General features: G+C 71.5%; 50 protein-coding genes (2 of these 50 running past the window's edge). 22 read left to right on the top strand and 28 right to left on the bottom strand.

What is annotated here, in order from left to right; genetic code table 11:
- Together ACGFWE_RS08650 and ACGFWE_RS08645 are read right to left on the bottom strand one after the other, a co-directional pair.
- Positions 1-1,055: the 5' portion of an NAD(P)/FAD-dependent oxidoreductase gene (locus ACGFWE_RS08650; RefSeq protein ID WP_393598778.1), read on the bottom strand. Its footprint begins 133 nt before the window's first position; only the first 1,055 of its 1,188 coding nucleotides appear in the window; the start codon lies at positions 1,053-1,055; its stop codon lies beyond the left edge, outside the window.
- A 40-nt stretch (positions 1,056-1,095) separates the two neighbouring features.
- Positions 1,096-1,923 carry a hypothetical protein gene (locus ACGFWE_RS08645; protein WP_393598777.1) on the bottom strand — a complete coding sequence of 276 codons (828 nt, stop codon included), beginning with the start codon at positions 1,921-1,923 and terminating at the stop codon, positions 1,096-1,098.
- Between the two features lie 326 nt (positions 1,924-2,249).
- Here ACGFWE_RS08645 and rsgA point away from each other — a divergent pair, with 326 nt between their 5' ends.
- The 3 genes from rsgA (at position 2,250) to ACGFWE_RS08630 (ending at position 5,443) form a co-directional block, all read left to right on the top strand.
- On the top strand, positions 2,250-3,350 hold the full coding sequence (gene rsgA, locus ACGFWE_RS08640; RefSeq protein ID WP_393598776.1) for a ribosome small subunit-dependent GTPase A: 1,101 nt from the start codon (positions 2,250-2,252) through the stop codon (positions 3,348-3,350).
- Positions 3,351-3,578: 228 nt separating this feature from the next.
- Positions 3,579-4,958, top strand: a complete 1,380-nt coding sequence (locus ACGFWE_RS08635) for a DNA-3-methyladenine glycosylase 2 family protein (RefSeq protein WP_393598978.1) — start codon at positions 3,579-3,581, stop codon at positions 4,956-4,958.
- Positions 4,959-4,960: 2 nt separating this feature from the next.
- On the top strand, positions 4,961-5,443 hold the full coding sequence (locus tag ACGFWE_RS08630) for a methylated-DNA--[protein]-cysteine S-methyltransferase (protein WP_352381723.1): 483 nt from the start codon (positions 4,961-4,963) through the stop codon (positions 5,441-5,443).
- Here the strand turns inward: ACGFWE_RS08630 and ACGFWE_RS08625 are convergent.
- Entirely contained in the window at positions 5,440-5,811 is a 372-nt protein-coding gene (locus ACGFWE_RS08625) for a PPOX class F420-dependent oxidoreductase (protein WP_352381721.1), read from the bottom strand. The two genes, ACGFWE_RS08630 and ACGFWE_RS08625, sit on opposite strands and share 4 nt — an antisense overlap.
- An 87-nt stretch (positions 5,812-5,898) precedes the next feature.
- Positions 5,899-6,384, bottom strand: a complete 486-nt coding sequence (locus tag ACGFWE_RS08620) for a DUF456 domain-containing protein (protein ID WP_352381719.1) — start codon at positions 6,382-6,384, stop codon at positions 5,899-5,901.
- A gap of 203 nt (positions 6,385-6,587) precedes the next feature.
- Between ACGFWE_RS08620 and ACGFWE_RS08615 the strand changes: the two genes are divergently transcribed.
- The 3 genes from ACGFWE_RS08615 to ACGFWE_RS08605 are packed head-to-tail and all read left to right on the top strand — an operon-like array spanning position 6,588 to position 10,416.
- On the top strand, positions 6,588-8,222 hold the full coding sequence (locus ACGFWE_RS08615; RefSeq protein ID WP_393598773.1) for a protein phosphatase 2C domain-containing protein: 1,635 nt from the start codon (positions 6,588-6,590) through the stop codon (positions 8,220-8,222).
- 54 nt (positions 8,223-8,276) lie between these two features.
- A complete protein-coding gene (locus tag ACGFWE_RS08610) occupies positions 8,277-10,019 on the top strand; it encodes a pyruvate dehydrogenase (protein WP_352381715.1) in 1,743 nt (580 codons plus the stop codon).
- Between the two features lie 28 nt (positions 10,020-10,047).
- Positions 10,048-10,416 (top strand): bleomycin resistance protein, encoded by a 369-nt coding sequence (locus tag ACGFWE_RS08605; protein ID WP_393598771.1) that lies wholly within the window; start codon positions 10,048-10,050, stop codon positions 10,414-10,416.
- Here the strand turns inward: ACGFWE_RS08605 and ACGFWE_RS08600 are convergent.
- On the bottom strand, positions 10,413-11,909 hold the full coding sequence (locus ACGFWE_RS08600; RefSeq protein WP_393598769.1) for a helix-turn-helix domain-containing protein: 1,497 nt from the start codon (positions 11,907-11,909) through the stop codon (positions 10,413-10,415). The genes ACGFWE_RS08605 and ACGFWE_RS08600 overlap by 4 nt on opposite strands.
- Positions 11,910-12,120: 211 nt before the next feature.
- On the opposite strand from ACGFWE_RS08600, the gene ACGFWE_RS08595 reads away from it, so the two are divergent.
- From ACGFWE_RS08595 to ACGFWE_RS08585, 3 genes are all read left to right on the top strand, one after another.
- Positions 12,121-12,732 carry a hypothetical protein gene (locus tag ACGFWE_RS08595; RefSeq protein ID WP_352381709.1) on the top strand — a complete coding sequence of 204 codons (612 nt, stop codon included), beginning with the start codon at positions 12,121-12,123 and terminating at the stop codon, positions 12,730-12,732.
- A gap of 97 nt (positions 12,733-12,829) precedes the next feature.
- Entirely contained in the window at positions 12,830-13,297 is a 468-nt protein-coding gene (locus tag ACGFWE_RS08590; RefSeq protein WP_393598767.1) for a hypothetical protein, read from the top strand.
- 629 nt (positions 13,298-13,926) lie between these two features.
- Positions 13,927-14,409, top strand: coding sequence for an ATP-binding protein (locus ACGFWE_RS08585; protein WP_352381705.1), 483 nt, complete (start codon positions 13,927-13,929; stop codon positions 14,407-14,409).
- Positions 14,410-14,478: 69 nt separating this feature from the next.
- On the opposite strand, the gene ACGFWE_RS08580 is transcribed toward ACGFWE_RS08585, so the two are convergent.
- Positions 14,479-15,519: a DUF2637 domain-containing protein gene (locus ACGFWE_RS08580; protein WP_352381703.1), complete on the bottom strand. Its 1,041-nt coding sequence runs from the start codon at positions 15,517-15,519 to the stop codon at positions 14,479-14,481.
- Between the two features lie 314 nt (positions 15,520-15,833).
- Positions 15,834-16,697: a (2Fe-2S)-binding protein gene (locus tag ACGFWE_RS08575; protein ID WP_393598765.1), complete on the bottom strand. Its 864-nt coding sequence runs from the start codon at positions 16,695-16,697 to the stop codon at positions 15,834-15,836.
- A 121-nt stretch (positions 16,698-16,818) separates the two neighbouring features.
- Between ACGFWE_RS08575 and ACGFWE_RS08570 the strand changes: the two genes are divergently transcribed.
- The gene (locus tag ACGFWE_RS08570) at positions 16,819-17,625 is read left to right on the top strand and encodes a GntR family transcriptional regulator (RefSeq protein ID WP_352381699.1); all 807 of its coding nucleotides are present in this window, start codon (positions 16,819-16,821) and stop codon (positions 17,623-17,625) included.
- 146 nt (positions 17,626-17,771) lie between these two features.
- Here the strand turns inward: ACGFWE_RS08570 and ACGFWE_RS08565 are convergent, their stop codons facing one another.
- Positions 17,772-18,545 carry a hypothetical protein gene (locus tag ACGFWE_RS08565; protein ID WP_352381697.1) on the bottom strand — a complete coding sequence of 258 codons (774 nt, stop codon included), beginning with the start codon at positions 18,543-18,545 and terminating at the stop codon, positions 17,772-17,774.
- A gap of 126 nt (positions 18,546-18,671) precedes the next feature.
- A complete protein-coding gene (locus ACGFWE_RS08560; protein ID WP_393598763.1) occupies positions 18,672-20,345 on the bottom strand; it encodes a PucR family transcriptional regulator in 1,674 nt (557 codons plus the stop codon).
- A 345-nt stretch (positions 20,346-20,690) separates the two neighbouring features.
- Between ACGFWE_RS08560 and ACGFWE_RS08555 the strand changes: the two genes are divergently transcribed.
- The 5 genes from ACGFWE_RS08555 to ACGFWE_RS08535 all read left to right on the top strand — a co-directional run bounded on the left by ACGFWE_RS08555 (position 20,691) and on the right by ACGFWE_RS08535 (position 27,335).
- Complete coding sequence (locus tag ACGFWE_RS08555) at positions 20,691-21,581, top strand: FAD binding domain-containing protein (RefSeq protein WP_352381693.1); 891 nt, start codon at positions 20,691-20,693, stop codon at positions 21,579-21,581.
- The gene (locus ACGFWE_RS08550) at positions 21,581-22,117 is read left to right on the top strand and encodes a (2Fe-2S)-binding protein (RefSeq protein WP_393598761.1); all 537 of its coding nucleotides are present in this window, start codon (positions 21,581-21,583) and stop codon (positions 22,115-22,117) included. Before ACGFWE_RS08555 ends, ACGFWE_RS08550 begins: the two co-directional genes overlap by 1 nt.
- 1 nt (position 22,118) lies before the next feature.
- Positions 22,119-24,506: a xanthine dehydrogenase family protein molybdopterin-binding subunit gene (locus ACGFWE_RS08545; RefSeq protein WP_393598759.1), complete on the top strand. Its 2,388-nt coding sequence runs from the start codon at positions 22,119-22,121 to the stop codon at positions 24,504-24,506.
- Positions 24,507-24,651: 145 nt separating this feature from the next.
- The gene (locus tag ACGFWE_RS08540; RefSeq protein WP_393598757.1) at positions 24,652-26,109 is read left to right on the top strand and encodes an NCS2 family permease; all 1,458 of its coding nucleotides are present in this window, start codon (positions 24,652-24,654) and stop codon (positions 26,107-26,109) included.
- 62 nt (positions 26,110-26,171) lie between these two features.
- On the top strand, positions 26,172-27,335 hold the full coding sequence (locus ACGFWE_RS08535) for an XdhC family protein (protein WP_393598755.1): 1,164 nt from the start codon (positions 26,172-26,174) through the stop codon (positions 27,333-27,335).
- On the opposite strand, the gene ACGFWE_RS08530 is transcribed toward ACGFWE_RS08535, so the two are convergent.
- Together ACGFWE_RS08530 and ACGFWE_RS08525 are read right to left on the bottom strand one after the other, a co-directional pair.
- Positions 27,287-28,600: a lanthionine synthetase LanC family protein gene (locus tag ACGFWE_RS08530; protein WP_393598753.1), complete on the bottom strand. Its 1,314-nt coding sequence runs from the start codon at positions 28,598-28,600 to the stop codon at positions 27,287-27,289. The two genes, ACGFWE_RS08535 and ACGFWE_RS08530, sit on opposite strands and share 49 nt — an antisense overlap.
- Positions 28,601-28,622: 22 nt before the next feature.
- On the bottom strand, positions 28,623-29,054 hold the full coding sequence (locus tag ACGFWE_RS08525; protein ID WP_352381682.1) for an SRPBCC family protein: 432 nt from the start codon (positions 29,052-29,054) through the stop codon (positions 28,623-28,625).
- Positions 29,055-29,233: 179 nt separating this feature from the next.
- Here ACGFWE_RS08525 and ACGFWE_RS08520 point away from each other — a divergent pair, with 179 nt between their 5' ends.
- Positions 29,234-29,818, top strand: coding sequence for an HAD-IIIA family hydrolase (locus tag ACGFWE_RS08520; RefSeq protein WP_393598751.1), 585 nt, complete (start codon positions 29,234-29,236; stop codon positions 29,816-29,818).
- A gap of 3 nt (positions 29,819-29,821) precedes the next feature.
- Here ACGFWE_RS08520 and ACGFWE_RS08515 read toward each other — a convergent pair whose 3' ends face one another.
- The 3 genes from ACGFWE_RS08515 to ACGFWE_RS08505 all read right to left on the bottom strand — a co-directional run bounded on the left by ACGFWE_RS08515 (position 29,822) and on the right by ACGFWE_RS08505 (position 31,280).
- Positions 29,822-30,130 (bottom strand): DUF3040 domain-containing protein, encoded by a 309-nt coding sequence (locus ACGFWE_RS08515; protein WP_352381678.1) that lies wholly within the window; start codon positions 30,128-30,130, stop codon positions 29,822-29,824.
- 68 nt (positions 30,131-30,198) lie between these two features.
- Positions 30,199-30,840 carry a DUF305 domain-containing protein gene (locus ACGFWE_RS08510; RefSeq protein WP_393598749.1) on the bottom strand — a complete coding sequence of 214 codons (642 nt, stop codon included), beginning with the start codon at positions 30,838-30,840 and terminating at the stop codon, positions 30,199-30,201.
- A 53-nt stretch (positions 30,841-30,893) separates the two neighbouring features.
- Positions 30,894-31,280, bottom strand: coding sequence for a DUF6153 family protein (locus ACGFWE_RS08505; protein ID WP_393598747.1), 387 nt, complete (start codon positions 31,278-31,280; stop codon positions 30,894-30,896).
- A 146-nt stretch (positions 31,281-31,426) separates the two neighbouring features.
- Here ACGFWE_RS08505 and ACGFWE_RS08500 point away from each other — a divergent pair, with 146 nt between their 5' ends.
- Positions 31,427-32,278 carry an isocitrate lyase/phosphoenolpyruvate mutase family protein gene (locus ACGFWE_RS08500; protein WP_393598745.1) on the top strand — a complete coding sequence of 284 codons (852 nt, stop codon included), beginning with the start codon at positions 31,427-31,429 and terminating at the stop codon, positions 32,276-32,278.
- Here the strand turns inward: ACGFWE_RS08500 and ACGFWE_RS08495 are convergent.
- From ACGFWE_RS08495 to ACGFWE_RS08480, 4 genes are all read right to left on the bottom strand, one after another.
- Entirely contained in the window at positions 32,253-32,900 is a 648-nt protein-coding gene (locus tag ACGFWE_RS08495; RefSeq protein ID WP_393598743.1) for a hypothetical protein, read from the bottom strand. The two genes, ACGFWE_RS08500 and ACGFWE_RS08495, sit on opposite strands and share 26 nt — an antisense overlap.
- Positions 32,901-32,994: 94 nt before the next feature.
- Positions 32,995-33,690, bottom strand: a complete 696-nt coding sequence (locus tag ACGFWE_RS08490; RefSeq protein ID WP_393598741.1) for a DUF1775 domain-containing protein — start codon at positions 33,688-33,690, stop codon at positions 32,995-32,997.
- Between the two features lie 74 nt (positions 33,691-33,764).
- A complete protein-coding gene (locus tag ACGFWE_RS08485; RefSeq protein WP_393598739.1) occupies positions 33,765-34,391 on the bottom strand; it encodes a hypothetical protein in 627 nt (208 codons plus the stop codon).
- A 73-nt stretch (positions 34,392-34,464) separates the two neighbouring features.
- Positions 34,465-34,689, bottom strand: coding sequence for a twin-arginine translocase TatA/TatE family subunit (locus tag ACGFWE_RS08480; protein WP_352381665.1), 225 nt, complete (start codon positions 34,687-34,689; stop codon positions 34,465-34,467).
- Positions 34,690-35,111: 422 nt separating this feature from the next.
- On the opposite strand from ACGFWE_RS08480, the gene ACGFWE_RS08475 reads away from it, so the two are divergent.
- From ACGFWE_RS08475 to rox, 3 genes are all read left to right on the top strand, one after another.
- A complete protein-coding gene (locus ACGFWE_RS08475; RefSeq protein WP_352381663.1) occupies positions 35,112-36,449 on the top strand; it encodes a hemolysin family protein in 1,338 nt (445 codons plus the stop codon).
- The gene (locus tag ACGFWE_RS08470) at positions 36,446-37,465 is read left to right on the top strand and encodes a hemolysin family protein (RefSeq protein ID WP_352381662.1); all 1,020 of its coding nucleotides are present in this window, start codon (positions 36,446-36,448) and stop codon (positions 37,463-37,465) included. Before ACGFWE_RS08475 ends, ACGFWE_RS08470 begins: the two co-directional genes overlap by 4 nt.
- Before the next feature lie 129 nt (positions 37,466-37,594).
- A complete protein-coding gene (gene rox, locus ACGFWE_RS08465; protein ID WP_393598736.1) occupies positions 37,595-39,019 on the top strand; it encodes a rifampin monooxygenase in 1,425 nt (474 codons plus the stop codon).
- A 92-nt stretch (positions 39,020-39,111) separates the two neighbouring features.
- Here rox and ACGFWE_RS08460 read toward each other — a convergent pair whose 3' ends face one another.
- Both ACGFWE_RS08460 and ACGFWE_RS08455 read right to left on the bottom strand, forming a co-directional pair.
- Entirely contained in the window at positions 39,112-40,758 is a 1,647-nt protein-coding gene (locus ACGFWE_RS08460) for a purine-cytosine permease family protein (RefSeq protein WP_393598734.1), read from the bottom strand.
- Between the two features lie 277 nt (positions 40,759-41,035).
- A complete protein-coding gene (locus tag ACGFWE_RS08455) occupies positions 41,036-41,380 on the bottom strand; it encodes a helix-turn-helix domain-containing protein (protein ID WP_352381656.1) in 345 nt (114 codons plus the stop codon).
- A 130-nt stretch (positions 41,381-41,510) separates the two neighbouring features.
- On the opposite strand from ACGFWE_RS08455, the gene ACGFWE_RS08450 reads away from it, so the two are divergent.
- Positions 41,511-42,248 carry an ANTAR domain-containing protein gene (locus ACGFWE_RS08450; RefSeq protein WP_393598732.1) on the top strand — a complete coding sequence of 246 codons (738 nt, stop codon included), beginning with the start codon at positions 41,511-41,513 and terminating at the stop codon, positions 42,246-42,248.
- 100 nt (positions 42,249-42,348) lie between these two features.
- Here ACGFWE_RS08450 and ACGFWE_RS08445 read toward each other — a convergent pair whose 3' ends face one another.
- The 8 genes from ACGFWE_RS08445 to ACGFWE_RS08410 all read right to left on the bottom strand — a co-directional run bounded on the left by ACGFWE_RS08445 (position 42,349) and on the right by ACGFWE_RS08410 (position 54,562).
- Complete coding sequence (locus ACGFWE_RS08445; RefSeq protein ID WP_393598730.1) at positions 42,349-43,005, bottom strand: response regulator; 657 nt, start codon at positions 43,003-43,005, stop codon at positions 42,349-42,351.
- Positions 43,002-44,222 (bottom strand): sensor histidine kinase, encoded by a 1,221-nt coding sequence (locus ACGFWE_RS08440; protein ID WP_393598728.1) that lies wholly within the window; start codon positions 44,220-44,222, stop codon positions 43,002-43,004. The genes ACGFWE_RS08445 and ACGFWE_RS08440 overlap by 4 nt, the downstream gene beginning before the upstream one ends.
- A gap of 87 nt (positions 44,223-44,309) precedes the next feature.
- Positions 44,310-45,470, bottom strand: a complete 1,161-nt coding sequence (locus tag ACGFWE_RS08435; RefSeq protein ID WP_393598726.1) for an ABC transporter substrate-binding protein — start codon at positions 45,468-45,470, stop codon at positions 44,310-44,312.
- Between the two features lie 170 nt (positions 45,471-45,640).
- Positions 45,641-46,630 carry a methylmalonyl Co-A mutase-associated GTPase MeaB gene (gene meaB, locus ACGFWE_RS08430; RefSeq protein ID WP_393598724.1) on the bottom strand — a complete coding sequence of 330 codons (990 nt, stop codon included), beginning with the start codon at positions 46,628-46,630 and terminating at the stop codon, positions 45,641-45,643.
- Positions 46,627-48,819 carry a methylmalonyl-CoA mutase gene (gene scpA / locus ACGFWE_RS08425; RefSeq protein WP_393598723.1) on the bottom strand — a complete coding sequence of 731 codons (2,193 nt, stop codon included), beginning with the start codon at positions 48,817-48,819 and terminating at the stop codon, positions 46,627-46,629. Before scpA ends, meaB begins: the two co-directional genes overlap by 4 nt.
- Positions 48,819-50,627, bottom strand: a complete 1,809-nt coding sequence (locus ACGFWE_RS08420; protein WP_352381644.1) for a methylmalonyl-CoA mutase family protein — start codon at positions 50,625-50,627, stop codon at positions 48,819-48,821. The genes scpA and ACGFWE_RS08420 overlap by 1 nt, the downstream gene beginning before the upstream one ends.
- A 114-nt stretch (positions 50,628-50,741) precedes the next feature.
- Entirely contained in the window at positions 50,742-51,464 is a 723-nt protein-coding gene (locus ACGFWE_RS08415; protein WP_393598721.1) for a hypothetical protein, read from the bottom strand.
- A gap of 227 nt (positions 51,465-51,691) precedes the next feature.
- A complete protein-coding gene (locus tag ACGFWE_RS08410; RefSeq protein ID WP_393598720.1) occupies positions 51,692-54,562 on the bottom strand; it encodes a PKD domain-containing protein in 2,871 nt (956 codons plus the stop codon).
- A gap of 877 nt (positions 54,563-55,439) precedes the next feature.
- Here ACGFWE_RS08410 and ACGFWE_RS08405 point away from each other — a divergent pair.
- Positions 55,440-55,613, top strand: partial view of an AAA family ATPase gene (locus ACGFWE_RS08405; RefSeq protein WP_393598718.1) — the beginning only. Its footprint extends 2,724 nt past the window's final position; 174 of the gene's 2,898 nt are visible here — the first part of the coding sequence; it begins with the start codon at positions 55,440-55,442; its stop codon lies off the right edge, out of view.

Genomic DNA, 55,613 nt, shown 5'->3' with positions numbered 1-55,613 from the left:
CCGGTGGACAGTCCGATGCCCGCGCCCTCGTGCCCGCACGCGTGGAACAGCCCGGGCACCCGCGGATCGGGGCCGATGGCGGGCAGATGATCGGGCATGTACGGCCGGAAGCCGAGGTACGTCCGCATCGCGCGCACCCGCTCCAGGAACGGGAACAGCCGGGTCGCGCCCGCAGCCAGCGCCCGCAACGCGGGCAACGACAACGAGCGGTCGAATCCCACCCGTTCACGGGTCGCGCCGATCAGGACGGGCCCCGCCGCCGTCCCCTCGACGACCGGCGAGGTCTGCAGGGCCGCCGAGTCGCTGGCCACATCGGCCACGTAGTCGGCGGCGTACACCTTGTGGCGGACCAGGCGGGGGAGCGGCTCGGTGACGAGGACGAAACCGCGCCGGGGGAACACGGGAAGGTCCACTCCCGCCAGCGCGGCCAGCTCACCGCCCCAGGTCCCGGCGGCGTTGACGACATACGGCGCGTGGATCTCGCCCCGGTCCGTCCGCACCCCGCGTACGGCGCCGCCGACAGCGCGCAGGACCTCGGTCACCGTCGCACCGGTGAACAGGCGGGCACCCGAGGCCCGTACGAGATGGGCGGCGGCCAGCGTCGGCATGACCTGCGCGTCCTGGGGATACAGCACACCGCCCGCGAGCCCGGACGCCAAGTGGGGCTCCAGTTCCCGGAGTCGGCCCGCGTCCACCCGCACCGCCTCGACGCCCGCCGCCCGCTGCCCGGTCGCGAACCTCTCCAGCGCCGCGAGGCCCTCGGGAGTGGACGCGACGACCACGCCGCCCTTGAGCTCGTACTCGATCGCGTCGCCGACCTCCCGCGCCAGCTCGGCCCACAACCGGCCGGACAACAGGGCGAGTTCGAGCTCGGGACCCGGCTCCTTGTCGGAGACCAGGAGATTGCCCTCACCGGCGCCGGTCGTGCCGCCGGCCACAGGGCCGCGGTCGACGACGATCACGTCGAAGCCTGCCCGGGCGGCGTACAGGGCACAGGCCGCGCCCACCATCCCGGCACCGACGACCACGACATCGCAGGTCAGTCGCTTGCTCACGCCAGTACTATGTCACATGGCGCCCTCGGCGGGAACACCGTCAGTCGAGCTCGCCCGGGTCGGCGGCCGGGGTGCGGCCCGCGTGGACGTCCTTCAGACGGGTCGTGCCCAGCTTCGCCGCCTGCTCGGTGCTGTCGTGGTCGGCCCCGTCGAGGCCGCCGTTGGTGATGCTGATCGCGTCCGTGCCGACCCGCAGGGCCGCGACGTCGAGGGTCAGGGTGGCGGGCGTACCGCCCGAGGTGCCCTGGACCGTGACCCGCAGCCCCTGACGGGCATCGCCCACCTTGGGCAGGGACGTGGAGACCACCTGGACCGTGCGCTGCCCGCCCGAGCTGTCCTTCGCCGTGAACTGGTCACACGTGACCGGCAGGCTCTTCAGCCAGGCGAAGGACGTGTCCAGGGCGGCCTTGTCATAGGCGGCCACCTGGTAGAGCAGCCGGGACGCGCCCTCCTCGAAGCCGGTGAGCGCGGACGCTCCGGACGGCTTGCCCAGAAGGTCGTCGCTGTAGAGCCGGTCGAGCAGCTTCTGGCAGTCAGCCGCGTCGGCCTTGGCGGTGAGGAAGTCGGCGACGTCCACCTTGCCGACCAACAGGCTGTCGCGCCAGGTGGCCGCGTTCTTGACCTGGTTCCAGTCGTCCTCCAGGTCCGCCTCGGTCACCAGCGCGGCCCGCGCCCCGGCCGGGGTGAGCGGGGCCGGTGACGCCTGCGCGAGGGGCGAGGAGGAGATCCGCGTGGTGTCCGCGCGGTCCGGCCCGCTGTCGTCACCGTCCCCGTCCGAGCACGCGGCGGTCGTCAACAGGACTCCGGCGGCCAGGGCCGGGGCGAGGGCGCGTAGAGGGCGGGCCGGGCGGGGCGGACGGTGGCTCATCACGAGGTCTCCTGGAGATGGGGGTCGGTTCCATGCCACAGCCGCTCCTCCCGGACGACCAGCGCACCGGGCTGTTCGAGTGAGGGCGACGCTCGCAGCGGGGGCGGAAAACCGGTGGCGCCCCCGACGCGAGCGCCTCTAAGGTGAGAGCGCTTCGTACGGCGGCTCACGGCTGCCGTGCCCCACGAGCGAGGAACGAGGGAGGTGTCGACCGATGGCTGTCTTTGCGACGAACGCTGCCCGCATCCAGATCATCAAGTCCACCTCCGTGGCCGTCGGCTGACACCAACTCCTTGTGCCGGGGCCACCCTTGTGAAGGGTCTCCCTTGACTTCCAGCTCCACTTCTCACGCTTTCTCCGCTCTCGCTCCCTACGGCTGGGACGAGGCATGGGCGGACCTGTTCGCCCCCTACGAGCCCGAGGGGCTCCTGCCCGGACGCGTGGTCCGGGTCGACCGCGGGCAGTGCGACCTCGTCACCGCCGACGGGATGCTGCGGGCCGACACCGCCTTCGTCACCCCGCCCGACCCGATGCGGGTCCTGTGCACCGGCGACTGGGCCGTTGTCGAGCCCGCGGGCAACCCCCGCTACGTACGGACGTATCTGCCGCGCCGTACCGCCTTCGTGCGCTCCACCTCCTCCAAGCGGTCCGAGGGGCAGATCCTCGCGGCCAACGTCGACCACGCGATCGTCGCCGTGTCGCTCGCCGTCGAACTCGACCTCGGCCGCATCGAACGCTTCCTGGCCCTGGCCTGGGAGTCCGGCGCCCAGCCGGTGGTCGTCCTCACCAAGGCCGACCTCGTACCGGACGCGGCGACGCTCTCGCATCTCGTACAGGACGTGGAGACGACGGCTCCGGGCGTTCCGGTGCTGACCGTCAGCGCACTGGACGGGGAGGGGCTCGACGTTCTCGTCGCGGTCGTCTCCGGCGGTACGACCGTGCTGCTCGGGCAGTCCGGCGCGGGAAAGTCGACGCTGGCGAACGTCCTCGTCGGCGAGGACGTGATGGCGGTGCGGGCCGCGCGGGACGCGGACGGGAAGGGGCGCCACACGACCACGACCCGCAACCTCCTCGCCCTGCCCGGCGGGGGTGTGCTGATCGACACGCCCGGCCTCAGGGGGGTCGGCCTGTGGGACGCCGAGACCGGTGTCGGACAGGTCTTCGCCGAGATCGAGGCACTGGCCGGGCGGTGCCGCTTCCACGACTGCGCGCACGAGAGCGAGCCGGGGTGCGCGGTGCTGGCCGCGATCGACTCCGGTGAGCTGCCGGAGCGGCGGCTGGAGAGCTACCGGAAGCTGATCCGGGAGAACCAGCGGATCGTCGCGAAGACGGATGCGCGGCTCCGTGCCGAGATCCGGAAGGACTGGAAGAAGCGGGGAGCGCAGGGGAAGGCGGCGATGGAGGCGAAGCGGGGGTCCTGGCGTTAAGGGGTAGCCGTTCGGCCGCGGGTCGGTGGGGGGCTGGTCGCGCAGTCCCCCCGCCCTAGGTGGGTACAGCTGGGTAAGCGCTGACTGCACCCACTCAGGGGCGCGGGGGACTGCGCGACCAGCCACGACGGACCCGCACCCGCACACGGACCTGACGCCGCACCCTCCATCACCGTGTCCGATTTCCGCCAGCAGCACCCCCCTGCACGGCGGAGACTGGATGGCGTGATGGACGAAGACACCAGGTACGAAGCCGTCCGCAGCCGGGACGCCCGGTTCGACGGGGAGTTCTTCTTCGCCGTCGAGACGACCGGCATCTACTGCCGACCCAGTTGTCCCGCGGTGACCCCGAAGCGTCACAACGTCCGCTTCTACGCCACGGCCGCCGCCGCGCAGGGCTCCGGTTTCCGGGCCTGCCGGCGGTGCCGCCCGGACGCGGTGCCGGGATCCGCGGACTGGAACGTCCGGGCGGACGTGGTGGGCCGGGCGATGCGCCTGATCGGCGACGGTGTCGTCGACCGGGAGGGCGTCGCCGGGCTCGCCGACCGCCTCGGCTACAGCGCACGCCAGGTCCAGCGCCAGCTCACCGCCGAACTGGGTGCCGGACCCGTCGCCCTGGCCCGCGCCCAGCGCGCCCACACCGCGCGCGTCCTGCTCCAGACCACCGGCCTGCCCGTCACGGAGATCGCGTTCGCGTCGGGCTTCGCCAGCGTGCGGCAGTTCAACGACACGGTCCGCGAGATCTACGCCGCCACCCCCAGCGCCCTGCGGGCCGCGGGCCGGACCACCCGCCGCACGGCCACCCCCACAGCGGGCATTCCGCTGCGCCTCGCCCACCGCGGCCCCTACCGGTCCGGCGCCGTCTTCGACCTGCTGGAGAGCGAGGCCGTACCCGGTGTCGAGGAGGTGAGCGGGGCACCCGGACGGCGCACCTACCGCCGCACCCTCCGCCTCCCGCACGGCACCGGCATCGTCGCCGTCCACGAACGCCCCGGCACGGCCAGGCCCACCTCCGGCGCCCACCCCGGCGGCTGGCTCGACGCCCAGCTGCACCTCACCGACCCCCGCGACCTGACCACCGCCGTCGGACGGCTGCGGCGGCTCTTCGACCTCGACTCCGATCCCTACGCCGTCGACGAGCGGCTCGGCGCGGACCCCCGGCTCGCCCCCCTGGTCGCCGCCCGCCCCGGACTCCGGTCACCCGGCGCGGCCGACCCCGAGGAGTCCGCCGTACGGGCACTGGTGGGCCGGAGGGAATCCGAACGGCTCGTCCAGCGGTACGGCAAGACCATGGACGCGCCCTGCGGCAGCCTCACCCACCTCTTCCCCGAACCCGCGGCCCTCTCCGAGGCGGCCGGCCCCCTGGGCACGCTCGCCACCGCCCTCGCCGACGGCGCCGTACGACTCGATCCGGGCGCCGACCGCGACGAGGCGCAGCACGCGCTGCTCGCCCTGCCCGGCCTGGACGCCCGTACCGTCGCCGTCATCCGCAGCCGTGCCCTCGGCGATCCCGACGTCGCCCCACCCGGCCCCGAAGCCCCCGACACCTGGCGCCCCTGGCGCTCCTACGCCTGGCAACACCTGCGCACCGCAGGAGAGTTGGAGTAATCATGGCCATCCTCTGGACCCGTCTCGACAGCCCCGTCGGCACCCTGCTCCTCACCGCCGACGAGACCGGCGCGCTGACCTCGCTGTCCGTACCCGGGCAGAAGAAGGGCCGTACCGTCCAGGAGGGCTGGGTCCACGACCCCGGTCCCTTCCGGGCCGCCGAGGAACAGCTCGCCGCCTACTTCGCCGGAGAACTCAAGGAGTTCCAACTGGAGTTGCGGCCCGAGGGCACCGAGTTCCGGACCCGCGTCTGGGACGCCCTCGACGACGTCCCGTACGGCGCGACCACGACGTACGGCGAGATCGCCGCCCGCGTCGGTGCCTCCCGTGTCGCCGTGCGGGCGGTGGGCGGCGCGATCGGTGCGAACCCCCTGCTGATCCTCCGCCCGTGCCACCGGGTGATCGGCGCGAACGGCCTGCTCACCGGGTACGCGGGCGGCCTGGAGCGCAAGACGGCCCTGCTCACCCTCGAAGGTGCCCTCTAGGACTCCTCCAGCCCCCAGCTGTGGATGCGTCGCGGATGGATGCGGATCAGCTCCTCGCTGAAGTGCGGGCCCAAGTCGTGCGGCCCCGTGAGGAGTTCCGCCTCCCCGCGGATGTCGATGCCACGCACCGTCCACGGCTTCAGGCTGACGATGTCGTCGACGACCAGCGCGACCTTCGGGTTCTTCTGGAGGTTGCGCCACTTCTTGGTGCGGCCCATCGCGTAGCCGCCGATCAGGATGGTGCCGTCGTCCTGCGGAAAGAAGCCGACCGGGTTCGCCTGCGGCTGTCCCTGCGGGTCGACGGTGGCGAGCCGCCCCAGCCGCTGGGACCTCAGGTACGCGCGCTCGGCCTCGCTGAATTCGGTCATGGCAGCCAGCCAAACACGCCCGCGCCGCCCGCACATCGGAATCCCGTCCTAGGACTGGCTGAGGCTGCCTGGGGCTGAGGTCCTGGGTCAGCTGCCCCACAGCACCGTCCCCAGCCACGCGCCCATGATCAGCAGGCAGGTGAACAGTTCCGCCAGCACGCTGGAGCCGCCCGAGCGCATCGCCGTGCGCAGGGCGGCCCGCGCCTCCCCGTGGCGGCCGAGGCGCAAGCGTTCCGAGAGGTAGATGCCGCCCATGAAGCCTGGGATCGCGCCGAGCACGGGGATCAGGAAGAAGCCGAGGAACGCACCTGCCCCCGCGTACACCCCCATCCGCGGCGTGGCCCCGCTCTCCCGCAGTCGGCGCGGCGGCAGCGACCAGCGCACCACCTGGGAGAGGAACAGGGCGACCGTGGCTCCCACCAGCACGCTCCACGCGACCGGCTGCGGATCCTTCAGCGCCCACCACAGGACCGCGGCCCACACGAGCCAGGACCCCGGCACGCCGGGCACCAGAACCCCGACCAGGCCGAACAGCATGACCAGGCCGACCAGCAGGAGGTCCCACACTCCCATTTGTCCAGGGTGCAGGAGGGGAGCCGGAAGCGCAGGTCAGCGATGTTCGCCCGGGCCGCGCATCGGGGCCGGGTCGCTCCGGCGACCTCTTTGGCAACAGGAGTTCGACACCTCACTCGGACACGCCGTTCGCCGCGCGCGGTGACGCTTGATTTTGCGGATGCCCCGTTTTCATACGGCCCACGCGGTGGACAATTGGGGGCATGAGCCAGCAGGGGGGAATGCCCACCGGTCACGAGGACGACTGGTGGAGGCAGCTGTACGACTCCACCGACGACACGGGCCCCACACCGGCCCCCGACACCCTGGACGACCGCTTCGCCTCGGCGTCGGGGACGGTACGGGACGGGGCCGGGGCCGCGGCCGACGAGGTTCGGGCAGGGGTCGGTGATGAGGCTGCCGGGTCCGGGACCGGGGTTCCCGCGCCGCGCACAGGCGTCTCCGACGCGACGGCTCCCTCACCCGGCCGGCACCGGCCCCCATGGGAACCGCCGCCACCCGACCCACCCGCGTCCTTCCCGCCGGGTCCCAGGCCACCGGGCTTCGCGTCCACGGAGACACCTCCGGCCACCACGGTTCCGCCCTCACGCACCCCGACCCCCCCGACGACGGCACCCCCACACCCGTCCACCCCACCGCGCCCCGCGGGCCCACCCCCGCCACCACGGGACGCGGACGAGGAGGGCTCCCGGGAGGGCTCCGTCTCCGGTGTCACGGACTCCGCGCCGCAGGCATCCCGCACTGGCCCCGGCTCCACCCAGGCCAATCCCACGACCCCCACGCCCGAACCCCCCGTTCACGGTCAGGACGTGCCCGCCCCCGCGCCGCAGGCACCCCGTACCGCCACCCGCCTCGACCTCCCCTCCCTCCCTCCCGCCCCCGTCGGCTTCGTCGGGTCCGGGCCTCCCACCTACGACGCCGAACCCACCGCCCTCCCGCCCGCCGATCCCGACGAACTCGACGACCTGGTGGCGGACACCGTGCTCGACGGGGCCAGGTACGGGGCCTGCACGCTGCGGGCGGTGTCCGTGCGAGGGGACTCGGCCAGGTTCCGGGGCGAGCCCCGCCGGGACTCCCTGCTCACCGCCCGCTTCGGCACCGGCGACCAGGCGCTGATCCTCGTCGCCATGGCGACCGGCGCCCGCGCCACTCCCGGTGCCCATCGCGCCGCCGCCGAGGCATGTCACTGGATCGGACGGGCCATAGGGCGCAGTCACGCCCGGCTCGCGCAGGACATCGGCGCCGCCCGCCGAGGCGACCTGAAGTCAGGGCTGCACCGGCTCACCGACCGCAGTCTCGGCAAGCTCCGCGCCAGCGCCGTGGAGCAGGGCATCGACCCGGAGGAGTACGCCGCCACCCTGCGCTGTCTGCTCCTGCCCGCCGACCCGGACTGCCGTGTCCGCGTCTTCTTCGGCGTCGGCGCGGGCGGCCTGTTCCGCCTCCGCGACGGCGAGTGGCACGACATCGAACCCCGCATCACCGACGTCACCGGCGAACCGGTCGTCGGCTTCGGCTCGCTGCCCCCCGAGACCCCCGACGGCGACCGCCTCACCATGGACCTCGGCATCCCCACACCCCCGAGCCCCTACGAACCCGCCCCCGAGCCGCCCCGCGAAGCCTTCCGCTTCCGCGCCTCCGTCGCCCGCCCGGGTGACACCCTCCTGATGTGCACCGGCGGCCTCGCCGACCCCCTGCGTGGCGAGCCCGAACTGGGCGAGTACCTCACGGGACGGTGGTCAGGCCCCCCGCCCGGCCTCGCCGAGTTCCTCGCCGACTCCCAAGTCCGGGTCAAGGGATACGCCGACGACCGTACAGCCGCTGCGGTTTGGGAGGCGTGATCGCGGCCATTGTGGATTGATGGACCCAAGGAGACCGAAGGGGTGCATGGATCCATGGCCAAACAGAACGTCGCCGAACAGTTCGTGGACATCCTCGTCAAGGCGGGGGTGAAGCGCCTCTACGGCGTCGTCGGCGACAGCCTTAACCCCGTCGTGGACGCCGTGCGCCGCAACGCCGCCATCGACTGGGTCCACGTACGGCACGAGGAGACCGCCGCCTTCGCCGCGGGCGCCGAGGCACAGATCACCGGGAACCTCGCCGCGTGTGCCGGCTCCTGCGGGCCCGGCAACCTGCACCTCATCAACGGCCTCTACGACGCCCACCGCTCCATGGCCCCGGTCCTCGCCCTCGCCTCGCACATCCCCTCCAGCGAGATCGGCCTCGGCTTCTTCCAGGAGACCCACCCCGACCGCCTCTTCCAGGAGTGCAGTCACTACAGCGAGATGATCTCCAGCCCCCAGCAGATGCCGAGGCTGCTGCAGACCGCCATCCAGAACGCCGTCGGCCGCTCCGGCGTCAGCGTCGTCACCCTCCCCGGTGACATCGCCGACCAGCCCGCCCCCGACAAGGCCGCCGAGACCGCCCTCGTCACCTCCCGGCCCAGTGTCCGCCCCGGCGACGCGGAGATCGACAAGCTCGTCGAGATGATCGACCAGGCCGACAAAGTCACCCTGTTCTGCGGCAGCGGCACGGCGGGCGCGCACGCCGAGGTCATGGAGTTCGCGGAGAAGGTCAAGTCCCCCGTGGGGCACGCCCTCAGGGGCAAGGAGTGGATCCAGTACGACAACCCCTTCGACGTCGGCATGAGCGGACTGCTCGGTTACGGCGCCGCCTACGAGGCCACCCATGAGTGCGACCTGCTGATCCTGCTCGGCACCGACTTCCCGTACAACGCCTTCCTCCCCGACGACGTCAAGATCGCCCAAGTCGACGTGCGCCCGGAGCACTTGGGCCGCCGCTCCAAGCTCGACCTCGCCGTCTGGGGCGATGTGAAGGAGACCCTGCGGTGCCTCACGCCGCGGGTGAAGGAGAAGACGAACCGGCGCTTCCTCGACAAGATGCTCAAGAAGCACGCCGACGCGCTCGAAGGGGTCGTCAAGGCGTACACCCGCAAGGTCGACAAGCACGTCCCGATCCACCCCGAGTACGTGGCCTCCGTACTGGACGAACTCGCCGACGACGACGCGGTGTTCACCGTCGACACCGGCATGTGCAATGTGTGGGCCGCCCGCTACATCTCCCCCAACGGCCGTCGCCGCGTGATCGGTTCGTTCTCGCACGGGTCCATGGCGAACGCGTTGCCCATGGCGATCGGGGCGCAGTTCACCGACCGGAAGCGACAGGTCGTGTCGATGTCCGGGGACGGCGGGTTCTCCATGCTGATGGGCGACTTCCTGACCCTCGTGCAGTACGACCTCCCCGTGAAGGTCGTCCTCTTCAACAACTCCTCGCTCGGCATGGTCGAGTTGGAGATGCTGGTCGCCGGGCTGCCCTCCCACGGCACCACCAACAAGAACCCCGACTTCGCGGCCGTGGCCCGGGCCTGCGGTGCCCACGGAGTGCGCGTCGAGAATCCCAAGGACCTTCCGGGGGCGCTGAAGTCGGCGTTCAAGCACAAGGGTCCGGCCCTCGTCGACATCGTCACCGACCCCAACGCCCTCTCCATCCCGCCGAAGATCAGCAAGGAGATGGTCACCGGCTTCGCCCTGTCCGCCTCGAAGATCGTCCTCGACGGCGGAGTCGGCCGCATGCTCCAGATGGCCCGCTCCAACCTCCGCAACGTGCCCCGGCCGTGAGGAGTCCGGTGGATGCAAGACTGGCCGCATGCCCGACATCGCCTTCACCGAGGTCGCGCCCGTCGTCCCGGTCCGCAACCTCGACGCGGCCCTGGAGCGATACCGCCGACTGGGCTTCGCCGCGCGTGCCTACGACGGAGCGGAGCGGTACGGGTACGTCGAGCGGGGTGCGGTCTCGATGCACCTGACGGAGTGGTCCGAGCACGACCCGCTGCGCACCGGAGCCGTCGTCTACCTGTACGTGAGTGACGCCGACGCCGTCCATGCCGAGTGGACGGCGGCCGGCGTCGAGGGCCGCTTCGTCGAGCCGGCCGACACGCCTTACGGACTACGGGAGTTCGCCTACGTGGACCCCGACGGCACGGCTCACCGGGTGGGGTCCGCGCTCGGCTCCTAGGTGCCGGAGGGCACCCATGCCCGCTCGCCCGCGTCGTTCGTGCCGTACCAGAGACGGGTCAGGCCCTTGATGCTGGTCGTGCGGAACGGGCGGCCGTGGTCGTCGATGCGGACCGTGCCGGTGCGGCCCTGCGAGGACCAGTCGAGTTCGAGGTACCAGGTGCAGTCGTACGTCTGCGTCGTCGCGTTGACCAGCAGCACCTCCGGGTCCGTGGCGGAGACCCGGTAGGGGAACTGCACCGCGGGGACGGTCTGCCCGGTGTCGTTGCCGGCGACCGCGTGGGCGACGGGACGGTCGATGTCCAGGTTCACGTCGAAGCCGCGCGGGGTGATCCCGCCGCCGCAGCCCTGGTCCATGGCGTAGTCAGTACCGGGTGCCGGGGAGCTGCGGCCGGCGATCCGGACGCGGAGTGCCTCCAGGACGACGGCCGTGGACGACCGTCCCTGCACGGAGATCTGCACCTTCGTCTCCCGCCCGTGGATCGCGCCCTGCGTCGCCGCCCAGATCCCGGCGTCCTGCACCAGCGGGGGCGGGGGAACCTGGGAGGGCGGCTTGTCGATGACGTAGTCGTGGCCGCAGCTTCCCTCCCAGATCTGGGAGTTCGCGCTCCAGGTCAGGGGAGTGCCGGTGGCGGTCCCCTGCTGCTCGGACTTGCCGGTGCCCTTCGAGACGGTGCCGCCGCCCGCCGCCGACGGGGAGGGGCTGTTCCGGGTGCCCACGGGCGACGGGGATCCGGAGGTGGCGGAGGGGCTCGGCGACTTGGACGGGGAGCGGCCGGGCATGCCCGACGCCGTCGTGCGGGACGACGGGTCCGGGGCCTGGGCCACCTCGTTGGACGGGGAACGCTTCGAGGGCAGCGCCGACAGGCTGCCCAGCGTGGCGAGCAGCACCACCGAGGCGGCCACGGCCACGGCGACTCGCCGACGCCGGTACCAGGGGCGACGCGGAGCGGCCCCGTGCCCCGCGACCAGGGCACCTGCCTCACCCGCCGCGCCTACGTCCGCCACGTGGCCGTCTGCCTCGCCCACGCCCGCCGCGTCGCCGTCGCTCACTGCCGCCGCCGCTGCGGTCGCCGTGCTCGCCTGGCCGACCGTTTCTGTGGCGCCGACATCTGCCGCGGGCGCCACATCGGCCGTCGCTGTCGCGCCGCCCGTTCCCCTTGCCCCGTCTTCCGCCCCGTCTTCCGTCTCCGGCTGATCCGGCGCCTCCGCGGTCTCGCCCGCCCGCGGCCGCTGTCGCGCCGCGACCGCCGACAGCCACAGCCGGTGCAGTTCCATCCGCTCCTCGGCCGACGCCCCGCACAGCGCGGCGAACCGTTCCGCCGGTGCGAAGTCGACCGGTACGGCGTCACCCGCGCAGTACCGGTGGAGCGTCGAGGTGTTCATGTTCAGCCGCCGGGCCAGCGAACCGTAGCTGCGGTCCGTGCGCTCCTTCAGCCGCCGCAGCAATGCCGCGAACTCCTGGACATCGTCCTGTGGTTCCGGTGCCGACAACGATTCCCCCTTGATCCCGCATCCCAGGCACTCCATATACCTGCACGTCAGACGGCATGGGATGGTTCCATGCCGACCGATCCCGTGTCCCGTGTTGCATCCGCCCCCTGGGACCGCTGATGCTCTTGGTGTCACCCCGACCGGGCCGGACCGACCATCCGGCGTCGTGGTGGCATCCCACATCCATGCACGTATCTCACGGGGGACACTCATGCCCAAGCGCAGTCGAGCAGGCGCGCTCACCGTACTCTCTCTCACCGGCCTCACGCTCGGCGTCACCTTCGCCGTGCAGGCCGCAGCCGCGCCGGCCGCGCCCGGGTTCCTCTCGGCCGCCGACCTCCCGCCGCACCCCTCGTCCGCCTGGACGGCGGGCAAGGTGACCGACGGCGTACCGGAAGAACTGCTGCTCTGCCTGGAGGACGCGCTGCCGGGCTACGACTCCCGGTACCGCGACTTCCGCACCGACCTGGACACCAGCGCCCGCCAGCTGACGATCGAGGTCGGCACCAAGACCAAGGCCGCCGCCCTCGCCGCCCGTATGAACAAGGAGATCCGCACCTGCGCGGACCGACTCGAACAGGGCGACCCGGACCTCGAGGCGACGTACAAGGACTACGGCAAGGTCGCGGTCGAGGAGGGCGCCCGGGTGCACGGTCTGCACACGGAGCACTCGTACGGCGCCACCGACATCCACCTGCTGTCGGTCGGCCGGGACGACCGGACCGTCACCGTCGTGGAGTGGTCCCAGATGGGCGACTTCACCGATGCCCCGGTGAAGGCCTTCAAGAAGACGACCGCCACCGCGGTGAACAAGCTCCACTGAGCAGCGGGGCCGCCCTCCCGCACGGGGGTCGGGCGGGCGGCCCCGCACGCACCACAGCACCGGCACACAGGAACCAGAAAGAAAACGGGGAACACACATGAACACGACCAAGGCGACCCGCCGCACCACCCTGGCCCTCGGCCTCGCCCTGGCCCTCGGTCTCGGCGTCACCGCCCAGGCCTCCGCCGGAGCACCGCGCAGCGTCAGCGGGAAGCCCTCCGACAACATCACCCGCATCGCCGACTTCTACGGCGCCTACATCGACGTGGTGACCGACGAGGGCAGCGGCGACCTCCGGGACGCCCTCCGCGCCCACTACCTCACGCCCGCCTTCCAGAAGGAGCTGAACGCCTGGGAGGAGAAGGAGCACGCCGACGGCGTCCTGCGCGCCCAGAACGTGCCCCTCGCGTGGAAGGTCACCGACAACGGCACCAACGCCACCCGCACCGAGGCCGTGGTCACCCTCACCTGGAGCGCGGGCCAGACCAGCACCCTCGTGGTCGACATGACCCGCGGCAGCCACAAGATCCTCCACATCGGTGCCAAGGGACTCGGCAGCAAGTAGCGGCGGATTCAGGCCAGTTTCCCGGCTGCCCCAGCTCTTCGCCGGGTACGTCGAAGTCGACAGCGCCGGGTCGGCAGATCGGCCCATGCCGGGCGGCCTCAAAGACCGCCCGAGGGCACACGAACACCGGTTCACCCCCGCTCGCCGGCCCCGCTCGTCGGGTGCCGGTGGCGGGGGCGCACGCCGTTCGATGGGCGCGCGGGCCGTCGTACGGCAGGCTCTTCACCGGAAGGCCGGGGCGGGTGCGTGCGCGTCCGGGGCCGGTCCCCACCAGCAGCCACGGCCCGCCCATCTGCTCAGACCCCCGGAACCATCCCGCGACCAGGTGCTTTCCCGCACCTCCCGCTCGTGAAGGGCTCGCGCGCCACCCGGGGCGTCCGGCGGGCGGCCCGTACGGCCGCCGCGGGGCGCGCATGCACATCGCGACCGCGCCGTCGTGCGCGGCGGCTCGCGGAACGCGGTCAGGGATTCGCCCGTCCGGTCGGCACGGCCGTGGTCGCCACCGCAAACGTGGCCGAACACCTGGTCGTTGACGATTCGACATGACTGGCGCCTGAACTATGGGGCATGGATCCCCGTGAACGTGTTCGAGCAGGAGGGAAACCGACATCGGCACGCGGGCGGGGGTCATGAAGAGGCAGGCACGAGGAGGCGGTCCCACGGCAGCAGGGGCCTTCTCGGCACAGACAGTGGAGGAGAAGGCCGGCAGCGCCCGGGAGCAGGCGCAGTCGCCGCAGCTCCGGCGCAGACTGGAGCGGGCGGACCTGGGGGCCGTACCGGAGACACGAAGGGCCTTGCGCGAGTTGTTACGACACTGGGGGAGGCCCGGGCGATCCGAGATAGCCGAACTGCTCACCAGCGAACTCGTCACCAACGCACTCGTACACACCGACCGCGACGCGGTCGTCACCGCCACGGTCGGACCGCGGGCCCTGAGGGTGGAGGTGCGGGACTTCGTAGCCCGCATACCCCGGGTGCGCGTACCCAACACCGACGACGGTACGCACGGCAGGGGTCTGGCCCTGGTGCAGTCCCTCGCGGACGCCTGGGGCGTACGGGCACACGGCGTGGGCAAGTCCGTCTGGTTCGAACTCGACGCCGGAGCGGCGTGAACCATGGGGAGGGGGCGTGACCGACACGGTCACGCCCCCTCCCCATGTGCTGCTTCGGCCTCTGGCCGCCTAGCCGAACTGCTGCTCAAGATCCTTGAGTTTGCGCTCCAGCGAGTCGAGACGCGGGAGGGCCATTGTGTCGTCCTCCGCGGTGAGGTCGACGGAGTGCGACTCGGACGCGCCGCGGACGGGCTGGAGTGAGGGACGCTGCCGTACGGGCAGCGGGTCCGGGTTGGATATCGCGGGCTCCGCGGAGGCACGCTCCAGGGCGGCGGCCTGCGGCTGCTGCTCCAACTGGCGCCCGCCGCCCCGGCCGACGAAGCCGCGGTGACCCCGGCTGATCGCCTTGAGCTGGGCTCGCTCCACGCGCTGCTCGCCGCGTCGACGCAGTCGGGCCGCTTCCTTCTCACGCTGGTCCTCGCGGACCTCGTCGACCGCCTCGTCGAGGCTGCGCACGTTCTCCAGCAGCATCAGCGACCAGGCCTTGTACGTCTCACGCGGCGCCCTCACCCAGCGGACGATACGGATCTGGGGCAGCGGACGCGGCACCAGACCCTGCTCGCGCAGCGCGGCCTTGCGGGTCTGCTTCAACGCGCGGTCGAAGAGGACGGCGGCCGAGAGGGACATGCCGGAGAAGAACTGCGGCGCGCCGTCGTGGCCGAACCCCCTGGGCGCGTGCACCCAGTTGAACCAGGCCGCGGCGCCCGCGAACGTCCACACCAGTATCCGGGAGCCGAGGGCCGCGTCACCGTGGCTGGCCTCGCGCACCGCGAGCACGGAGCAGAACATCGCCGCGCCGTCCAGGCCGAACGGCACGAGGTATTCCCAGCCGCCGGTGAGGCCTAGGTTCTGCTGGCCGAAGCCCACCAGACCGTGGAAGGAGAGGGCGGCGGCAACCGCCGCACAGCAGAACAGGAGGACATAGGAGGCGGTGCCGTATATGGCTTCCTTGCGCCTGCGGCGCTCCTCGCTCCGCTCCCACGAGTCGTCTTTCGCGTGCTCCCCGCCGGACCGCTTGCTCCGCGCGAGCACCGCCACCGCCGCCAGCATGCCCAGGAGCAGTACGGCGCCCGGAAGCAACCAGTTCAGCGATATGTCGGTCAGTCTCATCTGGGGTCCCTTGCATTGGGATAGGGCGTAACGCCCGCCATAGTGGCCCAATCCCAACGGCCCTCAGGCGCTTTCGGGGCAAGAGGCCGCCAAGGAAGTGCAAGGGGTTGCCCAGGGCGGCGTTCTGCTCGAACTGCCGCGTGAGGGGCGGGAGTTGAGTTCGAATAAGACTACCCGTACGGGTGGTTCCTCGGAAAGTTCCTGCGCCTGGTGAGGAAATTGTGAATTGCCTGTAACCGAACGGGCGTCCCAGTCGGCGTTGATCTTACGGGACGGCAAGAGGGGGCTCTCGGGCGGGGTCCCCTGAGGGTGCCTCAACTCGCTGCGACCGCCGTGAGCTTGGCGATCCGCGCCGTGTCGCAGGTGCGCGGACACGTGGCGCAGGTGTCGTCCGGGTCGAGGGTGTAGTACATGCAGCAGGTCACCCGGTCCCGGGTGCGCAGGGGGCCGCCGTCCGAGCCGGCCGGGCCGGCCAGGACACGGAAGGCAGGGGAGCCGGCGTACGGCTTCGTCGTCCCGGGCAGCAGGAGCTCCAGGGCGTGCTCGGCCCGGCGCTTCTCGTGCTCGCCGAGGAGCTCGGCGACGTACCAGATCCCCTCGACGATCTCGTCGGTCACCAGACCCCACAAGGCCCTGCCGCGGCGGCGCATGCGCGGGCCGAAGGCGGTGAGGAGCGGCTCCATGTGCTCGGCGATCGCGTCCCGCAGCTCGGCGCGCAGGGCCTCCTCGTCGGGGACCGGGTACGCGCCGGGGAGTGCTGCCGCCGGGTCGTCGGGGAGGCAGGCGAAGGGGCCCGGGTGGACCGCGAGGGACATGGGGCCGCGGGTGCGGTCGTAGGAGACGTGGGTCACGGGGTACCGGGGGACCCGGCGGTGCAGGAACCACGGTGCGGTGAAGAGGAGGCAGGCCGGCCAGGCGTAGCGGTGCAGACCGAAGCCGGCGATCACGTCCGGGCGGCCCCTCTTGGCGTTGTCCCTGAGGACCTGCGCGTCGTCCCAGGCGAGGAAGGCGTCCAGGGCGGCCGTGTTCCCTGCCAGGGCGGCGGCGGTGACCCAGCCGTCGGTGTCCGGGAGGGGGGTGTCCTGGGGCAGCTCCGTGACGGTGAGCGCCGGGAGGGCCTCGGTCAGGCGGGCGTAGGCGGCGGTGACGGCGGAATGAGCGGGTAGCGGTGTGGGCATGCGGGGCCACCGATTCGCAGTCGTCCGTTCAGGTGAGGCTTACCTTACCAAGGACTTCGAGATGTGAACTGGAGCGATCTGCGCCTAAGGTGCTTGACGCATGAGTAACAACCTGCCGTTAATGACCCCAAGTACCGACACGTCCGGAGGAGTGCCCGTGAAGCAGGCTGCACAGAGCTCCTTCCGCGTGCCGCCGCAGATACGGGCCTCCGACGCGGAGCGGGCTCGGGCCGAGGCGGGCACGGGTTCCGGTTCCGGGGCCCGGGGTGAGCACACCCACAGCGAGGTACCGATTCCTCGGCCTGTGGTGCAACGGGCCTCTGTGCGGGGGCAGATCCTCGACGCCCTGCGTACGGCGCTGGTCGCGGGGGAGTTGCGCCCCGGTGCGGTGTACTCGGCGCCGGCGCTGGGCGAACGGTTCGGGGTGTCGGCGACGCCCGTGCGGGAGGCCATGCAGCAGCTCGCGCTTGAAGGGGCCGTCGAGGTCGTTCCCAACCGGGGGTTCCGGGTGGTCGAGCGGGGAGCCCGTGAACTGGCGGAGCTGGCCGAGGTGCGGGCCCTGATCGAGGTGCCGGTGGTGTTGCGGCTGGCGCGGAGTGTGCCGGTGGAGCGGTGGGCGGAGTTGCGGCCGGTGGCGGAGGCGACCGTGCGGGCCGCGTCGTCGGGGTGCCCGGCGACGTATGCAGAGGCTGACCGGGTGTTTCACCGTGCGGTGCTTCTGCTGTCGGGCAACGAGCAACTGGTCCAGATCTCGGAGGACTTGCACCGGCGGTCGCAGTGGCCGCTGGTGGGTGGGTCCGCTGCGCGGGGACGGGCGGATCTGATCGCGGACGCGGCGGAGCATACGGCGCTGCTGGACGCGTTGATCGCGCGGGATCTGGATGTGGTGCGGGGGTTGGTGGGCGGGCATTTCGCCGGGGGTGCGTGAAGTGAGCGCGGGTTCGGTGGGGGCGGGCGTTCTGCGCAGTTCCCCGCGCCCCTAGGGTGCCCGTCCCGGCGCAGGTGCCTGCAACCCCCTGGGGGCGCGGGGAACTGCGCGACCAGCCCCCACCGACCCGCACCCGCCCCGTCACCTCACGCCGTAGCCGCCGGTGGCGTCAGCTGTCGAGAGAGCCACGTGGGTACGCCGCCCAGCAAGCGGTACAACCGCCGGGCCTCCTCGCGCAGTCGGGACGCCTCGGGTTCTGTCTCCGCGTCCGCCAGGGACGCGAGGGCTGGGGCCGTGCCCACGAGGTAGCCCAACTCCTCGCGGATGCGCAGCGATTCGGCGAAACCGTGTCGCGCCTCGGCCAACTCGCCCTCACGCAGGGCCAGTCCGGCGAGGTGGCGCCAGGTGAAGGACAGGAGCAGGGAGTCGGACTGGGCCGTGGCGCCCGCGTGGGCGCGGCGGTAGGCGGCTCGGGCCGACTGGGGGGAGTGGGTCAGGTTCTCCGCCAGCAGACCCCGGCGGAAGTCCAGCAGGGCCCGCCCAGGAGCCCCCGGAGGGATCAGTGCCGCCGCGCGGCCCAGCGCAGCCCGCGCCTCGTCCGCGCGGTCCCGGACCCCGTGGAGCGTCGAGGCGTACGCAAGTTGCCCTCGTTCACAAGCGGCCGCGCCCCGTTCCTCGTCGCTGTGGGCCAGTGCCTCGGCCGTGCGCAGCGCGTCCTCCGCCTCGGGCCAGCCCTGCTCCGTGTACAGGCAGCGTTCCACCAGAAGTGCGGCTCTCTGCAGGGCCGCCGGTGCGGTGACCGGTTGAAGCAGGGCGGCCGCGTCGGCCCAGCAGGCCCGTGAGCGCAGCCGCCATACCGCGGTCTGGAGTGGATCGTCACCGGCGGTCGTTCCGTTACCAGACATGGCGGTATGCGCCACGTTGCCCTCCCCGAGCGCGCCGTCGAGCTTTGAGTGGTGGCGGCATCTCAGCACGAAACGACGGGCCCGGCCAAGGGGGTGGGTGAAGGAATTCACAAAGTCGTGGGAGTCGCGGGCCCACAAAGTTCAGCTCATCCGCAGTGCCAGGAAGAAATCCAGCTTGTCCTCCAGGCGCGAGAGGTCGCGGCTCGTCAACTGCTCGATCCGCCCGACGCGGTAGCGCAGCGTGTTGACGTGCAGGTGGAGGCGGGTCGCGCAGCGGGTCCAGGAGCCGTCGCAGTCCAGGAATGCTTCCAGGGTGGGGATCAACTCGGCCCGGTGGCGGCGGTCGTAGTCGCGGAGCGGGTCGAGGAGGCGGGCCGTGAAGGCGCGGCGTACGTCGTCGGGGACGAAGGGGAGCAGCAGGACGTGCGAGGCGAGTTCCTGGTGGCCGGCCGCGCAGACCCGGCCGGCGCGGGCCGCGGCCACCCGGCGGGCGTGGCGGGCCTCCTCCAGGGCGCCGCGCAGCCCCTCCGCCGAGTGGACCGACGCGCTGACGCCGAGGGTGACCCTGCCGTCGTCGTCCAGGCCCGCGGCGAGGGGGTCCCGGACCGACTCCAGGAGGGCGTCGGCCAGGATGCCCGTCTCCGAGCCGCCGTGTTCGGTCGAGACCGCGGGGAGGGGGACCAGCGCGATCGCCTCGTCGCCGGTGTGGGCCACCGCTATGCGGTCGGAGGGCTCGGGGCCGGTCGCCTGCGGGTCCACCAGGATCTCCTCCAGGAGGGACTGGGCCATGGCGCCGCCCTCCAGGTCGCCGTCCTGCCATTCGACCTTCGCCACCACGACCTGCCAGTGGGGGGCCGCGCCCAGGCCGGGCAGGAGGACGGGGGCCGCCACGCGGAGACGTGCGGCGATCTCCGCCGGTGCCGCTCCCGTCTGGACCAGTTCCAGGACCTCCTGGGCCAGGCGGCGGCGGACCGTGCGGGCCGCGTCCCTGCGGTCCCGCTCGACGGAGATCAGCTGGGCGACGCCCTGGAGCAGGTCCAGGCGCTCCTCCGGCCAGTCGCCGGCGTCCGCCTCCACCGCCAGCAGCCAGTCGGAAAGGACCGTCTCCCGTACGTCCCTGGAGGCATGGGAGGAGCGGCCGCTGCTGCGGACCGGGAAGAGGGAGTACGTCGACGAGCCGAGCGTGACTCTGTGGGGGCCCCGGCGGCCTGTGCGGGCCGCGGCCAGGTGTTCCGCCGCGAGCTTCGCGCAGGTGTCCGCCGGGAGGCCGGGGCCCGCCACCTTCGGGCCCGCGATCAGGCGGCCGGTGGGGGACAGCACCCAGGCGCGCAGGTCCAGGTCGGAGCCCAGGAGGTCGAGGACCACGTCGGGGCCGCCGCCCGCCGGGCCCGAGGTCATCATGCGCCGGTGACGGTCCACCACGGCCGCCAGGTCGCCCGCGCGCTCGCCGGAGACCTGCCGTACGACATGCTCGGTGATCGTCGCGAAGGCCACCGACTCGTGCACCGCGAACAGCGGGAGGCGGTGCCGGGCGCAGGCGACGGCCAGGTCGTCCGGGACGGTGCCCAGTTCGGCCTCGCCGGCCGCCAGCGCGACCACGCCGGCCTGCACCAGGAGTCGTACGAAAGGCTCCGAGTCGGCGGCGCCCCGGCGCCAGGCGAGGCCCGTCAGGACCAGTTCCCCGCCTGAGAGGTAGCGGCTGGGGTCGCGCAGGTCCGTGGTCATCACACCGCGCACGGTGCGGTCCAGTTCGTCCTCGCCGCCGAGCAGCCGCAGGCCCAGCGCGTCGGTGTCCAACAGTGCGCGCAGCCGCATTCTCGTCGCCGCCGTTCTTTGTCTCGAAATCTACGATGGAGGGAAGGGGCCGGTGGAGGGGGGAGCGGCTTCTCACCGTCTCCGGGGCTGTGTCCCAGGTCACGTGGGCTGTGTCGCACGTTTCCGCAGGAAAACCTGGAGGTTACTGAGGACCTCCGTTCATACGAATCTACAAGATGAGGGCCGCGACCAGCCAACTCCTTCATGGTTTCCGTGACTGACCCCGTCGGAGTACACGGCTGTGTACTGGCTCCATTCCGCGTAAACAGCACATGAACGAGCCGGGCCCGCCGCACACGATCTGGCTCGATCCGTACGATCACGAGACGAAGAAGAGAGCCGGTCATGGACTTCCTTCGCCCCGCCAGCTGGGAGGAGGCGCTCGCCGCAAAGGCCGAGCACCCCACCGCTGTGCCCATCGCGGGCGGCACCGACGTGATGGTCGAGATCAACTTCGACCATCGGCGGCCCGAGTACCTGCTCGACCTGAACCGCATCTGCGACCTCACCGAGTGGGAGGTCGGCGAGGACACCGTGCGGCTCGGTGCCTCCGTGCCGTACACCCGCATCATGGAGCACCTGCGCGGCGAGCTCCCGGGCCTGGCCCTCGCCTCGCACACCGTGGCCTCCCCGCAGATCCGCAACCGCGGCGGTGTCGGCGGCAACCTCGGCACCGCCTCCCCGGCCGGTGACGCCCACCCTGCCCTCCTCGCGGCGGGCGCCGAGGTCGAGGTCGAGTCGGTCCGGGGGTCCCGGCTCATCCCGATCGACGACTTCTACACCGGCGTGAAGCGCAACGCGCTGGCCGCCGACGAGCTCATTCGCGCCGTGCACATCAAGAAGGCCGACGGGCCCCAGCAGTTCAGCAAGGTGGGGACGAGGAACGCCATGGTCATCGCCGTGTGCGCGTTCGGGCTCGCCCTGCATCCCGGGACACGGACCGTGCGGACGGGGATCGGTTCGGCCGCTCCCACACCCGTTCGGGCCAAGGCCGCCGAGGAGTTTTTGAACGCTGCTCTCGAGGACGGCGGGTTCTGGGACAACGGCAAGATCATCACCCCTTCGGTCGCCAAGCAGTTCGCGGACCTGTGCGCCGCCTCCTGCAGCCCGATCGACGACGTCCGGGGCACGGCGAGCTACCGCCGCCACGCGGTCGGCATCATGGCCCGCCGCACGCTGACCTGGACCTGGGAGTCGTACCGCGGCACCGCCGCCACCACGGAGGGAGCTGCGTAATGCGCGTCAACTTCACTGTCAACGGACGTCCGCAGGAAGCCGACGACGTCTGGGAGGGCGAGTCCCTGCTGTACGTGCTGCGCGAGCGGCTCGGGCTTCCCGGTTCCAAGAACGCCTGCGAGCAGGGGGAGTGCGGGTCCTGCACGGTCCGGCTCGACGGGATTCCCGTGTGTTCGTGTCTGGTGGCCGCCGGGCAGGTCGAAGGGCGCGAGGTCGTGACCGTCGAGGGGCTCGCGGACTACGCCAAGCAGCGTTCGTGCGGGCACCGGACGCCGGCGGGGCAGGACTCCCACACCGGCGAGGGCACCGAACTCTCGCCCGTCCAGCAGGCGTTCATCGACGCCGGTGCCGTCCAGTGCGGCTTCTGCACGCCGGGGCTGCTGGTCGCCGCCGACGAGATGCTGGAGCGCAACCCGAACCCGAGCGACGCGGACATCCGCGAGGCGCTCTCGGGCAACCTCTGCCGCTGCACCGGCTACGAGAAGATCATGGACGCGGTCCGCCTCGCGGCCGCCCGGCAGGGAGAGGCGGTCTGACGTGTCCAGTCCCAACGGCACTCCCACCAAGATCACCCAGGGTTCGAAGACCAAGGGCGGCATCGGCGAGTCCACACTCCGCCCCGATGGCACTCTCAAGGTCACCGGCGAGTTCGCGTACTCGTCCGACATGTGGCACGAGGACATGCTCTGGGGGCAGATCCTGCGCTCGACCGTCGCGCACGCCGAGATCGTGTCCATCGACACGAGCGAGGCCCTGGCCCTGCCGGGCGTGTACGCCGTCATGACGTACGACGACCTGCCGACCGAGGTGAGGAACTACGGTCTGGAGATCCAGGACACCCCGGTCCTCGCCCACGGCAAGGTCCGCCACCACGGTGAGCCGGTCGCGATCGTCGCCGCCGACCACCCCGAGACGGCCCGCCGTGCCGCCGCGAAGATCAAGGTCGAGTACCGCGAGCTGCCCGTCATCACCGACGAGGCCTCCGCGACCGCCCCCGACGCGATCCTCGTCCACGAGAACCGCGACGACCACCACATCGGGCACGTCCCGCACCCCAACATCGTGCACCGGCAGCCGATCATCCGCGGTGATGTGCAAGAGGCCGCGAAGAAGGCCGACTTCGTCGTCAAGGGCGAGTACACCTTCGGCATGCAGGACCAGGCCTTCCTCGGCCCCGAGTCGGGTCTCGCCGTACCGGACGAGGACGGTGGCGTCCACCTCTACGTCGCCACCCAGTGGCTCCACTCCGACCTGCGGCAGATCGCGCCCGTCCTCGGTCTGCCCGAGCGCAAGGTCCGTATGACGCTGTCCGGCGTCGGCGGGGCCTTCGGCGGCCGCGAGGACCTGTCGATGCAGATCCACGCCTGTCTGCTGGCGCTGCGCACCGGCAAGCCCGTGAAGATCGTCTTCAACCGGTTCGAGTCCTTCTTCGGGCACGTCCACCGCCACCCGGCCAAGCTGTACTACGAGCACGGGGCCACGCGCGAGGGCAAGTTGACCCACGTCAAGTGCCGGATCGTCCTCGACGGCGGTGCGTACGCCTCCGCCTCGCCGGCCGTCGTCGGCAACGCCTCCTCGCTCGGCATCGGTCCGTACGTCGTCGACGACGTCGACATCGAGGCCATCGCCCTCTACACCAACAACCCGCCCTGCGGCGCGATGCGCGGCTTCGGCGCCGTCCAGGCGTGCTTCGCCTACGAGGCGCAGATGGACAAGCTGGCCGACGCGGTGGGCATGGACCGGGTGGAGTTCCGGCAGCTCAACGCCATGGAGCAGGGCACGCTCATGCCGACCGGCCAGCCCGTCGACTCCCCGGCTCCCGTCGCCGAACTCCTGCGCCGCGTCAAGGCGATGCCGCTTCCTCCGGAGCAGCAGTGGCTCGCGGCCGGCGAGCAGGCCGACGTACGGCAGCTGCCGGGCGGCCTGTCCAACACCACCCACGGCGAAGGGGTCGTCCGCGGTATCGGCTACGCGGTCGGCATCAAGAACGTCGGCTTCTCCGAGGGCTTCGACGACTACTCCACGGCGAAGGTCCGCATGGGTGTCGTCGGCGGCGAACCCGTCGCCACCGTGCACACCGCCATGGCGGAGGTCGGCCAGGGCGGAGTCACCGTCCACGCGCAGATCGCCCGCACCGAGCTCGGTGTCGCACAGGTGACCATCCAGCCCGCGGACACGCAGGTGGGCAGCGCCGGTTCGACCTCCGCGTCGCGCCAGACGTACGTCACCGGCGGCGCCGTCAAGAACTCCTGCGAGCTCGTCCGGGAGAAGGTCCTGGAGCTCGGGCGCCGCAAGTTCGGTTCGTACCACCCGGCCTGGGCCACCGCCGAACTGCTCCTGGAGGGCGGCAAGGTCGTCACCGACGGCGGTGAGGTCCTCGCTGACCTCGTCGACGTGCTCGAAGGTGAGAGCGTCGAGGTCGAGGCGGAGTGGCGGCACCGGCCCACCGAGGCCTTCGACCTGCGCACCGGGCAGGGCTTCGGACACGTCCAGTACTCCTTCGCCGCCCACCGCGCGGTCGTCGAGGTCGACACCGAACTCGGACTGGTCAAGGTGATCGAGCTGGCCTGTGCCCAGGACGTCGGCAAGGCGCTGAACCCGCTGTCCGTCATCGGCCAGATCCAGGGCGGTACGACCCAGGGCCTGGGCGTCGCGGTGATGGAGGAGATCATCGTCGACCCGAAGACGGCGAAGGTCAGGAACCCCTCCTTCACCGACTACCTGATCCCCACGATCCTCGACACGCCGACCATCCCCGTCGACGTGCTCGAACTCGCTGACGACCACGCGCCGTACGGGCTGCGCGGCATCGGCGAGGCACCCACCCTGTCCTCGACCCCGGCCGTGCTCGCGGCGATCCGCAACGCGACCGGGCTGGAGCTCAACAGGACACCGGTACGGCCGGAGCACCTGACCGGCACGTGATGCACCGGTGAGTTTCCCCGGGGGACCTCGTCCCCCGGGCCCCAACTGTCCGTCCTGGGCCGTCCCCCGGGTCGTGCACATCCCAAATCCCGTGCCCGACAAGGCGGTTGCACGGGTGTCCCTGTGAACCTTGGGAGACGGCACCATGACCCAGCAGTCCCTGGAACCCAGGACCACGGCCGACGACGCGGGAGAAGGCACCCGCGTCCCGGCCGGCAGGTCCTGGCTCGACCGGTACTTCCACATATCCCGGCGAGGATCCACGGTCGCGCGTGAACTGCGCGGCGGCGTCACCACCTTCATGGCGATGGCGTACATCCTCCTGCTCAACCCCCTGATCCTGTCCGGCAAGGACGCGGCGGGGGACACGCTCGGCCAGAAGGCACTCATCACCGCGACCGCGTTCGCGGCGGCCCTCACCACGCTGCTGATGGGCTTCTTCGGCAAGGTGCCCCTCGCCCTCGCCGCCGGCCTCTCCGTCTCCGGCGTGCTGTCCTCGCAGGTCGTCCCCGTGATGAGCTGGCCACAGGCCATGGGCATGTGCGTGATGTACGGCGTGGTCATCATGCTGCTGGTCGTCACGGGCCTGCGCGAGCTGATCATGAACGCGATCCCGCTGGCCCTCAAGCACGCGATCACCATGGGCATCGGCCTGTTCGTCGCCCTCATCGGCTTCTACAAGGCCGGCTTCGTCCACCAGGGCAAAGCGACCCCGGTGACGCTCGGCCCCACCGGCGAACTCGCGGGCTGGCCCGTCCTGTTGTTCGCCCTCACCCTCCTCGCGATCTTCATGCTCCAGGCGCGAGGTGTGCCCGGCGCCATCCTGATCGGCATCCTCGGCGGGACCGTACTCGCCGTGATTCTCAACGCCACCGGTGCCGTCGACCCGAAGCAGTGGGCGAGCGGCGCCCCCGAACTGCACGGTGGCGCGGTCTCCATGCCCGACTTCTCGATCTTCGGGAAGGTCGAGTTCGGCGGCTGGGGCGAGGTCGGCGCGATGACGGTCGGCATGATCGTGTTCACGCTGGTGCTCGCCGGGTTCTTCGACGCGATGGCCACCATCATCGGCGTCGGCACCGAGGCGAAACTGGCCGACGCGCAGGGCCGGATGCCGGGCCTGTCCAAGGCCCTGTTCATCGACGGCGCGGGCGGCGCGATCGGGGGTGTGGCCGGTGCCTCCGGCCAGACCGTGTTCGTCGAGTCGGCGACGGGAGTGGGCGAGGGCGCCCGTACCGGGCTGTCCTCCGTCGTCACCGGACTGTTCTTCGCGGCCTGTCTGTTCTTCACCCCGCTCACGGCGATGGTGCCCGGCGAGGTCGCGGCCGCCGCCCTCGTGGTGATCGGCGCCATGATGATGATGAACGCCCGCCACGTCGACTGGGCCGACCGCGCCACCGCGATCCCGGTCTTCCTGACCGTCGTGGTCATGCCGTTCACCTACTCGATCACCGCGGGCGTCGCCGCCGGCGTCATCTCGTACGTCGCGATCAAGGTCGCGCAGAGCAAGGCGCGGGAGATCGGCGCCTTCATGTGGGGGCTGACGGTGATCTTCCTGGTGTACTACGCCCTCAACCCGATCGAGAGCTGGATGGGCGTGCACTAGCCGCTCGAAGGCACCCGTACGCAACCGCCTGTTGTACGCAACCGCTTGAAGGAGACCGAGACATGCTGGACATCGCCGACGAGCTGCACCGGTGGGTCGAGCAGGGACGCGACTTCGCCGTGGCCACCGTCGTGGCCGTCGGCGGCAGCGCGCCCCGCCGGCCCGGCGCCGCCCTCGCGGTGGACGCCGACGGCACGGCGATCGGCTCGGTCTCCGGCGGCTGTGTGGAGGGCGCGGTCTACGACCTGTGCCAACAGGCGCTGGAGGACGGGGAGTCGGTCCTCGAACGCTTCGGCTACAGCGACGAGGACGCCTTCGCCGTGGGCCTGACCTGCGGCGGCGTCATCGACATCCTCGTCACCCCGGTCCGGGCGGGCGACCCCGTCCGTACGGTCGTCGCGGCAGCGCTCGAAGCCGCGGCGAAGGGCCGGTCGGCGGCGTTGGCGCGGATCGTCTCCGGCCCGCGGGAACTCCTCGGCCGTGCGCTCGTCGTAGGATCCGAGGACTCGTCCGGGCAGGGAGGTTTCGGCGGTTTCGGCGCCCATCCGGAGCTGGACCGTACGATCGCCGCCGAGGCCGGCGCCTTCCTCGACGCGGGCCGCACCGGCACCCTGGAGATCGGCGAACAGGGCTCGCGCTGCGGCGCCCCGCTCACCGTGCTCGTCGAGTCCTCCGTGCCACCGCCCCGGATGATCGTGTTCGGCGCGATCGACTTCGCGTCGGCGCTCGTGCGGGTCGGGAAGTTCCTCGGTTACCAGGTCACCGTGTGCGACGCACGCCCCGTCTTCGCGACGAAGGCGCGCTTCCCGGAGGCCGACGAGATAGTCGTCGAGTGGCCCCACAGGTACCTGGAGCGCACGGAGGTCGACGCCCGGACGGTCCTGTGCGTCCTCACCCACGACGCCAAGTTCGACGTACCCCTGCTGCGACTGGCCCTCAGGCTCCCGGTCGCCTACGTCGGCGCCATGGGCTCCCGCCGCACCCACCTCGACCGCAACGAACGCCTGCGCGAAGTCGGCGTGACGGAACTGGAGTTGGCGCGGCTGCGGTCACCCATCGGCCTCGACCTCGGCGCTCGGACACCCGAGGAGACGGCCCTGTCCATCGCCGCGGAGATCGTCGCGAGCCGGCGGGGCGGCAGCGGGGTCTCCCTCACCGGCGCGCACACGCCGATCCATCACGACGCGGCGTCGGAACCGGCTCGGCGAATCGGGTCGGTGGCCTGAGCGGACACCTCGGGCTGGTCCGGCCAAGGGAACGCGTACCGCGGATCGCCGCCCCGGCTCAGCCGGACGAACCGCAGCAGTTCACGCACGATGCCGGCACTGCCCTGCGCCCAGTCGGTGCGGGGTTCGAGGTCGCTCGGGGTGGCCCGGTGCTCGACGTTGGACCAGCGGGCGCCGTCGGTGTCCCGGACCGCGCGGGCGGCGAGGTCGGCGACGAGGAGCCGCGCGAAGTCGTACGCCTCCTGCCCTTCGGCTCCTTCGGCGATCCGGTCGCAGGCCAGGGCGAGGACACCCGCCGTGCCGCAGCAACGGCCGTTGTTGTCCCAGAACCCCGGCCGCAGGCGCTCGGGGAGGCCGGAGCGGGTGGCCGTGTGCCAGCAGCGGTCGGCGAGCGCGGCCCAGGCAGGGTCGGCGTGGGTGTCGCGCAGCAGCCGGAAGATCTGGGCGTCGCCGGTGGGGCCGTGGCACCAGCCGTAGTTGATGGGCTCGATCAGGTCCGGGAGGAACTGGGGGGTGGAGTGCGGGACCAGGAAGCCGTCCGGGCCGCCCTCGTCGCGGGCCACGACGTCCGCGACCCCCGCCAGCGCCAGGTCGACCAGGTCGGCGCGGCCCGTCGCGTGGCCGATCCGGGCGAGCGCGTAGGAGATGCCCAGCGTGCCGTGCGACATGTGGTGGAAGCGGGCCTCCGGGCCCGGGCGGTGCGGCCAGGTGACGCCCCACGGGGTCTGCTCCGCCGTCCGCAGATAGGGCTCCACCGCGAGGACGGCGAACTCGGGGTCGCCCATCGCCAGGGCGGCCAGGCCGATCCCGCCGTTGCCGCCCATCAGCTCGAACAGCTCGCCCCAGCGCTTTCCGTCGAAGCGCGACCGGACGACAGCCATCGCACGGTCGGCCGCGGAACCGGAAGCGGTGTCGCCGAGTTCGTCGCCCAGGGTGTACAGCACCAGGGCCATGCCGGACCGGCCGAAGTACAGCGAGTCGTCCTCGTGGCCGTCGACGGCGACGGCCAGACCGCGGCCCGCGCGGAGGGCGAGGTCGGCGTAGGAGTCGTCGGCGAAGTGCCGCCAGGCCTCCAGGAGCACGGAGACGATCCCGGCCGTGCCGCTGTAGAGGCTGGGGTCGGTCTCCTCCTTCGAGGGGGCGGTCGGCCAGGCGAGTCCGCCGTCCGCGGTCTCCCGCGCGGTGGACACCAGCCACCGCAGCCCGTCCACCGCGACTTCCTCGATTTCGTCCACTCGCACGGTCGCACCGTCAACTGCCGTCATGGCGCCCACTGTTGCATGATCTTCAGGCACCCCGCAGCAGCCGGTTCAGCGCACGTCCGAAGACCGACCTGGCCGCCACGCCCAGCAAGGGTTCGGGGAGCAGGGGGACCCGCAGCTCCTCACGCCAGATCACGCGCGCCCGGCCTCCAGGACCCGGGTGCACCTCCAGTTCGGCCCAGCCCTTCACCACCCGCCCGCGCTTCTCCAGCCGGCACAGGCCGGAGACGCCCTCCGCGGGCGGGCGCCAGACCATGACCTCCATGGGGTCGTCGAAGCCGAGCGGGCCGATCCCCGAACGGGCGACGACGAGTGTGCCCTCGGCCGTCGGCCCCGGCGGCACGACGGTGACGCGCGTCAGCGGGACGCCCTCGCCGTGGCGGGGCCACTGAGTGAGGCGGCGCCAGGCCTCGTCCTGGGAGAGCGGGGCCGTACGTTCGAGCAGGAAGGTGACCACGAGCTGATCTTAGGGAGTCGGTCCTGCTCAGCGCGGATTTCGTACGGGTCTCACAGACTTGGTGCCCGGGTGCACCCGACCCGATGATCGCGCCCGGCCGCATGGACCCGTCCCACGCGGATACTCGCGGAGAGGAAGCCCAGAGGAAGAAGTGGACGCGAGAGCCGGGAGGTGGCCGTATGACGCGCGTGCGTACGGTGCTGTTCGACCGTGACAGCATCCTCGCCGAAGACCCGCTCGACCCCGGACGGGTGTGCCCGGCGCCCGGTGCCCGCGAGGCGCTCGACCTGCTGCGACTGCACGACGTCCGCACCGGGTTCGTGGCGCTGCGACCGGGCGCCGGGCACGACCGGCTCAGCGACGCCGACGTACGGGCCGTCAACCGCCGCGTCGACGAACTCCTCGGCCCCTTCGACATCTGGGGAGTGTGCCCGCACGGCCCCGACGACGGCTGTCACTGCCGTCCGCCCGAACCGGGCCTGATCCTCTGGGCGGCGGGCCGGGTGTGCACCGCGCCGGCCGACTGCGCGGTCGTCGGCACCGCCGCGGACGCCGAGGCCGCGGCCCGGGTGGGCGCCCACGGGATCCTCGTACCGGACGAGCGGACCGGGCCGGAGGAGACGGCACGGGCCGATCATGTGGCGCCGGACGTCCGGACCGCCGTCCGCGCGCTGCTCACCGGGCCGCCGCAGGGGCGGGTCCTGGTCGACGAGCGGCCGATCGAGTCCGCGTTCGAGTCCGCCCACGAGAACGGCGAGGCGTGAGGGTCAGGGTTCCGTCCAGCGGCACAGCAGGCGGAACGCCGCGAACAGGGCCAGGGGCCAGACGGCCGCGAAGGCCCAGATCACCGCGGGCCGCGAGGTGACGATGCCCGTCACCATGAGCGTGATCGACACCGAGAGCAGCAGACCCACGGTCAGGACGTGCGGCCGGTAGTGCGTCACCCGGGACAGGTCCGGCCGGCGGCGCAGCCGCCCTGTGCGCATCCGACGGTCCAGGCGGCGGTCGCGGCGCAGGGCGCGTTCCACCTCGTCCAGAATGCGCTGTTCGTGATCGGGGAGTCGCTCTGTCGCCACTGTCGCTCCTCGTGGATCCGGCGAGTCCTTCTCCGGGTGCCCGGAGAAGGACTCTGCGAACCGTCCGGTCAGCCCCCGGAGTTCTGGCCGAGGAGCTTCTGCATCTCACCGATCTCGGCGGTCTGCGTGGTGACGATGTCACCGGACATGGCCTTGGCGGCCCGGTACTCCCCCTTGGCCTGCTCCTTCCCGGCCATCTCGACGGCGCCCTCGTGGTGCTCGACCATCATGGTCAGGAACATGGAGTCGAAGTCCTTGCCGGACGCCTTCTCCAGCTTCTCCATGTCGGCGCCGTCCATCATCCCGGCCATGCCGGAGTCCGCTGAGTGGTCCATGCCGGGCATGTCCCCGGCCATGTCCTCGGGGACCTTCTCGCCCCAGGTCTTCAGCCAGCCGGTCATGGTCTCGATCTCCGGACCTTGTGCCTTCTCGATCCGGGCGGCGAGAGCCTTGACCTCGGCGGACGAGGCCCGGTCGGCGGCCAGTCGGGCCATCTCCACGGCCTGCCGGTGGTGCGGGATCATGCCCTGGGCGAAGGAGACGTCCTGCGCGTTGTGGGCGTCGGCCGAGGTCTCGGCGGACACCGAGGGCGACGAGGCGGCCGAGCCGCTGCTGTCGCTGTCGCTCCCACACGCCGTGAGGGTGAGGGCGGCGCTCGCGGCGACCGCCGCGAGACACGCACGGCGGATGAGGGTACGGGTGCTGCGCATGCTGGAACTCCAGTGGTGTGAAAGGGATCTGGACGTGACGGAGCACGCCGTGTCTAGATCCGCAGGAGCTGGAGTTCCGAGAGAGAGGGCGGCGCGCGGGCGCCTTCCTGTGCCGTGACCGTCTGAGCGCACAGATCGACCGTGCCCAGGGCGCTTGTCGACGGGTCGGGAACGAGTGCGGGCAACGCGGGCCCACCGCTCACGGCCCCCGACGCACAGGTCGCGTCCGCGTGGTGGAGATGGCCCGACCCGCAGCCGTCGTGACAGACCGTGTCGACGACGGCGACGGCCGTCGTCCGGTGCGCGGACCTGCCCTCGTGCCCGGCCATACCGCCGCCGGGGGCCAGGGCGTGCATGCCCAGGACTCCGACGAGCAGCCCGAGCAGGAGCAGCGCCCGCCACAGGGGCGGACGCGCGGTGGGCTGCTCGGAGCTGGTCATCGGGCTCATTCTAGAGAGGGCTGTGGCACGGCTGTGCGTCGACGTCGTCCGACCTACGTACGGCCCGGCACCGCCCTCCGTTCAGAGCGCCTCCGGCGTACGTTGTCCGGGAGTCCGTCGAGGGGCGGCGGGCCGGGAAGGACCGTGTGGACACCGAGAGCCGAGCCAGGGCACAGCGCTTCGCCGAACTGCACCGGGAGGGCTGCTTCCTGCTCCCCAACGCGTGGGACCTGGGCAGTGCCCGGATCCTGGAGGCGGCCGGGTTCCCGGCCGTGGCGACCACGAGTGCGGGCGTCGCGTTCTCCCTCGGCCGGCCCGACCACGACTTCTTCGCCGAACAGCCGCCCGAGGACCGCGTCGACCGCGAGACCATGCTGGGCCGGGTCCGCGAGATCGCGCACGGGATCGCCGTACCGCTGAGCGCGGACCTGGAGGACGGTTACGGCGAGTCGCCCGAGACCGTCGCCACCACCGTCGCGAGGACCCTCGCCGCCGGAGCCGCGGGCGGCAACATCGAGGACTTCACCGGCGACCGCACCCGTCCGCTCCACGACCCGAAGCTCTCCGCCGACCGCGTCCGTGCCGCCCGCGAGACCCTGGCGGCCGAGGGCGAGCCCTTCGTCCTGGTCGGCCGCACCGACGTGCTCCTGGTCGGCGGCACCCTCGACGAGGCCGTCCGGCGGGCCAACGCCTATCTGGAGGCCGGAGCCGACTGCGCGTTCGTCCCCGGCGCCGCAGACGCCGAGACCATCGGCACACTGGTCCGCGAGCTCGACGGCCCCCTCAACGTGGTCATGGGCCTGACCGGGAACGCGCTCTCCCTGGACGACCTGCGCGAACTCGGCGTCCGACGGGTCACGGTAGGCGGCAGCATCGCCCGGGCCATGTACCGCCATCTGCTCGACGCCGCACGGGAGTTGGCCGACCTGGGCACCTTCTCGTACGCCGCCGACCAGCTCTCCCAGACGGAGCTCAACGACCTGTTCCGGCAGGGCTGAAGGCAGGACTGGAGGCAGGTCCGGCGGCAGGGCTGGAGGACTGCAGCGCACAGCTCGGCGCCTCGGGCGCGTCCTCGGCGTGCCGCGTCAGCGAGCAGACCGTACGCAGGGCGACCTTCCAGCCGCCGTCCTGGAGTACGGCCGCCCCCGTGCCCCCGGTGTCCAGCCGGCGGCCCTCGCGCGTGAGGTCGTAGGCCACTTCGGCCAACACGTCCGAGGTGTACGACACGGAGGTCACCTCGGCGCGCAGCTTGCTGCCGCTCGGGTCGCGGAAGAGGTTGTCGATCATCAGGGCGTTCTCGTCGCCGTCCTCGACGACGTCACTGCGCTGGTCCAGGGAGGACTTCGGGTCGAAGAGGACCGTCCACGCCTCCCGGATGTCCCGCTCCGCCTGTTCCGGGTCCGAGGGCGCGGTCGCGGTCGGTGCCGGGGAGACGGAGCGGGAGGGGGAGCCCGCCGCCGTGGTCGGACCGGGAGAACCGGTGACGGAAGGGCTGCCCGTGCGGGAGGCGCCGTCGTCACCGCCGTCGCCGTTGTCGCAGGCTCCGGTGAGGACGAGGGCGGCGACAGTCAGGGCCACCGCCCAGGTCCCGTGCCGTGCGGGGGAGGTCGCGCAGGTCATGGCACTCCATCTCCGGGTACGCCGTGTGGCTGGCCTACCCGGAGCCGGGGGATTCATCCGGGGTCCGGGGGAAAACCCCCGGACCGGGTGGCCCCTACTGCTCGGTGCCGCCCCGCCGCCGTACCGCGAGGACCACCGCGGCCACCGCGACGAGGATGCCCGCGCCGATCCCGGTCCAGGCGCCCGCGGACAGCCCGCCCTCGTCGTCCTGCTCCGTGTCGGTGGCCTGCGGGGAGGCCGCTGGCGTGGTTTCCACGGCTGTCGGGGCCGGGCTCGCGGAGACACTCGGGGACGGGCTGACCAGCTTGGCGCCCGGTGCCGCCGCCTTCAGCTTCAGGGTGGGCGCCGGGTTCTCGCCGTTCTCGTCCAGCTCGATCCAGCGGTCGACGTGCCCGTCGCCGTAGGTCTGCAGGGTCTTGAAGGGCACCTCCTTCGCGTCGGGCAACTGCCGTACGACGACGGAGTACTCGGCGCTCTCGCCGGTCTTCAGTTCGGCGCCCTTGACGCTGTAGCCGTCGTCGGTCGCGCTGAACTTCCAACCCTCGGGGCCCTTGCCGTAGGTCACGTCGGCCGGGGTGATGCCCTCGGGCAGGACCACCCGGATCTCCTTGATCCCGGAGGTGTCGGACTCGGCCTCGGCGTCGAAGGAGACGGTGACGTTCTCGGCGAGCGCCTGCGCCTTGTCGGCCTCGACCTCGGTGTGCGCGGCGGCCGGAACAGCGGTCAGGAGTACGGCCGTTGCGGCTCCGGCGGCGGCAACGGACAGACGGGACAGGGGGATACGGGACATCGAGGTCTCCAGGCAGGAAGGAAGGTACGGCGGGGCGGCCGTCCGGCGCGGGCCGGAACGGTGTCCCCGTGGGGTCAGTGGACGAGAGCTGCGCTCGTCGCCGGAGGACCCCGCCGTACCACCGCGTGTGCCAGCAACGGCCGTGCCCTGAGCGGCCGTTCGTCGCATGTCGGCACGACCGTCACCGCGGCCGTCGGCGCGGGTGACGTGGGCCGGGTGAACAGCCGCCGGGCGGCGGCCAGTCGGTCCCGTACCGCGTCGAGCGCCGCCGTCACCCCGCGGGCCACCGTCCAGCAGGCCGCGTCCGCGCGGTGCAGCAGGACGGCGACGAGCGCGGCGGCCAGCGAGTGGGCCGCCGTCATGGCCAGGGAGTCATGGAGCCGCTCGTGCCACGCCGAGTGGGCGTCGTGGACATGGCCGCCGGGGTGCCGCGCGGCCGCGGTGAGCGTCAGCCACAGATGCAGCCCTGACTGTCCCGCGACACTGCACGCGACAACCGTCGCCAGGCTTCTGGGCCGCTGCACACCGACGAGACCCACCGCGAAGAGCACGGCCGTCGCGGCGGCACCCTGCCTCCAGGGCACCGGTCCCTCGGCGAGCAGATGATGGGCACCGATCCCGAGCACGGTGCCGACGACGGCGAACACCGCGGCCCGCAGAACGGGCAGCGGCGCGCGAGTGGACGTGACCGGCAGGTGCATGGCCCGCTCATCATGGATCATCGCGGGGCCGGCGGGCAGAGGAACCCGTGGACGGGTGCGGATGCCGCGGGTCTCAGTGGTTGTCGGACCCCGGCCCGGTGCCCCCGCCGGTCCCGGGCCGCAGGACCTCTCCCTGGATGACCTGGGGTTCCGAACCGCCCTCCTGCGCCGCGCGGGCCTCCGCCTTGAGGATGCGCGCCGACCTGCCCGCCGTACGGGCCAGTTCCGGGCCCTTCTTGACGGCGATGACCGCGATGACGACCAGCAGGATGATCGCGAGCTCGCTCAGTCCGAACATGGGGAAGGCCTCCGTCACAGTGACACCGACATCGGACGAGACGCCCGCCGGACCGGCAGCGTACCCGCACTCCCGGGCCGGGTGTCCCTACAGGTTGCTTTGCCTGTCCTTTACTATTGGTGCGACCTGCCCCGCCAAGAAGGAGCCACAGTTCCGCGATGGGTGAGCCTCCCAGTACCGGCCGCGCCACGTCCCCCACGCCCCCCCCACGCCCTCCACGGGCGAACGGGCGGAGGTGACCCGGTGACCGAGACCGCGCTGCTTGCGTCGGCCCTGCTCCTCGGGCGGACGCGCCGCCCGGCCGGCGGATCCGGGGAACGCCGGGCTCGCCGCGGTCGTTCACACAGCGCACATCCCTACAAGAGGAGCAAGCCCGTGTCCGCCACCCCGACGGACTCCCGCCCGACGCGATCGCCGCGCCGTTGAGTACCACGAGCGCCGTCCTCGGCCTGCTGGCCGTGTTCCTGCTGACCGCCGGCACCGGCTACTTCGTCGCCCAGGAGTTCGCGTACGTCTCCGCGGACCGGCTCGCCCTCTCCCGTGAGGCGGAGGCCGGGGACCGGAGGGCCGCCCGCGCGCTGACGGTCCTGGAGCGGCTGTCCTTCATGCTCTCCGGCGCCCAGCTGGGCATCACCGTCACCGGCCTGGTCGTCGGCTTCATCGCCGAACCGTCCGTCTCCGCGCTGCTCCGCCCCGCCCTGACCGGCCTCGGCATCTCCGAGGGGGCCGTCGGCGGGATCTCCGTCGTGCTGGCCTTCGTCCTGGCCACCGTCGTCCAGATGGTCCTCGGCGAACTCGCCCCGAAGAACCTCGCGATCGCCGTCCCCGAGCGGCTCGCGAAGGCCCTCGCCCCCTCCACGCTCGGCTACCTCAAGGTCGTCGGCCCGCTGGTGCACGTCTTCGACGGGGCGGCCAACCGCCTGCTCCGCAGGGCCGGCATCGAACCCGTCGAGGAACTCCACCACGGCGCCACCCTGGAGGAGCTCGGCCATCTCATCGGCGAGTCCCACGAACAGGGCGAACTGCCCCGGGACACCGCCGAACTCCTCGACCACGCCCTGGAGTTCTCCGAGCGCACCCTCGACGAGGTGATGGTGCCGCGCGTCGACGCCGTCTTCGTACGGGGAGACGCCACCGCCGCCGAGGCGATCGACCTGATCGCCCGACACGGCCACTCCACCTACCCCGTCCTCGGCGACCACCCGGACGACGTCCCCGGGGTCCTGGGCGTACGGGAGCTGACGCGCCTGCCGGCCCAGGAGCTGACCCGGACCACCGCGCGCGTCCTCGCCCGCACCCCGCTCCTGCTGCCCGACACCCTCCCGCTGCCGCAGGCGGTCGAGCAGATGCGGGAACGGGACGACGAGTTCGCGGTCGTCCTGGACGAGCACGGCGGAGTCGCCGGCATCGTCACCTACGAGGACATCGCCGAAGAGCTCGTCGGCGACATCGCCGACGAGAGCGACACCGTCACCGAGGTCGCGGTGCCCGACGGGGACGGCTGGCTGGTCGACGCGGGCCGGCGTCTCGACGAGATCGCCGACGCCACCGGCGTCGAACTGCCCGGGGAGGAGGACTACGACACCGTCGCCGGGCTGGTCGTGGACCGCCTCGGCCGCTTCCCGGCCATCGGGGACCGGGTCACGGTCGAGCTGATCGGCACCGGCCGCGCGCTGATCGACGTACGGACGCTGGACCGCCACGTACCGGAGCGGGTCCGCGTCGAGAGGCTTTCCGAGCCGGCGCAGGAGCGGACATGAGTTTCCCGATGGCGCTCTTCGTCACCGTCCTGCTGCTGATCGGCAGCGGCTTCTTCGTGGCCGCCGAATTCGCCCTGGTCGCCGCCAAGCGGCACCGCATGGAGAAGGCCGCGGCCGAGGGGCGGCGCGGGGCGAAGGCGGCCCTGGCCGGGATGCGCGAACTGTCGCTGATGCTGGCCGGCGCCCAACTCGGCATCACCGTCTGCACGCTGGGCCTCGGCTCGGTCTCCAAGCCCGCGATCTCCCACGAACTCGACCCGCTGCTGCACGACCTGGGCCTGCCCAGCGGACTCAGCTACGGCGTGGCCTTCGTGTTCGCCATGATCGTCGTGGTGTTCCTGCACATGGTGCTCGGCGAGATGGCCCCCAAGTCCTGGGCCATCGCCCACCCCGAGCGCTCCGCCATGCTGCTCGCGCCGCCCTTCTGGGCTGTCGTCAAGGTGGTCCGGCCGCTGATCTCGGTGCTGAACAGGATGAGCAACGCGCTGGTACGGCTGTGCCGGGTCACCCCGCGCGACGAGCTGGCCGCGGTGCACAACCGTGAGCAACTCACCCATCTCGTCGAGGAGTCGGAGCGCCTCGGACTGATCAGCGAGGCCGACTCCAAGCTGCTCACCCGTTCGCTCACCGAGCCCGAGACCCCGGTCGGCGAACTCCGTATCCCGGCCGCGGAGATCACCTCGGTGCCCGGCACCGCCGACCTGGACGCCGTCCTGCGCACGGCCGCCGAGCACGACCGCACCCGCATGCTGGTCCGCGAGGGCGACCTCGTGCTCGGCTCGCTCCACGCCCGCGACGCCCTGGTCGCCCGAGCCCAGGGCCGCTCCGGCACCGCCCGCACCCTGGCCCGCCCGGTCCCGGAGCTGACGGAGGACACCACGGTCGCCGACGCGATCGACCTCCTGCGCCGCAACCGGGCTTCCCTGGCGGTCGTACGGGACGCGGCGGGCACGCTCACGGGGATGGTGACGCTGGACGACCTGCTGGCGCGGTACCTGCAGCCGTCCCGGACGTGACGCCCATGAGTAAGGGCAAGGAGATCACCGCTCTCCTTGCCCTCTTCAACGTATAGCTCACAGGGGGCCTTGCGGCAAGATCCCCGTCGTGCCGCACAATCTCCGTCCGAGACACGGAGGGGGGATCCGATGATCGACGTGATCGTCGTCGGCGGCGGCCCGACCGGCCTGATGCTGGCCGCCGAACTGCGACTGCACGGCGTGCGGGTGGTCGTGCTGGAGAAGGACCCGGAGCCGACCGAGATCGTCCGCTCGCTCGGCCTGCACGTGCGCAGCATCGAGGTGCTGGACCAGCGCGGGCTGCTGGAGCGGTTCCTCGCACACGGGAGGCAGTTCACGGCAGGCGGCTACTTCGCCGCCATCGACAAGCCCTGGCCGGACGGGCTGGACACCGCACACGCCTACGTCCTCGGCATCCCGCAGACCGTCACCGACCGCCTGCTGGCCGAACACGCCGTCGGACTCGGCACCGAGATCCGGCGCGGCTGCGAGCTGGTCGGGCTGAGCCAGGACGAGCACGGGGTGAGCGCCGAACTCGCCGACGGCACGCGGCTGCGCTCGCGCCATCTCGTCGGCTGCGACGGCGGCCGCAGCACCGTGCGCAAACTGCTCGGGGTCGGTTTCCCCGGCGCACCCGCCAAGGCCGAGACGCTGCTCGGCGCGATGGAGGTGGGCGTGGCGCCGGAGACGGTCACCGCCGTGGTGACCGAGATCCGCCGCACCCAGAAGCGGTTCGGCCTCGGACCTGTCGGCGACGGGCTGTACCGCGTCGTCGTGCCCGCCGAGGGCGTGAGCGGGGACCGCACGGTGGCGCCGACCCTCGAGGAGTTCAAGCGACGGCTCCGGGCGGTCGCCGGGACCGACTTCGGCGTGCACTCACCGCGCTGGCTCTCCCGCTTCGGCGACGCCACCCGGCAGGCCGACCGCTACCGGGTCGGCCGCGTGCTGCTGGCCGGCGACGCGGCCCACGTCCACCCGCCGGTGGGCGGACAGGGCCTCAACCTCGGTCTCCAGGACGCCTTCAACCTGGGCTGGAAGCTCGCCGCCGAGGTGGCCGGCTGGGCACCCGAGGACCTGCTGGACAGCTACCACACCGAACGGCACCCGGTGGCCGCCGACGTACTGAACAACACCCGCGCGCAGATGGAGTTGCTGTCCACCGAGCCCGGGCCGCAGGCGGTGCGGCGGCTGCTGTCGCAGCTGATGGACTTCGACGAGGTGAACCGGTACCTCATTGAGAAGATCACCGCGATCGGTGTCCGTTACGACTTCGGCGAGGGCCATGAGCTGCTGGGCCGCCGCCTGCGGGACCTCACGCTGCGGCGCGGCCGCCTCTACGAACTGATGCGCGGCGGCCGCGGACTGCTGCTCGACCGGACCGGCCGCCTCTCGGTGGCGGGCTGGGCGGACCGGGTCGACCACGTCGTCGACACCGCCGAGGAAGTGGACGCCCCCGCGGTACTGCTGCGGCCGGACGGTCATGTGGCGTGGGTCGGCGAGGACCAGAGCGAACTGCTGGACCGGCTGCCCAGGTGGTTCGGCGCGGCGGCCTGAGCGGGTGGTCGAGCGGAACGGTGAGCGTGACTCGGGTCGGTCGGCTCGCCCACGGTTTCGCCGCACCGCCGTGAGGCGTCTACCGGGCCGGGTCAGACGGTGGAGGGCAGGACGTGGTCGCCGGCCTTGTCCGTGCTCAGGCACAGCGAGCAGACCACCGCGTCGTGCGTGGCGCAGGCGGCCAGGTCGGGGCGCTCGTAGGGCTGCCGGCAGACGTGGCAGTCGTAGGTGACCGCGCTCGGATTGCCGTCCGCGTCGAGCATCGGCTCGTCGATGCCGTCGCCGGTGCGGCGCAGGTAGTACTTGCCCTTGGTCACGGCCGCCATCAGCGGGGTGAGGACGAACGCGATCACGGCGGCCGCGACCGGGGAGTACGGCTGCAGGGTGTCGCCGAGGGCGTGGAAGTACAGGGCGATGGACAGACCGGACGCGGCGACGAAGGCCACCACACCCACCGGGTTGACGGCGTAGAGCATGCCGCGGCGGAACTCCGGCTGGAGCGGGGAGAGCTTGAGCAGGTACTTGTTGACGCCGATGTCGGTGGCCACGGTGACGACCCAGGCGATCGCGCAGTTCGAGTAGAAGCCCAGGATGTCGTTGAGGAAGCTGAACATGTCGGCCTCCATCAGGACCAGGGCGAAGCCCAGGTTGACCAGGACGAAGACCATGCGGCCGGGGTAGTGCTTGGTGAGCCGGGTGAAGGAGTTGGTCCAGGCGAGCGAGCCGGAGTAGGCGTTCGTCACGTTGATCTTGATCTGGCTGATCACGACGAGGGCCACGGCCAGCGGGAGCACCAGCCAGGACGGCATCATCGCGTCGAAGGCGCCCTTGAACTGCTGGATCGGCTCGGGGGCCACGTCCGGTCCGACCTTGGCGAGGATGTACACCGCGAGAAAGACGCCGATGGCCTGCTTTAGCGCGCCGAGCACCACCCAGCCGGGGCCTGCCATGACCACCGCGGTCCACCAGGTGCGCTTGTTCGCCTCGGTCTTGGGCGGCATGAAGCGCAGGTAGTCGATCTGCTCACCGATCTGCGCGATGAGCGAGAGGCACACGCCCGCGCCGAGCAGCACGGACGCGGTGTTGACGCCGCCGTCGCCGTCGGTGCCCGCGTAGGCGAGGAAGCGGTCGACGGTGCCCGGGTCGGTGGAGATCAGGTACACCAGCGGGCCCACCATCAGCAGCAGCCAGATCGGGGTCGTCCACACCTGGAGCTTGCTCAGCGCCCTCATGCCGTAGATCACCAGCGGGATGACCATGAGTGTGGAGACCAGGTAGCCCAGCCACAGGGGCAGTCCGAGGCCGAGCTTGAGGCCCTGGGCCATGATCGAGCCTTCGAGGGCGAAGAAGATGAAGGTGAAGCTGGCGAAGATGACGCTGGTGAGGACCGAGCCGTAGTAGCCGAAGCCGGAGCCGCGGGTGATCAGGTCGAGGTCGATGTTGTAGCGGGCGCCGTAGTAGGCGAGGGGGAAGCCGGTGACGAAGATGACGACGGCGGCGACCGCGATCGCCACCAGCGCGTTGCCGGTGCCGTGGGCCAGACCGATACCGGCGCCGATGGAGAAGTCGGCCATGTAGGCGATGCCGCCGAGTGCCGTGGTGGCCACTACCATGGGGGTCCAGCGGCGGTAACTGCGGGGCGCGAAGCGGAGGGTGTAGTCCTCCAGGGTCTCCTTGACCGCCTGGTCGGCGGATTTCGACGGGTCTGCCGTTGCCGGCTGCGACGCTGTGGTGCTCATGTCACGGCTCCCAGTGCTGCTCATGCGGGCGGTGGGGAGATGCGTGGGAGCCCCGCGTGGCGTCGTCGGCAGGCCGGGGAGTCGAGGGGCCGGGCTGAGCGGTTCTTGGCCCTGTATACGACTCGGGTTCCCACGGGCCGCCACGCTAGGAAGCCGTTGTTACCGATGGGCCGGGGTGTCATGAACCTGACGTTTCCGGAATCTCACCGCCGCTGATCGGTGTCGCGCTCGCACCGGCGAGCGTGCCGGGCCTGGGCGGGTCGGGTTCGCGCGGGGCTCAGGCCGGGGTGTGCGGTCGGCTCTCGGAGAGCGGGCTGCGGCCCGCCTCGTCCTGGACGAGCAGGGAGAGCAGTGCCGCCACCGTCAGGCCGGCCTCGGCAGGATGGCGCAGCACCTTGCCAGGGTCGATGCGGTAGGTGTTGGACCGCCCCTCCCGCACGTGCGAGAGGTATCCGTCCTGCTCCAGATCGGAAATGATCTTCTGGACAGCGCGTTCGGTGAGCCGGCAGTGTGCGGCGATGTCGCGGATCCGGGTGCTGGGATTGTCGGCGATCGCGGCCAGCACCCGCGCATGGTTGGTGACGAACGTCCATCCGGTGTGAGACTCGGGCACTCCATCCATGGCAGCAGTCTAGCGACTGGATGTTCACGCATTCAAAAACCTGAAGTTTGTTTCATGTATTGGTTGACGTATGTTGTCGGTGAAGAGGATTCTGAGGGACAGAGGCAGCCGAGACATGAGGGAGAGGGCCATGCCGGAACCTGCGCACTCGGCGCAGCGCCTCACCGCGCTGGACGCGCGCCCGTCGTGTCTGGCCACGATCGAGGCCGCGGCGGCCGGGGAACGGACGGTCGTCACCTGCCGGGGTGAGTTCGACATCGGAGCCCAGGAGCTCCGGTCCGAGCTCTACGACGTCCTCGACCGCTCCGCCACCGGGGTGGACCTGGATCTCGACGAGGTCCGCTTCTGCGACTGCGCCGGCCTCAACGTCCTGCTGGACCTGCGCCGGGAGGCCCTCGACCAGGGCAAGACCGTCACTGTGCGGGCGTACAGCCCGTCCGTGGGACGCTTGCTCGACCTGACCGGAGCGCGTGAGCTGTTCGTGACCGAGAACCCCGGGAGCCCCGGGGCCCGGCCTGTGGACGTGGACCAGGAACTGCGCCTGGAGGTCGACCAGTTGCGCCGGGCGATGCGGACCCGGCCGGCCATCGACGTGGCTCGCGGGATCGTCATGGCCTCCTTCGGGCTGAGCGCCGAGGACGCCTGGACGGTGCTCGTCGCCGCCTCCCAGAACACCAACATCAAAATGCGCGATCTCGCCGAGGAGCTGACGAGTGCCGTGCACGGCGCGCCGGTGCCGGAGCAGGTGCAGCAGCAGATGGCGGCGGCCGTCGCCAAGGTACGGGAGACCGAGCCGACGCCGCCCGACGTCGGCGCGGCTGCGGGAGGCGGGGCGGGGTCGGCAGGCCCGCCGCCGGCGGCTGCGTGAACCGACGCCGTCCGAGGGGGCGGCAGCGGTAAGCGGGGGCGGTCTGTCAGGTCCGCGGCCGGCGGCTGCGTGAACCCCGTCGGCCCCCGCCTTCACCCGCCTACGTGAGCTCCAGCAGCCCCCGCCGGACCGCCTCGGAGACCGCCGCCGCCCTGTTGTCCACGCCGAGCTTGCGGTAGACGCGCACCAGGTGTGTCTTGACCGTGGCCTCGCTCAGGTACAGGGAGTCGGCGATGGCACGGTTGCTGTGGCCGTCGGCCATGAGCTGCACGACCTCCCGCTCCCGACGCGTCAACTCCGGTGCGGGGCTGACCACTTGGCCGACCAGGTCGCCGACGACCTCGGGGGCGAGCCCCATCCCGCCCACCGCGGCGCTGCGCACGGCCCGGAAGAGCTCCTCCGGCGGCCCGGCCTTCAGGACGTAACCGCGCGCACCCGCCTCCAGCGCGCGCACCACGTCGGCGCGTCCGGAGTAGCTGGTCAGCATCACCACGGGCACGGCCGGAGCCCGGGCGGCGAGCACGCGGACCGCTTCGACGCCGTCCGGGATGCCGCTTCCGCGGGCCGTGCCCTCGAACCGCAGGTCCATCAGAACGACGTCGGGGGCCAGTTCCACGGCGAGGCGCACGGCCTCCTCGGGGTCCGGGGCCTCCGCGATCACGTCGATGTCCGGCTCGCCCTCCAGCAGGGCGCGCAGCCCGGCCCGTACGACGGTGTGGTCGTCGGCGATCAGCAGGCGCAGCGGGGACGCGGTCACCGGACGGCCGCCGCGGGGCTCTCGGCCAGGAGCGTGGCGGACGACGTCCGGGCGGGCACGGTGGCCCGGATCCGGGTGCCCCGGCCCGGCGCGCAGTCGACGGCGAGATCACCGCCGTACTCCCGAAGCCTCGTCCGGGCGGCCGGCAGGCCGAACCCGCGGTCAGACGCGGGCCGGCCGGTGACGCGGGCGAGGTCGAACCCGACACCGTCGTCGCAGACGTCCAGGTCGACGCGGTCCGCACCGTGGTGGAGCGTCACCAGCAGGCTGTTCGCCCGCGCATGCTCCCGCACGTTGGCCAGCAGACCCTGCGCCACCCGGAACAGGGTCGTGGCGGCCTGTTCGTCCAGCTCTGGCCGGTGCTCGCCCGTCGAACGGAACCGTACGCGCGCCGCCGTGCCGTCCTGCTGGGCGCGCAGGCACAGCAGCCGCAGGGAGCCCTCGATGCCTTCCTCGACGACCACGGAGGGGGTGAGGTCACGGATCATCCGCCGGGTCTCGGCGAGGCTCACGTCCAGACCGTCGGCGACCGCGCGCACCCGGGTGCGGGCCGCGTCCGGGCGGTGCTCCCACTCCCGTTCGGCGGCTTGCAGCAGCATCAGGCTGCCCGACAGTTCCTGCGCGAGCGTGTCGTGCAGGTCCCGGGCGATGCGCTCGCGTTCCCCGAGCATCCCGGCCCGCCGCTGCTCCCGCGCCAGTACCTCGCGCGTCCCGCGCAACTCGTCCACCAGGCGCTGCCGTTCGGCGGCGTCCCGCTGCTGCGCCCGGTACAGGGCCACCGTTCCCCACACGGCCGCCACCGGGATCAGCACCACCTCCGGGTCGAAGCCGCCCGCGCTCCGGGTGAGCTGACCGACCAGGACGAGCGTGATGACGCCGACCACGGCCGCCGCCGCCCGGCGTCCGAGCGCCCGCAGGGCCGCGCAGGCCAGGGGTACGGCACACCAGACATAGGCGTTGGTCAGGAGGGGCGGGGTGAGGGTGACGAGCACCGCCCACAACGCGACCAGAGCCACCGCCCACACGTGCCGGGCGAGCGGGCCCAGTCTGTGCCACAGGGCCAGCCCGGCCGCGTACGTCGTGGCGAGGAGTGCGCTGACGGTCACGATGTCCCAGCACAGCGCGATGTCCAGGGCGACGAGCCGGACCAGTGCGGCGCCGACCACGAGGAAGAACACGAGGTGCGGGACGTGCCTCAGGGCGCGGTGGTCGTACACGACGAACCCCCTGAACGAAAGATCCTGGGACAGGGGGTCCGAGTCTATCCACCGACTGTGTGAACGGGGTGAAGGGCCGCCGTGGGATCAGGCGCCGGGGTGCAGTCCCAGGACGCCGGGCGTGGGCTCGCCCTTCACCTCGCCGAAGTACAGGGCGAAGGTCTGCTTCAGGCGCTCCACCTCGGCGCGGTCGGCCATGAACTCGGGGAAGCCGTCCACGTGCGCGTTCGGGTACTCCCACACCGGCTTCAGGCCGGCCGGGGGTGTGATGTCGGTGCGCACCGACCAGCCGTTGAAGGACTTCCGCTGAGTCTCGGCGGACAGCTGCCAGTTGAGGTACAGCTTGGCGGCCGTCGGGTTGGCGGCCTGCTTGAGGATGCCCGCGCGCTGGCCCCAGGCCATGAAGGGATGTCCGTCGGCGATCACGAACTTCGTCGCGGACGTCGAGGAGGGGACGGCCGAGCCCGAGGTGCCGATGCCGATCGCCTTCTGCCCGGCGGAGACGGCGACGCCCGGCGAGTTGCTGCCCCGCGCGAACTGCACGTCCTGCGCGGCGAGTCGGGCCACCCAGTCCCAGCCGTACCGCTGGACGTACAGCGAGTAGAGGTAGAGGACGGCGTCGTCGTCGTGCGGGTACGACGAGGCGATCCGGCCCTTCCACTTCGGGTCGACCAGGTCGAGCGGGCTGCGCGGGGCGTCCGAGCCCACGGCCGCGGTGCCGTAGAGGAAGCTGAACGCGATCACCGAGACGGCGACCCAGGCGCCCGCCGGATCCCTGAACCCCTTGTGCAGCTTCGAGAACCCGGCGGGCCGGTACGGCAGCAGCCGCCCCTGCCGGTTCCAGCGGACGAAGTCCTGCAGCGTCTGCAGCTGTACGACATCGGGGACGAGGGTGTTCGTCGCGAACTGGTTGTCCACGCGGACGTCGTGGTACTTGCTGTAGTCGACGATCAGGGTCAGGTCGATGTCGGGGAAGCGGGCCTTGAAGGCCGCCTTGGTGCCGTCCTGCTGGGTCGGGGTGTCGCCGCCGGCGTAGATGACGAGCTTTCCGCCCTCCTTGAGCGCGGCCTGGTAGAGCTCGTCGAGCGTGCGGGTCTCCTCGGGCCCGGTCGCGTGCCGTGCGGCTGCGGCGGAGGCCGTGTCAGGGGAGGCCGAGGCGGAGGTCGCGGTGGCACCGACCGCTCCGAGACCGAGGGCGGCACCGGCCCCGGTGGTGAGGACACGTCGCCTGCTGGGGAAGCTGGACATGCTGCGGAGACCTCTCTGAGGGGGGTGACGTTCAGAGCCCGGCGCCATGGGCGACCGCCATTGTGCTGCGGGCTCGTGCGCCACCGCGTCGTCCGTACGGATCGACGGTCCGGCCGAGGATGTAATCCCCGTTCAACCGAAAGGATGAACGGGTCGCTCACTCCTGGCCGTCAGTCCCTCGTCGTCGTGTCGCCGAACGCCTCGAGGATCCGCTCGGCGGCCAGCGTCGCCGTCAACCGGCCTTCCCTCACCTGCTGTTCGAGGTCCGGGGCGAGGGACCGTACGGCCGGGTGGGAGCGCAGACGGCCGAGGAGCTCGTCCCGGACCATCGTCCAGGCCCAACCGACCTGCTGGTCCCGGCGCTTGGCGGTGAGCCGCCCGGTGGAGTCGAGGAGTGTCCGGTGCTGTTCGAGCCGCTCCCACACCACGTCCAGGCCCGTGGCCTCGCGGGCGCTGCAACTGAGCACCGGGGGAGTCCAGAAGGCGTCCTTGCCGTGCATGAGCCGCAGGGCGCCCGCCAGTTCACGCGCGGCCGCGCGAGCGTCCCGTTCGTGCGGGCCGTCCGCCTTGTTGACCGCGATCACGTCGGCGAGTTCCAGGACACCCTTCTTGATGCCCTGGAGCTGGTCGCCGGTGCGGGCCAGGCTCAGCAGCAGGAAGGAGTCGACCATGTCGGCGACGGCCGTCTCCGACTGCCCGACGCCGACGGTCTCGACCAGGATCACGTCGTAGCCGGCGGCCTCCATCACGACCATCGACTCCCGGGTCGCCTTCGCCACCCCGCCGAGCGTGCCGGCGCTGGGGGAGGGCCGCACGAAGGCGGCCGGGTCGACCGCCAGCCGTTCCATCCGGGTCTTGTCACCCAGGATGGAGCCGCCGGTACGGGTGGAGGACGGGTCCACGGCGAGCACGGCCACCCGGTGCCCGAGCGAGGTGAGCATGGTGCCGAACGCGTCGATGAACGTCGACTTCCCCACGCCCGGCACCCCGCTGACCCCGATCCGCCGCGCCCGCCCGCTGTGCGGGAGCAGCTCGGTGAGCAACTCCTGGGCCAGGGAGCGGTGCCGGGGGTGGGTGGACTCGACCAGCGTGATGGCACGGGCCACGATCGCCCGCTTGCCGTCGAGGACACCCTTCACATACGCGTCGAGATCGATCACTGCCCGTGCCCGAGGTCGGCCGACAGACGCTCCACCAGGTCGTGGGCAGCGTCCGGAATCACCGTCCCGGGCGGGAAGACGGCCGCGGCGCCCATCTCCAGGAGGGTCGGCACGTCCTGCGGTGGGATCACCCCGCCCACCACGATCATGATGTCCTCCCGGCCCTCCTCGGCGAGCGCCTCGCGCAGCGCCGGTACGAGGGTGAGGTGTCCCGCAGCCAGCGACGAGACGCCGACGATGTGCACGTCGGCCTCGACGGCCTGGCGGGCCACCTCGCCCGGGGTCTGGAACAGGGGGCCGACGTCCACGTCGAAGCCGAGGTCGGCGAAGGCGGTGGCGATCACCTTCTGGCCCCGGTCGTGGCCGTCCTGGCCCATCTTGGCGACCAGGATGCGCGGCCGGCGGCCCTCGGCCTCCTCGAAGGCGTCCACCAGGGCACGGGTGCGGTCCACGGACGGGGACTCCCCAGCTTCGTTGCGGTACACGCCGGAGATCGTACGGATCTGGCTGGCGTGCCGGCCGTACACCTTCTCCAGGGCGTCGGAGATCTCACCGACGGTGGCCTTCGCGCGGGCGGCGTGCACGGCGAGCTCCAGCAGGTTGCCCTCGCCGTCGGCCGCCCGGGTCAGCGCGTCCAGCGCGTCCCGGCAGGCGGTCTCGTCGCGCTCGGCGCGCAGCCGCCGCAGCTTCTCGATCTGCTGGGTGCGGACGGAGGAGTTGTCGACCTTCAGGACGTCGATCGCCTCGTCGGTCTCGACCCGGTACTTGTTGACGCCGATGACGGGCTGGCGGCCGGAGTCGATGCGGGCCTGGGTGCGGGCCGCGGCCTCCTCGATACGCAGCTTCGGGATACCGGCGTCGATCGCCTTGGCCATACCACCGGCCGCCTCCACCTCCTGGATGTGCTGCCAGGCCTTGCGGGCCAGGTCGTACGTCAGCTTCTCCACGTACGCGCTGCCGCCCCACGGGTCGATGACGCGGGTGGTGCCGGACTCCTGCTGGATCAGCAGCTGGGTGTTGCGGGCGATGCGCGCCGAGAAGTCGGTGGGCAACGCCAGTGCCTCGTCGAGGGCGTTGGTGTGCAGCGACTGCGTGTGGCCCTGCGTCGCCGCCATCGCCTCGACACACGTACGCGTGACGTTGTTGAAGACGTCCTGCGCGGTCAGCGACCAGCCAGAGGTCTGCGAATGGGTGCGCAGGGAAAGGGACTTGGGGTTCTGCGGGTCGAACTGCTTCACCAGCTTGGCCCACAGCAGGCGGGCCGCGCGCAGCTTGGCGATCTCCATGAAGAAGTTCATACCGATCGCCCAGAAGAAGGACAGCCGGGGCGCGAACGCGTCCACGTCCAGGCCGACTTCGCTGCCCGCCCGGAGGTACTCCACACCGTCCGCGAGGGTGTACGCCAGCTCCAGGTCGGCGGTCGCGCCCGCCTCTTGGATGTGGTAGCCCGAGATGGAGATCGAGTTGTAGCGGGGCATCCGCTGCGAGGTGAAGGCGAAGATGTCGGAGATGATCCGCATCGACGGCTTCGGCGGATAGATGTAGGTGTTGCGGACCATGAACTCCTTGAGGATGTCGTTCTGGATGGTCCCGGCCAGCTTCTCGGGCGGTACGCCCTGTTCTTCCGCCGCCACGATGTACAGCGCCAGCACCGGCAGCACGGCACCGTTCATCGTCATCGACACGGACATCTCGTCCAGCGGGATGCCGTCGAACAGCTGCCGCATGTCGTAGATCGAGTCGATGGCCACGCCCGCCATGCCGACGTCACCGGTCACGCGCGGGTGGTCGCTGTCGTAACCGCGGTGCGTGGGCAGGTCGAAGGCGACCGACAGGCCCTTCTGGCCGGCCGCGAGGTTGCGGCGGTAGAAGGCGTTGGACTCCTCGGCGGTGGAGAAGCCCGCGTACTGGCGGATCGTCCAGGGCTGGTTGACGTACATCGTCGGGTACGGGCCGCGCAGGTACGGCGCCACACCCGGGTACGTCTCCAGGAAGTCCAGGCCCTCCAGGTCGGCGCCGGTGTAGAGCGGCTTGACCTCGATACCCTCCGGCGTCTCCCAGAGGGGCTCGGCGCCCTGCGTGGCGCCCTTCACGGCCGTACGCCACTCGTCGGCACCGCCGCCCGGGGCCGGGGCCCCCAGCTCGATCCCGGTGAAGTCGGGGATGGAAGGGCCGGCGGGGGCGGTCATCAGGACACTCCCATGCGGTCGAGGGTGGCGGTGAGCACGGCGACGGCGTCGCAGCCCGCGAAGACGTAGGAGTCCACGCCGGAGTACTGCCCGGGCCGCCCGGCGAGGAACACGTGCCGTGCGCCGGCCGCCTTCAGGGTTCCCGCGAGGTCCTCGGCCTGCTCCTCGTAGAGCGCGTCGCTGGAGCACAGGCAGGCCTCGGTGGCGCCGCTCTCCTCGAAGGTGCCCTGGGTGACGGGCTCGACGCCGCCGGCCTGGAAGAGGTTGGCGGCGAAGGTCAGGCGGGCGGTGTGGGCGGCGGCGGGGCCGATCGCGGCCAGGAAGACCCGGGGCCGGGACCCGGTCGCCGCGAGGTGCGCGTCGGAACGGACGCGCAGTTCCTCGTACGCCTCGTCACGCCGCACCCGGGGCAGACCGCCGGTCCGGGCCTCGGGCGCGGGGGAGCGCTCCACGGGCTTCTCGCCGAGGTGCGGGAACTCGCTGACGCCGGTGATGGGTTCGCGGCGGGTGGCGAGCTTCTTGGAGCGTTGCGCCCACGTCGTCGCGAGGTCCGTGCGGATCCGGCCGGAGCGCAGGACGGCCGCCTGGCCGCCGTCGCGTTCGATCGTCCGGAAGAACCGCCAGGCTGCCTCGGCGAGTTCGTCGGTCAGCCGCTCCACGTACCAGGAGCCGCCCGCCGGGTCGATCACCCGGGACAGGTGCGACTCCTCGACCAGGATCGTCGAGGTGTTGCGCGCGACCCGGCGCGCGAACGCGTCGGGGAGGCCGAGCGCGTGGTCGAAGGGCAGCACGGTGACGGCCTCCGCGCCGCCGACCCCGGCGGCCAGGGTGGCGATCGTCGCGCGCAGCATGTTCACCCACGGGTCGCGGCGGGTCATCATCACCGGCGACACCACGGCGTGCTGTGCCTGCGCACCGGCGCCGGGCGCCCCGCAGACCTCGGCGACCCGTGCCCACAGCCGGCGCGCGGCCCGCAGCTTGGCGATCGTCAGGAACTGGTCGGCCGTCGCCGCGTACCGGAACTCCAGCTGTGAGCAGGCCTGTTCGACACTCAGCCCGGCCTCGGTCAGTGCCCGCAGATAGGCAACCCCGGTGGCGATCGAGGCGCCCAGCTCCTGCGCGGCCGAACCGCCGGCCTCGTGGTACGGCAGCGCGTCCACGGTCAGCGCCCGCAGCCCCGGGTACTCCTCGGCACACCGCCGCGCGAGCGGGACGACATGGGCGAAGTCCAACTCCTCGCCGGTACGGGCCTCGTGGCCCAGCGGGTCGGCGCCGAGGTTGCCGCGCACGGCCTTGCCGTCGGTGCCGCGCTCGTCGTGGAGCCGCAACAACTTCTCTGCGGCGGCCTGGAACTGTCCGCCCGCGTCGAGGACGACCGGTGCGAGGTCGAGGTGGACGCCGTCGAGGACCGCACCGAGCGACCCGACCGGGATACCGCCCTCACCCGCCGCCAGCCACAGCGAGGTGACACCGTTCTCCAGGTCCGTGAGGACCGCGCTGTTGTCGGCGACGGCGTGCCGCTGCCGTACGTCCCAGCCGCCGGTGGTACTCCCCTCGGGGCGGGCGCCGCGCACGAAGGGCGCGAAGCCGGGAAAGCCGGGGTCGGGCGCGGTGTCGTGCGCCGTGTAGAGGGGGCGGGTGCGCAGCCCGTCCTCGAGCGCGGTGGACAGGGCGTCCTCCGCTGCCGCGCCGGAGACTTCCTTGCCCGACTTGCGCAGGACACCCGCCACCAGGCTGTGCCACTGATCAAGGTTCGCGTCAGGGAACTCGGCGGCCAGCGAGAGCCCGTCGTCAGGCAGGACCGTCATGCTCGGATGCTAGGCCAGACCCCCAAAGGAGCAGCAGGGGGCACGGCTGTGACCTTGCCCGCAACGAGACTGTGACCCCGGTCTCCCGGGCCGGTGGAACGGTGGAGGGGAGGGTCAGTTCCTGGCGTCGGAGGTGCCGAAGATCTCCAGTTGATAGGTGCCCGACGGGGAGTAGGCGCCCTTCCGTAGATAGGCGGCGGTGTTGCCCGAGCGCAGAAGAGGGCTGGTGATGGGCACCTTCTCCTTGGTGAACGCCTTGTCCACCTGGGGTTTCACCCCATCCAGCCAGGCTGCGGCGGCCTTCGCGTCGGAGCCCGGGTGGTCGAGACCGATGCAGGCCCGCAGGAACTCCTCGTATCGGGGGGCGTTCGCGGTCGCCGAGCAGTAGAACTGCCTGAGGTCGCCGGAGAGGTCCCAGATGGCAGCCACTTGCAACGCGCTGTTCTTCGTCGGGTGCGCCTCTCCTCCGACCTGCCGGGCAGGCTCGCTGAAGGTGAGCTTCTGCCGCTTTCCGAGGGTGATGTGCCAGTCGGCCGCGAGTTCCTCGAGGAAGCTCTGCCCGGTGTAGCCCTTCGCCATCACCGCGGACTTCACGCCCGTGGGCACGTCCTGCTTGGCAGCCGGGTATGTCGGCCAGTGGTCCATGCCCGTCGGGCGGGGCTGTGGGCTGGTGGCGGTGGCGGCGGTGCTCGGAAAGGCGTCCGCGGTGGGGGGCGTCCCCGAAGAGGCGGCCGAAGCGGCGCTGTCGGTGTCGTGCCCGGTCGAACAGCCGGTCAGGGCCAGCGCGGCGACGACCAGCACGGCGGCGTACCGGGGGCGGTGGGTCGGGAGACGCATGGTGCAACTCCGCGGGAGGGGGAGAGGGGCGTCCACGGCCCGGTGGGTTCCGGCTGTGGACGCGGTGCCGGGTGGGATCAGGAACCGGTGAAGCAGGAACCGGTGAAGCAGGAACCGGTGAAGCAGGGACCGGTGGACGCGGGTGTCCTCGCCGCCGCTCCACGTCTGCGCAAGCGGCATCCCGGGGACGCCGGTCGCCGCGGCCAAGATCCGCTGCGGGTCCGTGGTCAGCCGAGGTAGCCCTCGAGGTCGGCGACGACGTTGAGTGATCCGTTCGCGTTGTGGATATGGATGTCGCCGTCGGCGTCGACGGGAATCACCGCCAGGACCGGGCGGGTCTCGCCGGTGCTCAGGTTGTCGTTGGAGACGTTCGGCAGGCTGCCGGCGCCGTACGCCGTCAGGTGGGTTCCGGAGGTCGGGCCGACGCCGGTGAGGTTGACCAGCACGGCGGTCGCGCCGACCGGGACGCCGCCGACTCCGGCGACCTTCACGGTGAGGGTGCTGCCCGCGCCGAGGGGCCTGGCGGGGGCGCCGGTGCCGTTGCGGGTGTCGAGGAAGCGGGTGGGAGCGGCCGGGACGAAGGGGCTGCCGACAGGGGCGTTGACGCCGTCGGCGTTGTAGTCGGTGTACAGGCCCTGGAGGTCGGCGATCAGGTTGACGTGTCCGCCGCTGTTGTGGATTTCGATCTTGCCGCCGCCGCACACCTTCGTCACGACCAGGTTGGAAACGGTCTGCCCGGCACGGTAGTTGAGGCTGGACGTGCTCGGGCGGCTGCCGCAGTAGACGGTGACCACGCCGCTGCCGGTGCCTCCCGTCACGGTGAGGTTGAGGACGGCGCCGATGGTGTCGCCCGTCTGTCCTTCCTTCGGCAGGGTGACGGTCGTCGTGCTGCCGGCTGCGACCTTCCCCGTGGCGGAGCCGGTGCCGTAGCGGGTGTCCAGGACCCGGGCCGGAGGGATCGCGGCGAAGTTTCCCATCTGGTCGTTGTCGGTGATGGACTTGGTCGTGAAGTAGCCCTGGACATCGGCGACGAGGCCGACGTCGCCGTGCGCGTTGTACAGGTCGACGTAGCCGCCCGCACCCACCCGGACCGTGACCAGGTTCGGGTTGGTCCGCCCGGCGGTGAAGTCGAGGTTGGATGCGGTCGGGCGGCTCGTGCCGTCCGGGTACACCGTGACGTAGCTGCTCGCGGTGGCGTCGGCATCGGTGACGTTCATGGTCACGGCGGTCACCCCGGAGGCCGGGACTGCGCCCGTGCCGAGCACCTTGAGACGGACCACGCCGCCGGGACCCACCCGCCGCTCGGCGGCGCCGGTCCCGTTACGGGTGTCCAGGATGCGCTTCGGGCTGACGGCGACGTAGGCCGGGCCGACGATGGTCCGGGTGGTGTCGGCGGCCGTACGTCCGGCGGAGTCGGTGAGCTGCTGAGTGACGGTGTACGTGCCTGCCGCCGCGTAGGTGTGCTGCGCATAACCCTTGGAGCCCGTGACGGAGACGGCCGCCGAGCCGTCTCCGAAGCTGATCCGGTCACCGGTGATCGGATAGCCGCTGTAGCCGGAGGCGTCGAAGTGGCAGACCGCGGTGTCCGGCAGAGCGGGGCCGGTGGCGCAGGTGAGGTTCCCGGTCAACGGCGGAACCGGCTTGACGGAGAATGAGTAACTGACCTCGGTGCCCATTGTGCTGCCGTCCGGCCGGTACACCGTGACCGTGGCGTAGATGTTGGTGGTCGTCGTGGGCTGCGTGTACGTGTGCGTGGCCTTACCGGTGGTGGACGTGGCCGTGGTGCCGTCCCCGAAGTCGAACGTGTAGCTGTAGCCGTCGAGAGGGTCCGACCACGGGTTGACGAAGGCGGCCGAGAAGGTGACCGGTACGCCGACGTACACCGCCTGGGAGGAGCGGCCGGTTATGCCGAGGCCCAGCGGGTCCTGGAACTCGACGGCACCCCGGTCATAGATGTCGGTGCCGGTGACGAGGGGGTCGTCGACCCGTTGTGCTCCGTTGAGGTCGGTGGACAGCTCGCCGGGAGCGTCGGCATCGGCCGAATCGATCAGCGGCGAGGGCTCCGAGGGCTCACCGGACGTGGTGGAGAGGGATACATCCGTCTGGTCCAGGTCGTGGGTTCCCTGGCCGGTGCCGGTGCGGAACGCCTGGCTTGTGGCGTACGCGGTGCCCGCCCAGTCGTAGTCGGTGCCGGTCGGCAGCGGGTTGACCGCGTTGTAGTCCGCGGTGACCTGCGGTGCGGAGGAGGCGTCCACCGTGATCTCGGCAGGCGTTCCAGGGGCTGAGCATGTCGCCGAGTCGGGGAGCACGACGGTGTTCTCCACGGACCCCGAGCTGCCGTCGGACAGGCTGACGGCGTTGCCGCAGACCGACCTGATGGTGTCTCCGGCCAGGTGGATGCCCGTGGTGCCGGCGGCCGAGATGCCTCCGCCGAGCTGAGTCACATCGTCGGCCAGCGTGATGTCCTGCGCTCCGGCCGCGCTGGCGAAGGCCGGTCCCCCGGACTCGGGGGCGATGTGCAGGCGGGTGAGCGAAATGCCGGAGGACGAGCCGTCCACGCTGATCGCCTCCGCGGTGCTGGGGGCCGCCTGAGCCGTAGTGGCCGCACCCATGTCGAAAGCGATGTGCTGGGACCGGGAAACCACCAAGGCGCTCCCCCCGGTCGACGAGAGGCTGAATCCGGTCAGGTCGACGTACTGGGCACCGGAAAAGGTCATCGCCGGAGTCGCGGTGCTGCTCAGGACGACGGCGCGGGTAGCCCGCGCGTTGTCGCCGGGATCATCCGTGACAAAGGCGACGGGCTCGTCCACGGTGCCGACCGACCTGATGGTCACCGGGGCGTACCGGGTCGTGTTCCGTGCCACGTACACGGTGTCCCCGGGCGCCGCCGCGTCCGCAGCCGGCTGGATCTGGCAGAAGGGCACCGCCTGGGAGCCGGGCCCGGTGTCACTGCAGCCGGCGTCGTTGTCGTCGACGTACAAGGCCGTGCCGGTGCCGGTGCCGGTGCCGGTGTCGGCGTGGGCGGCGGCGGTACCGAGACTGCCTGACAGTACGGAGAGGACGGCGGCGGATGTCGCGAGCAGTCGCCTGCGGCTCATGGACGTGTTCCTCCCGGGCCGAAGGGCGCCGGACGTCGGCGCGCACGACCACTGAGATCCAGTCACTTGCTCTGCTGGAGTTGGCGGAAGGTTATGGCAGATCAGCCACGGGGAGCCGTCGGGACAAGACTCCCTTGCCGTCCGCGAACCCGCTGAGACAAATCTTGGGCTGTCGAAGAGCGGCGCACTGGAGACTGTTGATCCCTCTATTACCTTGGGCCCGCGTTTGAAGCAGCGCTCACTGGACGGTGCTGGAGCCGATCTCTGGCCTGCGCGGTTGCTTCTTTCTCCCCAGGAGACCCCGATCGAAGGCCGAGTGGTAGGGATCCAGCTCGGTCCATGCGTCGGGATGGCGGGACAGCCCAGACCGTGCGCGGTCACCAGCCGTGTGCGCATCTCGCCACCGCCGGTCACCCGCCGCCGCTGCTCGTCCACGCCGTCGGACCGCAGCGGCTGACCACGTGCGCCCGCACCAGCAGAGGCCTGGACCCGGCCAAGCTGGGCGATCGCTTTCCGCTGCCGCCAACCCGAGCCGCCTTGCCCTGCCTCCCCACTCCGGGACACGCGCGGTGTGTCTTCTCGCCAAGTGGAACCTGGGCGGCCATGCCGATCGCGCCATCCTTGTGGCGACTCAGCCGTCCCGACCGCCCCACCAGCCCCTGTGCGACAGAGCCACGGGCTGCCCCAAGCCTTCAAAAGGCCATTGATATCGGTGTGTGCGGGGAATTCGGAGAAGGGTGCCGGATGTGGAATTTCGACCTCCGATCGCAAAATTTGTGGCGCGTTCCCGACGGTTATTCGATCTTATGAGTCAAATGCCGGTGGTATTCGATTTTCGAATCTGGGACAGTGGGTGTACAGGCGACCGACAGCGTCGATGGATGAGATTCGGTCGACCGGCCGACCGCTTGAGAGGCACAGTCGGTACGGGGGAGAAGTCTGGCCTATGAACTTGGTGGACCGAACGGAAGAACTATCTGTTATGGAAAGCATGCTCGGCGCCTGCGGCGCCGGGCATGGAGGCGTGCTCTGGGTGAGCGGAGCGGTGGCC

The sequence above is a fragment of the Streptomyces sp. NPDC048523 genome, assembly GCF_043199815.1.
Classification (GTDB): domain Bacteria; phylum Actinomycetota; class Actinomycetes; order Streptomycetales; family Streptomycetaceae; genus Streptomyces.
The sequence above is the reverse complement of the archived record's forward strand: the minus strand, read 5'-3'. Positions and strand labels throughout refer to the sequence as shown.

Bases quoted from the DNA above. Each gene is read 5' to 3' on its own strand.
- ACGFWE_RS08645 (WP_393598777.1), bottom strand. From the start codon at position 1,923: ATGAGCCACCGTCCGCCCCGCCCGGCCCGCCCTCTACGCGCCCTCGCC.
- ACGFWE_RS08635 (WP_393598978.1), top strand. From the start codon at position 3,579: ATGGACGAAGACACCAGGTACGAAGCCGTCCGCAGCCGGGACGCCCGG.
- ACGFWE_RS08630 (WP_352381723.1), top strand. From the start codon at position 4,961: ATGGCCATCCTCTGGACCCGTCTCGACAGCCCCGTCGGCACCCTGCTC.
- ACGFWE_RS08625 (WP_352381721.1), bottom strand. From the start codon at position 5,811: ATGACCGAATTCAGCGAGGCCGAGCGCGCGTACCTGAGGTCCCAGCGG.
- ACGFWE_RS08620 (WP_352381719.1), bottom strand. From the start codon at position 6,384: ATGGGAGTGTGGGACCTCCTGCTGGTCGGCCTGGTCATGCTGTTCGGC.
- ACGFWE_RS08615 (WP_393598773.1), top strand. From the start codon at position 6,588: ATGAGCCAGCAGGGGGGAATGCCCACCGGTCACGAGGACGACTGGTGG.
- ACGFWE_RS08610 (WP_352381715.1), top strand. From the start codon at position 8,277: ATGGCCAAACAGAACGTCGCCGAACAGTTCGTGGACATCCTCGTCAAG.
- ACGFWE_RS08605 (WP_393598771.1), top strand. From the start codon at position 10,048: ATGCCCGACATCGCCTTCACCGAGGTCGCGCCCGTCGTCCCGGTCCGC.
- ACGFWE_RS08595 (WP_352381709.1), top strand. From the start codon at position 12,121: ATGCCCAAGCGCAGTCGAGCAGGCGCGCTCACCGTACTCTCTCTCACC.
- ACGFWE_RS08590 (WP_393598767.1), top strand. From the start codon at position 12,830: ATGAACACGACCAAGGCGACCCGCCGCACCACCCTGGCCCTCGGCCTC.
- ACGFWE_RS08585 (WP_352381705.1), top strand. From the start codon at position 13,927: ATGAAGAGGCAGGCACGAGGAGGCGGTCCCACGGCAGCAGGGGCCTTC.
- ACGFWE_RS08580 (WP_352381703.1), bottom strand. From the start codon at position 15,519: ATGAGACTGACCGACATATCGCTGAACTGGTTGCTTCCGGGCGCCGTA.
- ACGFWE_RS08575 (WP_393598765.1), bottom strand. From the start codon at position 16,697: ATGCCCACACCGCTACCCGCTCATTCCGCCGTCACCGCCGCCTACGCC.
- ACGFWE_RS08570 (WP_352381699.1), top strand. From the start codon at position 16,819: ATGACCCCAAGTACCGACACGTCCGGAGGAGTGCCCGTGAAGCAGGCT.
- ACGFWE_RS08560 (WP_393598763.1), bottom strand. From the start codon at position 20,345: ATGCGGCTGCGCGCACTGTTGGACACCGACGCGCTGGGCCTGCGGCTG.
- ACGFWE_RS08555 (WP_352381693.1), top strand. From the start codon at position 20,691: ATGGACTTCCTTCGCCCCGCCAGCTGGGAGGAGGCGCTCGCCGCAAAG.
- ACGFWE_RS08550 (WP_393598761.1), top strand. From the start codon at position 21,581: ATGCGCGTCAACTTCACTGTCAACGGACGTCCGCAGGAAGCCGACGAC.
- ACGFWE_RS08540 (WP_393598757.1), top strand. From the start codon at position 24,652: ATGACCCAGCAGTCCCTGGAACCCAGGACCACGGCCGACGACGCGGGA.
- ACGFWE_RS08535 (WP_393598755.1), top strand. From the start codon at position 26,172: ATGCTGGACATCGCCGACGAGCTGCACCGGTGGGTCGAGCAGGGACGC.
- ACGFWE_RS08530 (WP_393598753.1), bottom strand. From the start codon at position 28,600: ATGACGGCAGTTGACGGTGCGACCGTGCGAGTGGACGAAATCGAGGAA.
- ACGFWE_RS08520 (WP_393598751.1), top strand. From the start codon at position 29,234: ATGACGCGCGTGCGTACGGTGCTGTTCGACCGTGACAGCATCCTCGCC.
- ACGFWE_RS08510 (WP_393598749.1), bottom strand. From the start codon at position 30,840: ATGCGCAGCACCCGTACCCTCATCCGCCGTGCGTGTCTCGCGGCGGTC.
- ACGFWE_RS08505 (WP_393598747.1), bottom strand. From the start codon at position 31,280: ATGACCAGCTCCGAGCAGCCCACCGCGCGTCCGCCCCTGTGGCGGGCG.
- ACGFWE_RS08495 (WP_393598743.1), bottom strand. From the start codon at position 32,900: ATGACCTGCGCGACCTCCCCCGCACGGCACGGGACCTGGGCGGTGGCC.
- ACGFWE_RS08490 (WP_393598741.1), bottom strand. From the start codon at position 33,690: ATGTCCCGTATCCCCCTGTCCCGTCTGTCCGTTGCCGCCGCCGGAGCC.
- ACGFWE_RS08485 (WP_393598739.1), bottom strand. From the start codon at position 34,391: ATGCACCTGCCGGTCACGTCCACTCGCGCGCCGCTGCCCGTTCTGCGG.
- ACGFWE_RS08480 (WP_352381665.1), bottom strand. From the start codon at position 34,689: ATGTTCGGACTGAGCGAGCTCGCGATCATCCTGCTGGTCGTCATCGCG.
- ACGFWE_RS08470 (WP_352381662.1), top strand. From the start codon at position 36,446: ATGAGTTTCCCGATGGCGCTCTTCGTCACCGTCCTGCTGCTGATCGGC.
- rox (WP_393598736.1), top strand. From the start codon at position 37,595: ATGATCGACGTGATCGTCGTCGGCGGCGGCCCGACCGGCCTGATGCTG.
- ACGFWE_RS08460 (WP_393598734.1), bottom strand. From the start codon at position 40,758: ATGAGCACCACAGCGTCGCAGCCGGCAACGGCAGACCCGTCGAAATCC.
- ACGFWE_RS08455 (WP_352381656.1), bottom strand. From the start codon at position 41,380: ATGGATGGAGTGCCCGAGTCTCACACCGGATGGACGTTCGTCACCAAC.
- ACGFWE_RS08450 (WP_393598732.1), top strand. From the start codon at position 41,511: ATGCCGGAACCTGCGCACTCGGCGCAGCGCCTCACCGCGCTGGACGCG.
- ACGFWE_RS08435 (WP_393598726.1), bottom strand. From the start codon at position 45,470: ATGTCCAGCTTCCCCAGCAGGCGACGTGTCCTCACCACCGGGGCCGGT.
- scpA (WP_393598723.1), bottom strand. From the start codon at position 48,819: ATGACCGCCCCCGCCGGCCCTTCCATCCCCGACTTCACCGGGATCGAG.
- ACGFWE_RS08420 (WP_352381644.1), bottom strand. From the start codon at position 50,627: ATGACGGTCCTGCCTGACGACGGGCTCTCGCTGGCCGCCGAGTTCCCT.
- ACGFWE_RS08415 (WP_393598721.1), bottom strand. From the start codon at position 51,464: ATGCGTCTCCCGACCCACCGCCCCCGGTACGCCGCCGTGCTGGTCGTC.
- ACGFWE_RS08410 (WP_393598720.1), bottom strand. From the start codon at position 54,562: ATGAGCCGCAGGCGACTGCTCGCGACATCCGCCGCCGTCCTCTCCGTA.